The organism is Trinickia sp. LjRoot230, assembly GCF_964253315.1.
Lineage (GTDB): Bacteria > Pseudomonadota > Gammaproteobacteria > Burkholderiales > Burkholderiaceae > Trinickia.
The window spans coordinates 2,969,340-3,025,560 of the sequence record NZ_CAXUQX020000001.1 but is presented as its reverse complement, the minus strand read 5'-3'; the positions used below and the strand labels follow the sequence as shown (position 1 = coordinate 3,025,560).

General features: G+C 62.9%; 54 protein-coding genes and 1 other RNA gene (2 of these 55 only partly in view). 39 read left to right on the top strand and 16 right to left on the bottom strand.

What is annotated here, in order from left to right:
• Nucleotides 1–202 carry the final stretch of an excinuclease ABC subunit UvrC gene (gene uvrC, locus ACSQ20_RS13740; RefSeq protein ID WP_436020809.1) on the top strand. 1,838 nt of this gene lie to the left of the window's left edge, so only the last 202 of its 2,040 coding nucleotides appear in the window; the start codon falls outside the window, past its left edge; the stop codon is at nt 200–202.
• A 126-nt stretch (nt 203–328) separates the two neighbouring features.
• Nucleotides 329–919: a CDP-diacylglycerol--glycerol-3-phosphate 3-phosphatidyltransferase gene (gene pgsA / locus ACSQ20_RS13735; RefSeq protein ID WP_436020807.1), complete on the top strand. Its 591-nt coding sequence runs from the start codon at nt 329–331 to the stop codon at nt 917–919.
• 17 nt (nt 920–936) lie between these two features.
• On the opposite strand, the gene ACSQ20_RS13730 is transcribed toward pgsA, so the two are convergent.
• Nucleotides 937–2,850 (bottom strand): tetratricopeptide repeat protein, encoded by a 1,914-nt coding sequence (locus tag ACSQ20_RS13730; RefSeq protein ID WP_436020805.1) that lies wholly within the window; start codon nt 2,848–2,850, stop codon nt 937–939.
• A gap of 152 nt (nt 2,851–3,002) precedes the next feature.
• Here ACSQ20_RS13730 and ACSQ20_RS13725 point away from each other — a divergent pair, with 152 nt between their 5' ends.
• Nucleotides 3,003–4,745, top strand: coding sequence for an FAD-dependent monooxygenase (locus ACSQ20_RS13725; RefSeq protein WP_436020803.1), 1,743 nt, complete (start codon nt 3,003–3,005; stop codon nt 4,743–4,745).
• A 28-nt stretch (nt 4,746–4,773) separates the two neighbouring features.
• Here ACSQ20_RS13725 and ACSQ20_RS13720 read toward each other — a convergent pair whose 3' ends face one another.
• Genes ACSQ20_RS13720 through ACSQ20_RS13705 form a run of 4 tightly spaced genes read right to left on the bottom strand, consistent with a single transcriptional unit; the run spans nt 4,774 to nt 10,142 of the window.
• Nucleotides 4,774–5,019, bottom strand: coding sequence for a formate dehydrogenase subunit delta (locus ACSQ20_RS13720; RefSeq protein ID WP_436020801.1), 246 nt, complete (start codon nt 5,017–5,019; stop codon nt 4,774–4,776).
• Nucleotides 5,020–5,029: 10 nt separating this feature from the next.
• A complete protein-coding gene (gene fdhF / locus ACSQ20_RS13715; RefSeq protein ID WP_436018708.1) occupies nt 5,030–7,990 on the bottom strand; it encodes a formate dehydrogenase subunit alpha in 2,961 nt (986 codons plus the stop codon).
• A gap of 14 nt (nt 7,991–8,004) precedes the next feature.
• Entirely contained in the window at nt 8,005–9,594 is a 1,590-nt protein-coding gene (locus ACSQ20_RS13710) for a formate dehydrogenase beta subunit (RefSeq protein ID WP_436020799.1), read from the bottom strand.
• On the bottom strand, nt 9,591–10,142 hold the full coding sequence (locus ACSQ20_RS13705) for an NAD(P)H-dependent oxidoreductase subunit E (protein WP_436020797.1): 552 nt from the start codon (nt 10,140–10,142) through the stop codon (nt 9,591–9,593). Before ACSQ20_RS13705 ends, ACSQ20_RS13710 begins: the two co-directional genes overlap by 4 nt.
• A gap of 134 nt (nt 10,143–10,276) precedes the next feature.
• Between ACSQ20_RS13705 and ACSQ20_RS13700 the strand changes: the two genes are divergently transcribed.
• Nucleotides 10,277–11,368, top strand: a complete 1,092-nt coding sequence (locus ACSQ20_RS13700) for a substrate-binding domain-containing protein (protein WP_436020795.1) — start codon at nt 10,277–10,279, stop codon at nt 11,366–11,368.
• Nucleotides 11,369–11,479: 111 nt separating this feature from the next.
• On the top strand, nt 11,480–11,755 hold the full coding sequence (locus ACSQ20_RS13695; RefSeq protein ID WP_436020793.1) for a hypothetical protein: 276 nt from the start codon (nt 11,480–11,482) through the stop codon (nt 11,753–11,755).
• Between the two features lie 31 nt (nt 11,756–11,786).
• On the opposite strand, the gene ACSQ20_RS13690 is transcribed toward ACSQ20_RS13695, so the two are convergent.
• Entirely contained in the window at nt 11,787–12,170 is a 384-nt protein-coding gene (locus ACSQ20_RS13690) for a hypothetical protein (protein ID WP_436020791.1), read from the bottom strand.
• Between the two features lie 302 nt (nt 12,171–12,472).
• Between ACSQ20_RS13690 and ACSQ20_RS13685 the strand changes: the two genes are divergently transcribed.
• From ACSQ20_RS13685 to ACSQ20_RS13660, 6 genes are all read left to right on the top strand, one after another.
• A complete protein-coding gene (locus tag ACSQ20_RS13685) occupies nt 12,473–13,456 on the top strand; it encodes an ABC transporter substrate-binding protein (protein ID WP_436023097.1) in 984 nt (327 codons plus the stop codon).
• Between the two features lie 349 nt (nt 13,457–13,805).
• Nucleotides 13,806–14,780 (top strand): protoglobin domain-containing protein, encoded by a 975-nt coding sequence (locus tag ACSQ20_RS13680; protein WP_436020789.1) that lies wholly within the window; start codon nt 13,806–13,808, stop codon nt 14,778–14,780.
• A gap of 4 nt (nt 14,781–14,784) precedes the next feature.
• Nucleotides 14,785–15,159: an STAS domain-containing protein gene (locus ACSQ20_RS13675; RefSeq protein WP_436020787.1), complete on the top strand. Its 375-nt coding sequence runs from the start codon at nt 14,785–14,787 to the stop codon at nt 15,157–15,159.
• Nucleotides 15,149–15,550, top strand: coding sequence for an anti-sigma regulatory factor (locus tag ACSQ20_RS13670; protein WP_436020785.1), 402 nt, complete (start codon nt 15,149–15,151; stop codon nt 15,548–15,550). Before ACSQ20_RS13675 ends, ACSQ20_RS13670 begins: the two co-directional genes overlap by 11 nt.
• Nucleotides 15,547–16,167 (top strand): SpoIIE family protein phosphatase, encoded by a 621-nt coding sequence (locus ACSQ20_RS13665; RefSeq protein ID WP_436020783.1) that lies wholly within the window; start codon nt 15,547–15,549, stop codon nt 16,165–16,167. Before ACSQ20_RS13670 ends, ACSQ20_RS13665 begins: the two co-directional genes overlap by 4 nt.
• Nucleotides 16,164–17,531, top strand: coding sequence for a PAS domain-containing protein (locus tag ACSQ20_RS13660; protein ID WP_436020781.1), 1,368 nt, complete (start codon nt 16,164–16,166; stop codon nt 17,529–17,531). Before ACSQ20_RS13665 ends, ACSQ20_RS13660 begins: the two co-directional genes overlap by 4 nt.
• Nucleotides 17,532–17,557: 26 nt before the next feature.
• Here ACSQ20_RS13660 and ACSQ20_RS13655 read toward each other — a convergent pair whose 3' ends face one another.
• A complete protein-coding gene (locus tag ACSQ20_RS13655; RefSeq protein WP_436020779.1) occupies nt 17,558–18,028 on the bottom strand; it encodes an ATP-binding protein in 471 nt (156 codons plus the stop codon).
• Nucleotides 18,029–18,335: 307 nt separating this feature from the next.
• On the opposite strand from ACSQ20_RS13655, the gene ACSQ20_RS13650 reads away from it, so the two are divergent.
• Nucleotides 18,336–18,665, top strand: a complete 330-nt coding sequence (locus ACSQ20_RS13650; RefSeq protein ID WP_436020777.1) for a type II toxin-antitoxin system PrlF family antitoxin — start codon at nt 18,336–18,338, stop codon at nt 18,663–18,665.
• Nucleotides 18,662–19,168 (top strand): type II toxin-antitoxin system YhaV family toxin, encoded by a 507-nt coding sequence (locus ACSQ20_RS13645; RefSeq protein ID WP_436020775.1) that lies wholly within the window; start codon nt 18,662–18,664, stop codon nt 19,166–19,168. Before ACSQ20_RS13650 ends, ACSQ20_RS13645 begins: the two co-directional genes overlap by 4 nt.
• Nucleotides 19,169–19,295: 127 nt before the next feature.
• Here the strand turns inward: ACSQ20_RS13645 and ssrA are convergent.
• From ssrA to ompA, 4 genes are all read right to left on the bottom strand, one after another.
• Nucleotides 19,296–19,696: a transfer-messenger RNA gene (gene ssrA / locus ACSQ20_RS13640) on the bottom strand.
• A gap of 74 nt (nt 19,697–19,770) precedes the next feature.
• Nucleotides 19,771–20,487 (bottom strand): HAD-IA family hydrolase, encoded by a 717-nt coding sequence (locus ACSQ20_RS13635; RefSeq protein WP_436020773.1) that lies wholly within the window; start codon nt 20,485–20,487, stop codon nt 19,771–19,773.
• Between the two features lie 43 nt (nt 20,488–20,530).
• On the bottom strand, nt 20,531–21,229 hold the full coding sequence (ubiG, locus tag ACSQ20_RS13630; protein WP_436020771.1) for a bifunctional 2-polyprenyl-6-hydroxyphenol methylase/3-demethylubiquinol 3-O-methyltransferase UbiG: 699 nt from the start codon (nt 21,227–21,229) through the stop codon (nt 20,531–20,533).
• A gap of 180 nt (nt 21,230–21,409) precedes the next feature.
• On the bottom strand, nt 21,410–22,069 hold the full coding sequence (gene ompA / locus ACSQ20_RS13625) for an outer membrane protein OmpA (protein WP_436020769.1): 660 nt from the start codon (nt 22,067–22,069) through the stop codon (nt 21,410–21,412).
• Nucleotides 22,070–22,629: 560 nt separating this feature from the next.
• Between ompA and gyrA the strand changes: the two genes are divergently transcribed.
• The 17 genes from gyrA (at nt 22,630) to cysM (ending at nt 41,835) form a co-directional block, all read left to right on the top strand.
• Nucleotides 22,630–25,293, top strand: a complete 2,664-nt coding sequence (gene gyrA / locus ACSQ20_RS13620) for a DNA gyrase subunit A (RefSeq protein ID WP_436020767.1) — start codon at nt 22,630–22,632, stop codon at nt 25,291–25,293.
• Between the two features lie 73 nt (nt 25,294–25,366).
• A complete protein-coding gene (locus ACSQ20_RS13615) occupies nt 25,367–25,966 on the top strand; it encodes a DUF2059 domain-containing protein (RefSeq protein WP_436020765.1) in 600 nt (199 codons plus the stop codon).
• A gap of 224 nt (nt 25,967–26,190) precedes the next feature.
• Nucleotides 26,191–27,273, top strand: a complete 1,083-nt coding sequence (serC, locus tag ACSQ20_RS13610) for a 3-phosphoserine/phosphohydroxythreonine transaminase (RefSeq protein ID WP_436020763.1) — start codon at nt 26,191–26,193, stop codon at nt 27,271–27,273.
• 64 nt (nt 27,274–27,337) lie between these two features.
• On the top strand, nt 27,338–28,420 hold the full coding sequence (gene pheA / locus ACSQ20_RS13605; RefSeq protein WP_436020761.1) for a prephenate dehydratase: 1,083 nt from the start codon (nt 27,338–27,340) through the stop codon (nt 28,418–28,420).
• Nucleotides 28,421–28,514: 94 nt separating this feature from the next.
• A complete protein-coding gene (gene hisC / locus ACSQ20_RS13600) occupies nt 28,515–29,627 on the top strand; it encodes a histidinol-phosphate transaminase (RefSeq protein ID WP_436020759.1) in 1,113 nt (370 codons plus the stop codon).
• A gap of 80 nt (nt 29,628–29,707) precedes the next feature.
• Complete coding sequence (locus tag ACSQ20_RS13595) at nt 29,708–30,652, top strand: prephenate dehydrogenase (RefSeq protein ID WP_436020757.1); 945 nt, start codon at nt 29,708–29,710, stop codon at nt 30,650–30,652.
• A 12-nt stretch (nt 30,653–30,664) separates the two neighbouring features.
• The gene (gene aroA / locus ACSQ20_RS13590) at nt 30,665–31,993 is read left to right on the top strand and encodes a 3-phosphoshikimate 1-carboxyvinyltransferase (protein ID WP_436020755.1); all 1,329 of its coding nucleotides are present in this window, start codon (nt 30,665–30,667) and stop codon (nt 31,991–31,993) included.
• A 15-nt stretch (nt 31,994–32,008) separates the two neighbouring features.
• Nucleotides 32,009–32,683, top strand: coding sequence for a (d)CMP kinase (cmk, locus tag ACSQ20_RS13585; RefSeq protein WP_436020753.1), 675 nt, complete (start codon nt 32,009–32,011; stop codon nt 32,681–32,683).
• 163 nt (nt 32,684–32,846) lie between these two features.
• Nucleotides 32,847–34,559, top strand: a complete 1,713-nt coding sequence (gene rpsA, locus ACSQ20_RS13580) for a 30S ribosomal protein S1 (protein ID WP_436020751.1) — start codon at nt 32,847–32,849, stop codon at nt 34,557–34,559.
• A 21-nt stretch (nt 34,560–34,580) separates the two neighbouring features.
• Nucleotides 34,581–34,910: an integration host factor subunit beta gene (locus ACSQ20_RS13575; protein WP_436020749.1), complete on the top strand. Its 330-nt coding sequence runs from the start codon at nt 34,581–34,583 to the stop codon at nt 34,908–34,910.
• Between the two features lie 249 nt (nt 34,911–35,159).
• Entirely contained in the window at nt 35,160–35,453 is a 294-nt protein-coding gene (locus ACSQ20_RS13570; RefSeq protein ID WP_436020747.1) for a LapA family protein, read from the top strand.
• A gap of 73 nt (nt 35,454–35,526) precedes the next feature.
• On the top strand, nt 35,527–36,702 hold the full coding sequence (lapB, locus tag ACSQ20_RS13565) for a lipopolysaccharide assembly protein LapB (RefSeq protein ID WP_436020745.1): 1,176 nt from the start codon (nt 35,527–35,529) through the stop codon (nt 36,700–36,702).
• A 154-nt stretch (nt 36,703–36,856) separates the two neighbouring features.
• A complete protein-coding gene (locus ACSQ20_RS13560) occupies nt 36,857–38,263 on the top strand; it encodes a UDP-glucose dehydrogenase family protein (RefSeq protein ID WP_436020743.1) in 1,407 nt (468 codons plus the stop codon).
• Nucleotides 38,226–39,257 carry a D-glycero-beta-D-manno-heptose-7-phosphate kinase gene (gene rfaE1, locus ACSQ20_RS13555; protein WP_436020741.1) on the top strand — a complete coding sequence of 344 codons (1,032 nt, stop codon included), beginning with the start codon at nt 38,226–38,228 and terminating at the stop codon, nt 39,255–39,257. The genes ACSQ20_RS13560 and rfaE1 overlap by 38 nt, the downstream gene beginning before the upstream one ends.
• 53 nt (nt 39,258–39,310) lie before the next feature.
• Entirely contained in the window at nt 39,311–40,303 is a 993-nt protein-coding gene (rfaD, locus tag ACSQ20_RS13550) for an ADP-glyceromanno-heptose 6-epimerase (RefSeq protein WP_436020739.1), read from the top strand.
• Between the two features lie 81 nt (nt 40,304–40,384).
• Nucleotides 40,385–40,732, top strand: a complete 348-nt coding sequence (locus tag ACSQ20_RS13545; RefSeq protein ID WP_436020737.1) for a ComEA family DNA-binding protein — start codon at nt 40,385–40,387, stop codon at nt 40,730–40,732.
• A 200-nt stretch (nt 40,733–40,932) separates the two neighbouring features.
• A complete protein-coding gene (gene cysM, locus ACSQ20_RS13540; RefSeq protein WP_436020735.1) occupies nt 40,933–41,835 on the top strand; it encodes a cysteine synthase CysM in 903 nt (300 codons plus the stop codon).
• 66 nt (nt 41,836–41,901) lie between these two features.
• Here the strand turns inward: cysM and mltB are convergent, their stop codons facing one another.
• Nucleotides 41,902–43,083, bottom strand: a complete 1,182-nt coding sequence (gene mltB, locus ACSQ20_RS13535; protein ID WP_436020733.1) for a lytic murein transglycosylase B — start codon at nt 43,081–43,083, stop codon at nt 41,902–41,904.
• A 175-nt stretch (nt 43,084–43,258) separates the two neighbouring features.
• On the opposite strand from mltB, the gene ACSQ20_RS13530 reads away from it, so the two are divergent.
• Together ACSQ20_RS13530 and ACSQ20_RS13525 are read left to right on the top strand one after the other, a co-directional pair.
• The gene (locus tag ACSQ20_RS13530) at nt 43,259–44,182 is read left to right on the top strand and encodes a histone deacetylase family protein (RefSeq protein WP_436020731.1); all 924 of its coding nucleotides are present in this window, start codon (nt 43,259–43,261) and stop codon (nt 44,180–44,182) included.
• 53 nt (nt 44,183–44,235) lie between these two features.
• Nucleotides 44,236–45,057: an enoyl-CoA hydratase gene (locus ACSQ20_RS13525; protein ID WP_436020729.1), complete on the top strand. Its 822-nt coding sequence runs from the start codon at nt 44,236–44,238 to the stop codon at nt 45,055–45,057.
• 34 nt (nt 45,058–45,091) lie between these two features.
• On the opposite strand, the gene ACSQ20_RS13520 is transcribed toward ACSQ20_RS13525, so the two are convergent.
• Entirely contained in the window at nt 45,092–45,973 is an 882-nt protein-coding gene (locus ACSQ20_RS13520) for a lysophospholipase (RefSeq protein ID WP_436023095.1), read from the bottom strand.
• Between the two features lie 253 nt (nt 45,974–46,226).
• On the opposite strand from ACSQ20_RS13520, the gene ACSQ20_RS13515 reads away from it, so the two are divergent.
• From ACSQ20_RS13515 to ACSQ20_RS13495, 5 genes are all read left to right on the top strand, one after another.
• Nucleotides 46,227–47,258 (top strand): methionine ABC transporter ATP-binding protein, encoded by a 1,032-nt coding sequence (locus ACSQ20_RS13515; protein WP_436020727.1) that lies wholly within the window; start codon nt 46,227–46,229, stop codon nt 47,256–47,258.
• Complete coding sequence (locus ACSQ20_RS13510) at nt 47,251–47,904, top strand: methionine ABC transporter permease (RefSeq protein ID WP_436020725.1); 654 nt, start codon at nt 47,251–47,253, stop codon at nt 47,902–47,904. Before ACSQ20_RS13515 ends, ACSQ20_RS13510 begins: the two co-directional genes overlap by 8 nt.
• Nucleotides 47,905–48,096: 192 nt before the next feature.
• Complete coding sequence (locus ACSQ20_RS13505) at nt 48,097–48,846, top strand: electron transfer flavoprotein subunit beta/FixA family protein (protein ID WP_436020723.1); 750 nt, start codon at nt 48,097–48,099, stop codon at nt 48,844–48,846.
• 13 nt (nt 48,847–48,859) lie between these two features.
• Nucleotides 48,860–49,795, top strand: a complete 936-nt coding sequence (locus ACSQ20_RS13500) for an electron transfer flavoprotein subunit alpha/FixB family protein (protein WP_436020721.1) — start codon at nt 48,860–48,862, stop codon at nt 49,793–49,795.
• 127 nt (nt 49,796–49,922) lie between these two features.
• Entirely contained in the window at nt 49,923–51,713 is a 1,791-nt protein-coding gene (locus ACSQ20_RS13495; RefSeq protein ID WP_436020719.1) for an acyl-CoA dehydrogenase, read from the top strand.
• An 84-nt stretch (nt 51,714–51,797) separates the two neighbouring features.
• Here the strand turns inward: ACSQ20_RS13495 and ACSQ20_RS13490 are convergent, their stop codons facing one another.
• Complete coding sequence (locus tag ACSQ20_RS13490; RefSeq protein ID WP_436020717.1) at nt 51,798–53,084, bottom strand: D-amino acid dehydrogenase; 1,287 nt, start codon at nt 53,082–53,084, stop codon at nt 51,798–51,800.
• A gap of 97 nt (nt 53,085–53,181) precedes the next feature.
• Here ACSQ20_RS13490 and ACSQ20_RS13485 point away from each other — a divergent pair, with 97 nt between their 5' ends.
• On the top strand, nt 53,182–53,670 hold the full coding sequence (locus ACSQ20_RS13485; protein ID WP_436020715.1) for an Lrp/AsnC ligand binding domain-containing protein: 489 nt from the start codon (nt 53,182–53,184) through the stop codon (nt 53,668–53,670).
• A 44-nt stretch (nt 53,671–53,714) separates the two neighbouring features.
• Here the strand turns inward: ACSQ20_RS13485 and ACSQ20_RS13480 are convergent, their stop codons facing one another.
• Nucleotides 53,715–54,083, bottom strand: coding sequence for a nuclear transport factor 2 family protein (locus ACSQ20_RS13480; RefSeq protein WP_436020713.1), 369 nt, complete (start codon nt 54,081–54,083; stop codon nt 53,715–53,717).
• Between the two features lie 191 nt (nt 54,084–54,274).
• Between ACSQ20_RS13480 and ACSQ20_RS13475 the strand changes: the two genes are divergently transcribed.
• The gene (locus ACSQ20_RS13475) at nt 54,275–55,171 is read left to right on the top strand and encodes a helix-turn-helix domain-containing protein (protein WP_436020711.1); all 897 of its coding nucleotides are present in this window, start codon (nt 54,275–54,277) and stop codon (nt 55,169–55,171) included.
• A 17-nt stretch (nt 55,172–55,188) separates the two neighbouring features.
• On the opposite strand, the gene ACSQ20_RS13470 is transcribed toward ACSQ20_RS13475, so the two are convergent.
• Nucleotides 55,189–56,221, bottom strand: partial view of a hypothetical protein gene (locus tag ACSQ20_RS13470; RefSeq protein ID WP_436020709.1) — the 3' portion only. Its footprint extends 656 nt past the window's final position; only the last 1,033 of its 1,689 coding nucleotides appear in the window; its start codon lies beyond the right edge, outside the window; its stop codon occupies nt 55,189–55,191.

The window sequence follows — 56,221 nt, the reverse complement described above, 5'->3', positions numbered from 1 at the left end:
AGGCATGCGAGCGAAGCGCGCGAAGGCGCGGCAGACATCGCGGCTGGAAGAACTCGACGGCATCGGCGCCAAGCGGCGTCAGCGCTTGCTCGCGCGGTTCGGCGGGCTGCGCGGCGTCGTGGCGGCAAGCGTCGACGATCTGGCGAGCGTGGAGGGCATCTCGCATGCGCTGGCCGAGCAGATCTACCGCCAATTGCATTAGGGCCAGCGCACGCGCCCGACGCGCGCAAAACGTGCTGGAGCGCCTTGGCTTGTGGCGAGTTCGTCGACACGGCACAATGGCGTCTCTCTTATTCCGTCAACGTCGTTCAACGCCGGCCATTCGCTCATGCCGTTCAACTTTCCGATTTTTCTGACGTGGCTGCGAATCGTGTTGATCCCGCTTGTCGTCGGCGTGTTCTATGTGCCCGATGCGATGATGAGCGAGCCCCACCGGAACGCGGCCGCCGCGGCCATCTTCGTGCTCGCTGCGCTGACCGATTGGTTCGACGGCTATCTCGCGCGCAAGTGGAATCAGACGTCGGCATTCGGCGCGTTCCTCGACCCCGTGGCCGACAAGCTGATGGTCACGGCGGCATTGCTGATTCTCGTGCAGCTCGCCCGCATCGAGGCAGCGATCGCGCTCGTGATCGTCGGGCGCGAAATCGCCATTTCGGCACTGCGTGAATGGATGGCGCAAATCGGCGCATCGAAGAGCGTAGCGGTGAATCAACTCGGCAAATTCAAGACAGCATGCCAGATGATTGCTATTCCGATGCTCCTTTACAACCTGCCGCTGCATTTTGGCGGCGTTGTCGTGCACACGCATGTCTGGGGGCTGTGGCTCATCTATCTGGCCGCGGTGCTGACGATCTGGTCGATGCTTTACTACATGAAGCTCGCCTGGCCGCAAATTCGTGAACGCGGCGGCGTCGTGTGAACTGACGCTGCGGGGTTTTACGTCGAACCTACGCCGAGCTCGTGCGCGAGCAGACGCGCAGCCTCGCGTGCCACTTCGCCCCATGCGCCCGGCGCGGGCTGGCGAATGAGCCGGGCGCTTCGGTACCACGGGCTGTCGTCGGTCGCGCCTGCTGTGTTGTTCGGCACGAACCAACGCCAGTCGGCGGCGAACGGCAGCATCAGAAAAAGCGGTTTGCCTAGCGCCCCTGCGAGGTGAGCAATCGATGTGTCGATCGATACCACCGCATCGAGTCGATCGATGATCGCAGCCGTATCGGCAAAGTCGCGAATGCGTTCGCCGAAACAGTGAATCGAATGCGCGCGAGGGTGCGAACGAAGCGCACGCTTTTCATCGTCACTGAGATTTTGCTGCAGCACGATCCAATCGATGCCGCCCAGCGCAAAAAGCGGTTCGAGTTCGTTAAGCGGCATGGCTCGTGTTTCGTGCGCGAGGATCCGTCCCGACCATGCAAGCCCAACTTTCAACGGTGCATGTCCGCCGACCGAGCCGCGCCAGCGGCGCCGGTAAGCGGCCGGCACCTCGACGTAGCGGCGCGCAGCCGGAAGGGCATCGCGAGTGGTGCCGAGCGCAAGCGGCAGGCTCAATAGCGGGCACTGGACATCCGCTTCGATGCGCGCCGCGCCACGCTCCACCACCTGAACGCGCCACGTCGCGCCTAGTGGCTCGACGAGCGGCATCAGCTCGCGTTGCACCGCGAATACGACACGTGCCGCACGCGCGCACGCAAGCGGCACGAAACGCATGAACTGCAACGTATCGCCGAAACCTTGTTCCGCGATGACGAGCAACGTGCGCGCGTCAATGGGTTCGCCGCGCCAGCGTGGTGATGCGTCGATTGCTCGTTCTTGTGGGGCCGTGTGCGATGCATCACCGGCCGCGGCGAATTCAAGACGTGCTTCGTACTCCGGCAGACCGCGCGTGAAGTCCCCAAGCGTGAGCCGCGTCAACGCACGGTTCAGTCGTGCCGACGCGAGCTCCGGGCGCAGCCGCAGCGCCTCGTCATAGGCGCGCAGCGCGGCCTCGTGCGCGCGTTGCGCATGATGCGCGTTGCCGAGGCTGAGCCACGCAAGGCTCAGCTTCGGGTCGAGGCCGACGGCGCGCTCGAGCGGGGCGATCGCCTCGGCATGGCGGCCCAGCGCGGCGAGCGCATTGCCCAGGCCGAGAAGCGCCGGGGGAAAGAGCGCATGCAGCGCCAGCGCCGCTTCAAACGCGGCGACGGCTTGCGCATGCTTGCCGATCGCGTCGAGCGTATTGCCGAGGTTGAAGTGCGCGGCGATGAAGCGCGGCTCGAGCGAGAGCGCTTCGCGAAAATGCGCAATGGCCTCATCTGCACGGCCGAGCGCCGCGAGCGTCATACCGAGGTTGTTATGCGCGCCAGCGTGGCCGGGGTGCAGTGCCAGCGCGCGCGCAAAGGCATCGAGCGCTTCGTCGTGACGCTCGCACGCATGCAGCGCGTTGCCGAGATTGTTCCAGGTCGGGGCGTCCCCGGGCTGCAGGTGCAACGACCGGCGAAACGCATCGACGGCATCTTCGTGCCGGCCCGCAGCGGTATAAGCGTTGCCGAGGTTGTAGTGCGCCAACGCAAACTCGGGTGCGAGCGTGAGCGCGTTGCGGAATCGTTCGATGGCGCCGTCGAGCTGCCCGAGGGCTTTCAGCGCGTTGCCCAGATTGAGCTGCAGACCAGGATCTTCCGGTCGCAACTGCACCGCGCGGCCGACGAGTTCGGCCGCTGCGGCGTGATCTCCTTGCTGGTGGCGCAATACGCCCAGAAGGTGCCAGGCGTCAGCGTGGGCGGGATCGGCATCGAGTGCCGCGCGGTAATCGCGCTCGGCGTCGGCCAGTCTCCCGTCACGGTGGGCCGCATAGGCGCGGGTAAAGATGGAATCCATGACGGCGGGGAAGCGGCAAACGGCGCATTTTCCCATACTCGCCGCCTCGGGCGATAAAACGGTTCGGTGCGAGGACGCATCGTTGCGTGGCATCCGGTGTCCGGCTGTAGTCGGCCGGCGTACACTAACGCGATGTTCGCTGGAGGGAAAGCATGTCTGCCGCCGTTTCGAACGAGCAGCCGGTGCTGATTGTCGGCGCGGGGCCGACAGGGCTTGCGGCTGCGATGAGCCTGGCGCGCGCACGGGTTGCCGTGCGCTTGATCGACCGTGCGCCGCGACCCGCGAGGAGTTCGCGCGCAATCGGCATCCAGGCCCGCACGCTGGAATTGTTCGAGCAGCACCGCGTGGTCGAACCTTTCTTGGCGCATGGTCATCGATTGCGAGCGGTGAGCCTCTTTTCCAACGGCCATCGGCTTGCGCGGCTCGATTTCGACCCGCTGCAAACGCGCTATCCCTATTTGCTCTGTCTCGATCAGACGGTGACCGAGCGCATTCTGACCGAGCACCTTGCCACGTTCGGTGTCGAGCCGGAGCGCGGCGTCGAACTCGTGCGTTTGACGCAGGGCGCATCGCGCGTCGAGGTTGATCTGCGTCATGCCGACGGCCGTGAAGAGACCATTCATACCTCGTTCGTCGTCGCCGCCGACGGTGCGCACAGCACCGTGCGTCATTTGCTTGGACTGAGTTTCGCCGGCAAGACTTTCGAGCAGACGTTCATGCTCGCGGACTTGCGTATCGATTCAGACTTGCCCGACGACGAATTTCATCTCTTCGCTTCGGGCGATGGGTTGGCCGCTATTTTGTCGATGGGTGACGGCCGGCATCGATTTATTGCCGACCATCCGAGCCCCGTCGACGGCGAGCAGGCGCCGCAGCGCGATGCAAGCAGCGCAGTCGACAATGCGCAGGCTTCGGACGAGACGCCGCTCGATGCGCTGCCCGATCCACCGCTTGCGTTGTTCCGCCAAGTGGCTGAACAGCGTATTCATCGTCGTTTGACGTTGTCGGGGCTCGAATGGTCTTCATATTTTCGGCTCAACAGCCGCATGGTCGAGCGGCTCAGAGTGCAGCGCGTGTTCCTTGCCGGCGACGCGGCGCATGTGCACAGCCCGGCTGGCGCGCAGGGAATGAATACGGGGATGCAGGAAGCGTTCAACCTGGGCTGGAAGCTCGCACGCGCGCTCGCCGGCCGAGGGCCGGAGCAGCTGCTCGACAGCTATCAGCGGGAGCGCCATCCGATCGAGCGTGACGTGCTGCGGCAAACGAGCTTCATTACGCAATTGGCCGAAGCGGAGCGCGGCCCGCTCAAGTTGCTGCGCGAGCGGGCGATGCCGATGCTGGCTGCCTTCGGGCCGCTGCGCGATGCGGCACGGTTGATGGTGAGCGAGCTCTCGATTCAATACCGGCGCAGCCCGCTTACGCTCGAACGTGTGCTCGACGGCGGCCCACGCGCCGGCGAGCGGGCGCCCGACGCGCTCGTACGCGTGATCGATGGTCCGCTGGGGCGCGCGCCGGGCACCGGATGCATTTTCGATCTGCACGATCCCGCGTTTTTCTCGCTGTTCCTGCTGGTCGGCTTCCCCAGCGACAGCGACGCCGGCCTCGATCCGACAGGTGTGCTGACGGCGTCGTCGGTTGCATCCGATCCGCAGCTCGATCAGCTTGCGTCAACGATCGAGGCAACGTTGCGCGGCGCCGTCCGTATATGGCGCGTGACCGATGCAATGGACGGCAAGCGAGCATCGCTGACTCAGGCGTACGGCAGGACGCGGCCGGCGTTTTATTTGGTGCGGCCCGATGGGTATATCTGTGCGCGCGGTCGCCCGGTCTCCGATGCGAGCGCGCTCGCGCGACATTGCGAGACGTGGTTTGCCGGGACGCGCGAGCATGGCTGACGCGCACCGCAAGTAAGGCTTATCGACATCACGCGGCCTGTGCCGGCGCGAGTTGAGCGCGAGCCTGTATCAATGCGTCTTTGACGATCGGAAGCATCGACGCACAGGCGTCGGTATTATTATCCAGCGCTGCCAAAATCGCACGGCGCATACGCGGCTCCCAAAAGCGATGAATATGGTCAGCGATGCCGGCCATCGCCTCATTGCGATCAGGCATCGACTCGAAGAATTCGCCGATCCGGTTGGCCATCTCGATCAGGTGGTGTTCGTTCATCGCAGCGGGCTCACTTGTTACTTTCCACGTTTGCATTAGCCAGCGTGCGCTCGCGCAACAGCGTCAATTGCGTATCGCTAAAGCGCGTGTACGCGCGCTGCCACTGCGAAGGCTGTTGCACCGGCTGCACCTGCACGGCCGTCACTTTGTACTCGGGGCAGTTCGTCGCCCAATCCGAGCTGTCCGTCGTGATCACGTTCGCGCCCGACTCCGGGAAGTGAAACGTCGTGTACACCACGCCCGGCTGCATGCGCTCGGTCACCAACGCACGCAACACCGTTTGCCCCGCGCGCGATTCGATGCCCACCCAGTCGCCCGTCTTGATGCCACGCTCCTCGGCGTCGTGCGGATGCAGCTCCAGCCGATCCTCTTCGTGCCACTGCACGTTCGCCGTGCGCCGCGTTTGTGCGCCCACGTTGTACTGCGACAGAATCCGCCCGGTCGTCAGCAACAACGGGAAGCGCTTGGTCACCTTCTCGTCGCTCGCCACGAACTTCGTGATCACGAACTTGCCCTTGCCGCGGACGAACTCGTCCACGTGCATCGTCGGCGTGCCCTGCGGCGCGGCCTCGTTGCACGGCCATTGCACGCTGCCCAACTCGTCGATCAGCGCATACGACACACCATGAAACGTCGGCGTGAGCCGCGCAATCTCGTCCATGATCTCCGACGGATGCGCATAATCCATCTCGTAGCCGAGTGCGCGCGAGAGCAACGCCGTGACCTCCCAGTCCGCGTAGCGCGCCAGCGGCGACATCACGCGCCGCACCCGCGAGATGCGCCGCTCCGCGTTCGTGAACGTGCCGTCTTTCTCGAGGAACGACGAACCCGGCAGGAACACATGCGCATACTTGGCCGTCTCGTTCAGGAAGATGTCCTGCACGACGATGCACTCCATCGCCGAAAGCGCCGCCGTCACATGCTGCGTATCGGGGTCCGACTGCACGATGTCCTCGCCCTGGCAGTACAGCCCCATGAAGCTGCCGTCGAGCGCCGCATCGAACATGTTCGGAATGCGCAAGCCCGGCTCCGGCTGCAACGACACGTGCCACGCCGCTTCGAACTGCTCGCGCACCTCGGCGCCGCTCACATGCCGGTACCCGGGCAGCTCGTGCGGAAACGAGCCCATGTCGCACGAGCCCTGCACGTTGTTTTGCCCGCGCAGCGGATTGACCCCCACGCCCTCGCGCCCGATGTTGCCGGTGGCCATCGCCAGATTCGCGATGCCCATCACCATCGTCGAGCCCTGCGCATGCTCGGTCACGCCCAGCCCGTAGTAAATCGCCGCGTTGCCGCCCGTCGCGTACAGGCGCGCCGCGGCGCGCACTTGCTCGGCCGGCACGCCTGTGATCGCTTGTGTCTGCTCGGGCGCGTTCTCCTCGCGCGCGATGAACTCGCGCCACTGCGCGAACGCCACCGGCTCGCAGCGCTCGGCCACAAACGCTTCGTTCACGAGCCCCTCGGTCACCACCACATGCGCGAGCGCATTGATCAGCGCCACGTTCGTGCCCGGGCGCAACTGCAAGTGATAATCGGCCTTCACGTGCGGGCCGTCCACCAAGTCGATGCGCCGCGGATCGGCCACGATCAGCTTGGCCCCCTCGCGCACGCGCCGCTTGAGCCGCGAGGCGAACACTGGGTGCCCGTCGGTCGGGTTCGCGCCAATCACTACGATCACATCACACTGCTCGATCGAGGCGAACGTCTGCGTGCCGGCCGATTCGCCCAGCGTCGTCTTGAGCCCATAGCCGGTGGGCGAATGACACACCCGCGCGCAGGTGTCCACGTTGTTGTTGCCGAACGCCGCACGCACGAGCTTTTGCACGAGGTACGTCTCCTCGTTGGTGCAGCGCGACGAGGTAATACCGCCGATCGAATCGCGACCGTGACGGGCCTGAATGCGCCGGAATTCGGCCGCCGCATAGGCGATCGCTTCTTCCCAGCTCACTTCGCGCCACGCATCGGTGATCTTCGCGCGAATCATCGGCTTGGTGATGCGGTCCTTATGCGTCGCATAGCCCCACGCAAAGCGCCCCTTCACGCACGCATGCCCCTCGTTGGCCTGGCCATTCTTGTGCGGCACCATGCGCACGACCTGGCTGCCCTTCATCTCGGCCTTGAGCGAGCACCCGACGCCGCAATAGGCGCACGTCGTGATCACCGAATGCTCGCGCTGACCCAGCTCCACCACGCTTTTTTCCATCAGCGTGGCCGTCGGGCACGCCGCCACGCACGCGCCGCACGACACACATTCCGAGTCCATGAACGGCACGTTCTCGCTGGCCGCCACGCGAGACTCGAACCCGCGCGCCATGATCGTCAGCGCGAACGTGCCTTGCGTTTCCTCGCACGCGCGCACGCACCGGTTGCACACGATGCACTTGGACGGGTCATACGTGAAGTACGGGTTCGACTCGTCTTTGGCCTCGCTCAGATGGTTCGCGCCGTCAAAGCCGTAGCGCACCTCGCGCAGACCCACCACGCCCGCCATGTCCTGCAGCTCGCAGTTGCCGTTGGCCGGGCACGTCAGGCAATCGAGCGGGTGATCGGAGATATAGAGCTCCATCACGTTGCGCCGCAACGCTTGCAGCCGCTCCGTTTGCGTGGACACGCGCATGCCTGCTTCGACCGGCGTCGTGCACGAGGCCGGGTAGCCGCGCTTGCCGTCGATTTCCACCAGGCACAGCCGGCACGAGCCAAACGGTTCGAGCGAATCGGTGGCGCACAGCTTCGGCACGTTCACGCCCGCCACCGCGGCCGCGCGCATGACCGAGGTGCCCGCGGGCACCGTCACTTCGCGCTCGTCGATCGTCAGCGTCACATCGGTGTCGGCGTGACGCTGCGGCGTGCCGTAGTCGGTCTCGTCGAGCGGGTTGCGCAGGGCCGCGCTTTTGCAGGCGCATTGGCCCGAGCCGCAGCCGCCGGTTGGCGCGGCGAGTGCCTTCGAGGGGTGAGCGAGTGCCTCAGACATGAATCACAACTCCATCAAGCCGCAGCCGCGTGGGGCTGAACGGGGCGAAGACCGAAGTCCTCAGGAAAATGTTCGAGCGCCGAGAGCACCGGGTACGGTGTCATGCCGCCCATCGCGCACAGCGAGCCCGACACCATCGTGTCGCACAGATCGCGCAGCAACTGCACTTGCTTGACCGAGGTGTCACCGCCGCGCATGCGCTGGATGACTTCGACGCCGCGCGTCGAGCCGATCCGGCACGGCGTGCACTTGCCGCACGATTCGAGCGCACAAAAGTGCATCGCGTATTGCGCCAGTTCCGCGAGATTGGACGTGTCGTCGTGCACCACGATGCCGCCGTGACCCACCACCGCGCCCACCGCCGCATACGCTTCGTAGTCCAGCGGAATGTCCCACTGGCTTTCGGGTAAATAGGTGCCCAGCGGCCCACCCACCTGCACCGCGCGCACCGGACGCCCACTCGCGGTGCCCCCGCCGTACGTCTCGATCAGCTCGCGCAGCGTCACGCCGAAGGCCAGCTCCACGAGCCCGCCGTGCAAGATGTTGCCGGCCAGCTGAAACGGCAGCGTGCCGCGTGAGCGGCCCATGCCGAAGTCGCGATAAAACGCCGCGCCGCGCGCGAAGATGATCGGCACCGTGGCGAGCGTGATGACGTTGTTGATCACCGTGGGCTGACCGTGCAGGCCCGAGAGCGCGGGCACGGGCGGCTTGGCGCGCACGATGCCGCGCTTGCCTTCGAGCGACTCGAGCAGCGCCGTTTCCTCACCGCACACGTACGAGCCCGCGCCCTTGGCCACTTCCAGCTCGAACGCGTGGGCACTGCCCAGCACGCTCGCGCCGAGCCAGCCCGCGCTGCGCGCCTTCGCGATGGCCGCGTTCAGCGTGGCAATCGCATACGGGTATTCGCTGCGCACGTAGATGTAGCCTTGCGTGGCGCCTGTAGCCACCCCGGCGATGATCATCCCTTCGATCAGCCCGAACGGGTCGCCTTCCATCGACAGGCGGTCCGAGAACGTGCCCGAGTCGCCTTCGTCGGCGTTACACACGATGTACTTTTGCGCGGCAGGTGCTGCACGCACCGTGCGCCATTTGATGCCGGCTGGAAAGGCCGCACCGCCGCGCCCGCGCAAGCCCGATTCGAGCAGCGCATCGCACGCCGCTTCGCCGCTCATCGCCAGTGCCGCCTTGAGACCGGCCAAGCCTTCGTGCGCGAGGTAATCGTCGATCGATAGCGGGTCGCTCAGGCCCAGTCGCGCGAACGTGAGCCGCTGCTGGCGCTTGAGGTAGGGCAATTCGTCAACCAGACCGACTGCGCGTGCATGGGCAATGCCTGTACCTTCGCTCGTGAGCCACTGCCCATCGAACAGCGACGCGATGTCCGACACCTGCACATTGGCGTAGCCTGTGCGTCCTTGAGGCGTTTGCACTTCGACGAGCGGCTCGAGCCACAGCAGCCCGCGCGAGCCGTTGCGCACGATCTCGATTGCCAAGCCGCGCGCGGCCGCTTCATCGGCAATGGCCTGCGCCACCGCGTCGGCGCCCAGCGCGAGGGCCGACGAATCGCACGGCACGAAGATGCGCGCCGCAAGCGCAGCCGAATTCATAAGGACTCCTGATTATTTGCACTCGCCTTCGCATTCGTATTCGATTCACATGCGACGCCCGCTTGTTCGCAGGCGGCATCGAATAGCGCATCGAAGCGCGCGGCGCTGATCTTCGCGTACAGCGTGCCGTTGATCGTCATGGCCGGCGACAGCGCGCACTGGCCCAGGCAGTACACCGATTCGAGTTCGACGTCGGCGACATGCGTTTGAGCCCCGCCTTGAGCATGCTGGGCATCGAACCGGCAGCCCGTGTGCGATTCGATATGCTGCGCGAGCGCTTCGGTGCCCATGCTGCGACACGCTTCGGCGCGGCACAGCGCTACGCTCACGCGCGCCGGCGCTCTCGTGCGAAAGTGGTGGTAGTAAGTCAGCACGCCATGCACCTCGGCGCGCGACAAGTTCATCGCGCGCGCCAGCGGCGCCAACGTCTCGGCCGGAATAAACCCGACTTCGTCTTGTATCTGATGCAGCACCGCGAGCAGCGATCTGCCCGGCTTCACGTGTTGGCGGACGAGCGCATCCGGCGCCAGGGGGCTTGCGTGTTCCACAGTGGGGGTCTCCTTCCAGCTCGATATATGTACTTGCTCCTCATATGGAGCCCATATATGCTCAGGCTGTGCCGTTTGTTATCGAACAATAGGCTCGTGTACCACGACATGCAATAGGAAATTGGACTGCATAAATGATCGACATTCGCTGCGTCACTGAATTGGTCGTACGAGACAGCGCAGGCCGTGAAGCAAGCCTCACCGACATCGTGCCGTTGCTGGTACTCGTCGACGAGACGGGCAGCATCGCGCAGGCTGCCGAGCAGCATCGGCTGTCGTATCGCCATGCCTGGGGGCTGCTGCGTCAGTTCGAGGCGCGGCTCGGCGGCGACTTGATCGCCAAGGAGCGCGGCAAGGGCTCGGCGTTGTCGGATCTCGGGCACGCGGTCGTGCGCGCGCAACGTCTTTGCGCCGAGCGGCTGGACGGCTCGGTGCAGATGCTGGCGAGTGAAGTGGCCGACGAACTCAATCGTCACCTTGGGCGCGTGGGCGCTGTGCGTATTCACGCGTCGCACGGCTATGCCGTCGCGGCGCTCGTGACCGAATTGCAGCGTCGGCATGCGGACGCGGTCGATATCAAATACCGCGAGAGCGCCGAGGCCGTGGCGTCGCTGGCAAGGGGCGAGTGCGACTTCGCGGGCTTTCATCTGCCGCGCGGCGCATTTCGCGAGCAGTGCGCCGACATCTACCGAAGCTGGCTTGACCCACGCCGGCACATGCTCATCTATCTGACGCGGCGCAAACAGGGTCTCTTTTTGCAAAAGGGCAACCCGAAGGGGGTGCGGGGTCTGGACGATCTGGCGCGCGGCGACGTGCGCTTCGTCAATCGCCAGCCGGGCTCGGGCACGCGTCTTTTGATCGATCTCGAGCTGCGCCGTGTCGGCGTCGATCCCGAGCGGATCACAGGCTACGCATCGACGGAATTGACGCACACGGCAATCGCGGCGTTCGTGGCAAGCGGCATGGCGGATGTCGGCTTCGGCGTTGCGCCCGCGGCGCACCATTTCGGGCTGGACTTCATCCCGATCGTCGATGAAGATTATTACTTCGCCTGCGAGCGTTCACGCCTCGCGGCGGGGCCGCTGGCCACCGCCGTGACCATCCTGCGCAGCGAGGGATTCCTGGCCGGCGTTTCGCGCCTCGAAGGGTACGATCCGGCCGATTGCGGCACGCTTGTCGACATCGCGAGCGGGCTGCGCGGCGGCATCTTGCAGCAACTGCGCTGAAAAAGGTATTGGCGCGTAACACGCGTCGCTGCACAGAACGATGGTTCTGCGTTACGCTTGCAGCCTTTGTTCTGATCCATACACCACGCGCCGACGGGCGCTGCTATTGCTATGAAATTGTTCATCCATAGAGGCGCCGCCTTTATCGTTGCTGGCGCGCTCCTCGGCGCGACGGCGGTTTGCGCTTTCGCGCAAAACTCGCCGGGCGTGCCGGGCGGCATTCTCAACGACGAATTTCGCTTGCAGGAGCATCCGCAGATGCAATTCGCGGCTTCCGACGCCGCCGCGAGGGCCAAGAAATATCAGTCGGGACGCTCGGAGTTGCGTAAGCGCGGCGATCTCGGCGACCCGGACGGCTGCAACCTCAAATGCCCGCAAGATCAATGAGCGCTAGCGCTTAGCGCTTAAGCGGGAAGTATCAAACGACACAGCGCGCGATGTGATAACGCAGTTCGGGTTCGGAAACGGAGCCGTCGTCGGATGATGGCTTGCGCACGTTGACGGCGCTGCCGCTACCTGCGGGGACAAGTGTGATACGCCACGTGTCGGCACGTGCGCCGTTGCCGATCGCGAGTTCGGTTCCGCCGCTGGCGCTGGCGCGGTGCACGCTATGCAAACGGCTCGAGAGGCAGCTCGCGATGGCGGTAGGTGCACGGCGCGACGTGAAGGCCATCGCCGAATCGGACGAGTGCGCGGCGAGAGCCGCCGAAGTGCCCGCGCCGTTCGACGCGGAGGGAGACGAGCCGCACGCGGCCAATCCGAGAAGCGGGAATACGGCGAGAAAGGCAAAAATCTTGGTCATGTGAACGCGGTCCAGAGAAAACATTGCGGCGAGACAAGGGTGAAGGGTGCGCGCAGGCAACGTAGTCTAACCGCAGGGCAGTGCGAATAATTCGTCGAAAAAAAGCCAAAAACGCCCATTACCGTCGTCGCCCCGTCACTCGTGGTGGTCGCTGGCGGGTGCGACCGGACTCGTTACGTAGACGTAACAGCGTGTGCAGCAGCGTTTCTACGCGAAGGCGCCGAAGCGCGGGAGTGCGCTCGGGTACAGTTTTGCTGCAGGCAATCGATGTAAGCCGCGATTTGTTCGTACTCGTGAGCGACATGATGACCCACGTGCGCTTAATGCTCGAATACTTTCATCCGTGGCCCAATTCAGCGGGGTTTTTTTTCGCGCGAGCGATGGGGTGGTTTGCCGATCAGGGCATCGAGCTGGAAATTCGTGTCCCCGATGTTCATCGGGGCGATGCGCGCGAGCATCTGTCGAGGGGTGAAGTCGAGTTCGGCGTTGTCCCAACCAAGCGATTTCTGGCAAGTGTCTGCGAAGCCGAAGCGCTGGTCGCCGTTGGCGCCGTCAATCAGTGCAGCCTGGAGGCGATCCACTCCGTTCGCGGAAACAATATTGCACGGCCAAGGGACCTCTGCGGAAGGCGCGTCTCCATGAATCCGACACCTCGCGGGATAGCCATGCTGCGGCATTTGATCGAAACGGACGGCGCAGATCCGAACGACGTAATTGTCGTCGATAACGGCAAGCGGGAATTAACGTTCGATGAGCTTGCATGCGGTGCGGCCGACGCAAGCTTCGGAAGCTACTGGCCATGGGAGTCGGTCATGCCGTCGAATATCGGCGAACACGAGAAGATCGTTCTGCCGATTCGCGAGTGGGGTGCTCCGGACTTCCACAGCTATTTGCTCTGCACGTCGCGCGAATGGGCTGAACGCAGCGGCGGGGTGCTTCAGCGGTTTCTTGCCGTTGTTCATCGCGGATATCGTGCGGTTATGTGTCAGCCTGCGATAGCCGCGCCTATCTACGAGCGCGTGATTCCCTATTTCCCGCGCACCCAGATCGCGTCATCACTCGACAAGATCGCGCCAACCTGGGCGCTGCATGGACAATGGGGCGTCATTCGTCACGCGAGCGTCGACGCATACGCTCATTGGCTCTATCGACATGACGTTCTGCCCGTAGTGCCCGATTGGAGTCGGGCACTGATGGGAACAAAGCTGCACGCTGCCGCAGTCTCGGAAAGAAACAAAGTCCGGAGACTATCCGAACCCTTAGTGTTGGCGGGTTCAGCCACTTGATTTAACGGTACCGAAGCGGACGAACACGCTTCGCGCAGCGTTGCGCAAGATTCCCCCTCAACCTGCCGCTTGGCTTAGAGCCGACATCCGAAAAAGGCGAATTCGAAGATCCCTTCCTCACCCTCGCCGCATGGGAGAACCGTCATGCGTGACGCCCTCCTTGGTCCCGCCTGATAAGGGCTTTCATCCGCAATACCTGCCCGCCCTGCGTCTTGCCACTTCGCAAATCCTGTTTATACTGCATCAATTAGACGAAAGCGCTGCACCTTAAATCCTTGGCGTACCGTACCCGTAATTGGAGCAAAAGCCCAAAGCGGTTGGGCCAACTGGACATTCACAGGAGGCGTGCATGGGGGAACCACTCCAGCAGCGTGAAGCGCGGGGGTTGATGCACCAAATGGGGCTCAACGATGTGACCATCGAGCGGCGCAAGCAAGTGGTCGGACTGGAGCCCGTCGATGTCGATCGCATTGCAGCCGTCAGGCAGTTGGTACTTGATAGATTGGATCACTATGCAGACGTATTCTTCGAGCATCTAGCGAGCCTCGATGAAGCCCGACCGCTGATCAATAATCGGGCGCTCGCCGATAAAGCGAAGCGGCTCAAACGCGAACACCTGCACGCGATGGTGTCCGGCGAATACGGCGCGAAGTACGTCGAACAGCGTCTCGAACTCGGCCTGCTCTACTCGGCTGCCGGCCTTGACACACGCGTTTTCCTCGGCGCGTTTCATCATCTGCTGGCAAGCATCGGCGCGGACATCGTGAGGCAAAGCGGTCAAACACAAGCGGATGCCTTCGAGAATTTCATGTCGCTGAAAAAGCTCGCTTTTTTCGACATCTGCCTGATTGTCGACGTCATGGTGTTCGAGCGGGAGCGTGTCATCCGCCAGCAGCAAGACGCGATTCGCGAGCTTTCCACACCCGTTTTGCAACTGCGCGATCGTTTGCTTCTGCTTCCGATCATCGGCGTCATCGACACTTACCGTGCGCGGCTCATTACCGAAAGCCTGCTCGAAGCTATTCGAAGCAACCGTGCCAAGGTCGTGGTGATGGATATCACCGGTGTTGCCACCATCGACTCGAAAGTGGCCAATCATATTTTGCAAACCGTGGAGGCCGCGCGCCTGATGGGCGCGCAAGTGATCGTCACCGGTATCCGCGCGCCCGTGGCGCAATCGCTTGTCGCGCTGGGCATCGAGCTTGGCAGACTGGACACGGTCGGCGACCTGCAAGGCGGTATCGAGCTGGCCGAGCGGGCCATCGGCTATCGCATCGTGCTCCAGTCGGAGCCCATCGATGCGCGACTGAACGGAGCGAGCTGACGCCGTGTCCGTCCCCATCCTCAAGCAAGGCGACGTGCTGATCGCGTCGATCCAATCCGCCCTGTCGGACCAGGAGCTCGTTCAACTGCGCGATGACTTCGCAGAGCGGGTAGGGCGCTTTCGTACCAAGGGCGTGATTATCGACGTGATGGCGCTCGATGTCCTGGATTCGTTTGCGACCCGCACGCTGCGCGGTATCGCGGAGGTCGTGAAGCTGCGCGGTGCCACCACGGTCGTCGTCGGTATCCAGCCCGAGGTGGCCTTCGCGATGGTGCAGCTCGGGCTTGCGCTCGACGGCGTGGCCACCGCGCTCGATCTCGAAGAGGGCCTGGCCTATCTTCGCGGCGCGGCGAACCGGGGCCGTCGCCATGTCGACTGAAGTTCGTGTGCCCATCGAGCGGGAGGCGGACATCGTGGTGGCTCGCCAGAAAGGCCGCGAACTCGCCGCGTCGACAGGATTCTCGAATACGGACCAGACGATCATCGCGCTCGCCATCTCGGAAATGGCGCGAAATATCATCAGCTACGCGGGTACCGGCGAAATTGTGCTGACGCCGCTTGACGATGGCGCACGCCGCGGCATACTCATCGTCGCGCGCGATGAAGGGCCAGGCATCGCGGACATCGACCTCGCGATGCGCGATGGCTATTCCACCGGAAAAAGTTTGGGCGTGGGCCTGCCCGGCACCAAGCGGATCATGGACGAGTTCCATCTGAGCTCGGTGCTGGGCCTTGGCACGACGATCACGATGAAGCGGTGGTTGCGATGACGAGCGCCACGCCACTCGCGAGACCGGTCATCGAATGGGGATGGGCGGGCCACGCGCTGGAGACGGAGTCGGGGGACCTGCATGTGGTCGTCGAATTCGATGGGGGTGCGCTCGTCGCGCTGCTCGATGGGCTCGGGCACGGCCCCGAAGCGGCCGCGGCCGCCCAGGCGGCGGTGCCACTGCTCGAAGCCCATGCCGGCGAGCCCGTGGAGACACTCGTGCAGCGATGTCACGAGGCGCTGCGTGCCACGCGTGGGGCTGTCATGAGTGTTGCGTCGTTCAACGCGCTTGATTCCTGCGTGACATGGACGGGCGTCGGCAATGTCGACGGCATCCTCGTTCGCGCGAGCGACATTCACGCGCGGCGCGATGAAGCGATTTCAACGCGTGGCGGGGTGGTTGGCTACCGGCTGCCGCGATTGCGTACCGACAGCTTTGCGGTGTCGCGCGGCGACACGCTCGTCATGGCAACGGACGGCATCAAAAACAGCTTTTCGGCGGGCGTGTCAATCGAATACAGCCCGCAGGAGATTGCCGAATCGATCCTGGTCCGATACGGGAGGCGGACCGACGATGCTCACGTCGTCGTTGCGCGCTATGTCGGAGCGAGCTCATGACAACGCGGCTCGAGGAGCTGACCGACGAATACATATCGGTGCTGATCTCGTATTTCGACACGCACGACGAGGCGGCGCTCACGTTCGCCTACGAACTGGGAAGACGGGCCTTGTCCGAGGGGCTCGGCGTGCTCGATATGGCCGCTTTGCACCGTGCAGCAGTCGGTGCGCTCGTTTTGCCGGCCCCCCCGGTCGACCAACCCCGCTTCGCCGATGCGTTGCTGACCTGCTTCAATGAATTGCTGGCGCCGTTCGAGATCTCGCTGCACGGGTATCGCGCGGCGCTGGCTGCCAGCGAGGAGCGGTTTCAACTTGCCGTGAGCGGCTCGACCGCCGGACTGTGGGACTGGAACCCGCAGACCGACGAGATGTACTTTTCGCCGCATTTCAAAGGAATCATGGGTTATGCGGATCACGAGCTGGCGAATGAACGGCTCGGACACGTGAATGCGATTCACCCGGACGATGTCGCTCGGGTGACGCAAAGCCTCGATGCGCATCTGGAGCGGCGCGACACTTACAACGTGGAATATCGTATCCGCACCAAGTCGGGCGAGTTCCGGTGGATTCAGTCACGCGGGCAGGCATTATGGAGCCCATCTGGCGCGCCGTATCGAATGGTCGGCTGGATCATGGACATCACCGATCGCAAGCGCGATGAAGAGGCGCTGCGAATTTCGCGCGAAGAATTGCGGCGCCTGTCGGCGCATATTCAGCAGATACGCGAAGAAGAGAAAGCCCGTATCGCGCGCGAGTTGCACGACGATCTCGGGCAGCAACTGACCGCGCTCAAGATGGCGGTGACGTTGCTGGAGCACAGGAAGCCGGACCCGAGCGCGCCTGCCTTGTCGCGTGACGAACTCGATGGTATCTACGGGTTGATCGATCAGTTGATCGATTCGGTGCGGCGGATCGCGTCGGATCTGCGCCCGGTGATGCTCGACGATCTCGGCCCGATTCCTGCGATCGAATGGCTGGCCAACGAGTTCTCCGCGCGCTACAACGTGCGGGTGATCCGCCATATCGATGCGGAGACGATCACATTCAATCAGGCAAGCCGTATCGAGGTGTTTCGAATGGTGCAGGAAGCACTGACGAACGTCGCACGCCATTCCGGCGCGACCGAAGTCGTGCTCGACATCATTCGCGACGAGCCCAACTGCATCTTGCGGATCGTCGACAATGGCCGCGGCGCCGCCCGTGAAGGGCGCAGGGGCCGGCACTCGTTTGGCCTGCTAGGCATGCGCGAGCGCGCCATGCTGCTTGGCGGCGAACTCGAGATCCGCACCGCGCCCGGCGCTGGGTTTGCGTTGACGGCAACGTTGCCGCTCTCAGCCGTGGAAGACAAAGCACCACCGGAATGACCCGAAGCAAGCTGCCGTGACGCGCGTCAGCTTCGGGGCGTCACTCCATATCGACGCATGAATTCCTCAGCGCCGACGGGAGATGCCCATTGTCTTAGCGTGACCTTCACGCCAGCGCCGGTGGTTGACTCGATCTCGAACTCGTCTACGAGGCGCTGCGCGCCGGCGAGACCCAGGCCTAGCCCGCCACCGGTTGAATATCCGTCTTGCATCGCCCGTGCGATATCGGCGATACCGGCCCCCCAATCCTGTGCGACGACGACAACGCCACGGCGCCGGCCGCTGAGCGCAGCGGCGAATGACAGTTCGCCGTGGCCCGCGTGGACGACAATGTTTCGCGCGATCTCGCTGACCGCCGTGGCCAGCGCGGCGGTTCTATCTTCGTGCAGCCCTTCGAGCGTGCCCCATTCGCGAGCTTGCCGACGTGCCATTGCCACGTCCGACTCGTCGCGGATGGGCAGCAGCACCGTTGGCTGATGTGCGCCGCGTTCCGTCATGACTGCGGCTCTCTGCCGGCCGTGACAATATCGATGCGCCGGTTCATGTGCGGCCCAATGTCGAATGAAAGCATTTCATACGATAAATGAAGCCGTGCGAAAGCAACAGAGGAATCTAGCAAAGAAATCTAGCGTCAGCCTGAGGATGACGGTTGGGCTGCCGATATGTGGTGGTGGAACACGGAACCGAACCCGCGTCCATTGTCTGCAGAGGCGTCCGTTCCGCAAGCCAGACAATTCAATCGCATTGTCATGGTAAGGCGATCGCATTACTGTGCAGATATTCCTTCTTTGACTGGAAAGCGCCATGCCTGCCCCCCTCGAAGTCGAATCCACACTGACCGACCGCTACCAGACGACAGTGCCGGAAACCGTGCGCCGTGCTCTCCGACTGGGTAAGCGCGACAAGATCCACTACACGATCCGCCCGAGCGGCGAGGTCGTGCTGACGCGGGCCGAGGCCTCCGAAGGTGACGATCCGGTGCTCGGCCAATTCTTGGGTTTCCTGGCTCGTGATATCGCCAGCCACCCAGAGCGCCTGCAGGCCGTGAACGCCGACCTTGTCCACCGGCTCCAGTCGCTGATTGGCGGTATTGACGTCGATCTCGATGCTGCCCTGTCGGCAGACGATGAATGAGCACGCGCAAGTCCGCTCCCCTGGCCATTCTCGGCTGGACGGTTTTTGCTCCCCCCCTGTTCCTGGCTCAGATTGAAGCTTTAGCCCTGCAGGTCGAGGCCCTTAAGCAAAAGGACCCAGTCGGATACGAGAAGAGGAACGCCAGTAAGCGACTGGCCGCGATTACCAAACTCGCGTTCGATGTCATCCCGCAAGATCCGACCCGGCCCGAGTACCGGCAAGGCAACACCCTTGGTGACGAGCACAAGCACTGGTTCCGGGCCAAGTTCTTCCAGCAGTACCGGCTGTTCTTCCGTTACCACGCACCCAGCAAAGTAATCGTGTTCGCGTGGGTCAACGACGAGGAAACCAACCGGGCTTACGAAAGCAGTGATGACGCCTATCGCATGTTTCGCAAGATGCTCGAAAGCGGCCACCCACCGGACGACTGGAATCGGTTGTTGGCCGAAGCACGTGTCGAGGGGCAACGGTTGCAGCGATTCGCTGCGACCATTGCGCCGTAAGACTTGGCTTCTGTGGCGAACAGCGTTGTCATGGCTGGCGTTTGCGAGGCCAGTGCCGGGAACCGCGCCAACACTGGCGTTCCGGGCAGAAAAAAACCCAACCGATAAGGGTTGGGTTTTTGATATGTGGTGGAGCCGGCGGGAATCGAACCCGCGTCCAGAAATACTCCACAGCCAGTTCTACATACTTAGTCCGATCATTTGATTTAACTGCATCAGCGCGGACGGACACGCTCCTTTGCAGCGAGTCACTAGATCGTCGGCCTTCACGTCGTGACACCGCGAAGGATTAGCTGACGTAAATGACCTCGCGCGGTATTGCTACCGGTCTTGCGACCCTGGCCCGTCAGCGAACCAGTGCGAGGAAAGCCGGTTTTTAGGCGGCTTGTACCAGGAGAGCGTCGTTAGACGCCGCGCCAAAGCGCTTATCGAGGTTTGCATTTACAGATTTCCCATTGATTTACGAGGGACGGGTCCTCGGTATGCCCTGAACTGCTTCGTTACCCCTGTCGAAACCAGGTCGGCCCCTGACAAGCTGTGAATTATCTCACAGAACAGAAGATGGTGCGGCCGGCGCGTTTTTCAAGGGCACCGGATGGCATTCATCGACGCAGCTCGGCCAGTAGCTGCCGGAGCTGCATCGGCGAATCGACGATGTGCTGCGCGTGCCACAACGCCGGGGGCAGGTCAGTGCCGCAATAACCGTAGGCGGCGGCGACTGTCATCATGCCTGCCGCAAAGCCGGCCTGTACGTCACGCAGGTCGTCGCCGATATAGACGATCTGCTTCGGGCGGATCGCCAGTTCGTTCGCCGCGTGCAAAAGCGGGGCCGGGTGCGGCTTCGCGTGCGGCGTGGTGTCGCCCGCCACCACGCAGCTTGCGCGCGCGGCAAGGCCTAGCTGCTCCACGAGCGGCATGGTGAGCCGCGCCACTTTATTCGTGACGATGCCCCAGCGTACCTCGCGTGCGTCGAGTTCGTCGAGCAGTTCGCCTATGCCGGGAAAGAGCGTGCTTTCGATGCACAGGTCCGCTTCGTAGTTGGCCAGGAACTCCTCTCGCATCGCCGCATATTCGTGATGTTCCGGGCCAATTTCGAATGCGCCGCCGATGAGGCCGCGCGCACCTGCCGAAGCGAGGGGCCTGAGTTGCTCGAGCGGCAGCATGTCGAGGCGCCGATCCGCTCGCATTTTATTGACTGCGGCAACCAGATCAGGCGCGGTATCGGCGAGCGTGCCGTCCAGATCGAAAAGCACTGCGTGACACAGGCATATCGACGCGGTGGCGTTTTCGTGCTCGGGCAGGGAGGTCGGCTGGCTCATAACGAAGAAGAGTAAACGCTGTATTAAAGGCTAAGCGCGAGCGTCAGCTTTCGCGGCGGCAGGCGAAAAGGTAGTTGACGCTGGTGTCGTCCGACAACGCAAAGCGTTTGCCGAGCGGGCGATAGGTGATGCCTTTGATATCCACGCTGCGAAGCGACGCTGCGCGCACGAACGACGCCAACTCGGACGGGCGAATGAAACGCGCATACTCGTGCGTGCCCTTCGGCAGCATCCGCGCGATGTACTCCGCGCCAACGACCGCGAACAGGTACGACTTCACATTGCGGTTCAACGTGGAGAAAAATACCCAACCGCCCGGTTTCACGAGCGTCGCGCAGGCTGTGACGATCGCGGCGGGATCGGGCACGTGCTCGAGCATCTCCATACAGGTGACGACGTCGTAACTGGCGGGTTCACGCGCTGCCAGTGCCTCGGCCGAGACTTCCTCGTACTCGACGGCGATGCCGCTTTCAAGGCTGTGCAGGTCGGCCACGCCCAGCGCTTGCGAGGACAGATCGATCCCCTTCACCTGCGCGCCGAGCCCCGCCATCGACTCCGACAAGATGCCGCCGCCGCAACCGATGTCGAGCACCCGCTTGACCGAAAGGTGAGCGTGCGCATCGATCCATCCGAGTCGCACCGGGTTCAGCTCGTGCAACGGCTTGAACTCGGCATTGGGGTCCCACCAGCGATGGGCGAGATCGCTGAACTTCTGAAGCTCGTGGGGATCGGCATTCGTCATAGCGAATCGGGATAACAAAATAATAAATTAATAAATAAATGTCCTACGAGTAAGCCCGAGTATATCGGGCCTCGTGCATAGGTAAAAGCCGGCCGAATGGCCACACCTTCGAAGTGCGGCGCGAAAGAGCAGAAAAAAACCCCGCCTGAGCGGGGTTTCTTGAACTGCGGTAAGCGGTGCTTACTGGCTGGTTTTCTGTGTACCGACCACTTCCACTTCCACGCGACGGTTCGGCGCGAGGCAGGCGATGAGCGACTTGCTGCGGCCCTTGCCCACGCAATCGGTCTTGACCGGGTTGCGCTTGCCCTTGCCTTCCGTGTAGATCTTGTTGGCAGGGACACCCTTGCTGACCAAGTACGCCTTGACAGCTTGCGCACGGCGCAGCGACAGACGATCGTTGTACTTGTCCGAACCGATCTTGTCGGTGTGGCCCGTGGCGACGATCACTTCCGTGTCCATCCCTTGAATCTTCGTCGACAGATCGTCGAGCTGTTGCTTGCCGGCCGGCTTCAGAACTGCTTTGTCGAAGTCGAACAGCGCATCGGCCGAATAGGTGACCTTCTGGCTCGTGATGGCCGGAGCTGCCGGGGCTTCGGGTGCCGGCGGCGTCGGGGCTTGCGCGACGAGGGCGCCGTCGCACTTCGCGTTCGCCGTTGCCGGCGTCCAGAATGCATCGCGCCAGCAAAGCTCGTTCGTGCCGTTCATCCACACGTATTCGCCGGTGCCGTTGACCCAGTTGTCATTCGTGGCTTGTCGCGACGCCGGCACCGACTGTGCCGAAGCGGATGCAGCCATTACTGCGGTAGCTGCAATGAACGCGAGCTTTGAAAGTTTATTCATATTTCTCCTCTCGAATTTGAGATTACCGCAGGTTTACTGCGAGCCTGGATGACGAAGACAAGTCAAACATTGCGCGAAGTATAGCATTGGTGCAGTACAAAAAATTCGTGCCCATGTCGACCCTGCGAGCTGCGTCTAACCAAGTGCGTTGGCATTTTGCCATATCGTTCCCTTCTTACGAAAAAAAAATCCCGCCGCTTGTAACCGTCCGTTTCGATTGTGGTGCGCCCGCAACACTAAGCGGGACGGGCTTCTCCGCCCGGCCGCGCTCCGCACGATACATGCCAGCCTGTAAAGAAGAATCGACTCAAGTGCTGCCAAAAACGGCGCATTGGGCCGTTTGACAATGTCCCGATGGGGGAGTACGTCCCCATCTCGGGCGGCCGGCGCCAGCGTGCTAGAATCGCCGGATGCCCGGCTTTCGGTGGCGGGGCGATGTGAGGCGAACAGCGGATAGCGGTCAGTTACCAAGCGTTAAGCGCAAGCGTCAAGCGGTGCAAGGTGGTGGTGAGCGGTAGCAAGCCGTCCCGCTTCGGTTTCGCCTGAAAAAGATACGGATAATGGATCAATTCGCCAAAGAGACTCTGCCCATCTCCCTTGAGGAGGAAATGCGCCGTTCGTATATCGAGTACGCGATGAGCGTAATCGTCGGACGTGCGCTTCCCGATGTCCGTGACGGCCTCAAACCCGTGCATCGGCGCGTCCTTTATGCCATGCACGAGCTCAATAACGACTGGAATCGAGCTTACAAGAAGTCGGCGCGTATTGTCGGCGATGTCATCGGTAAATACCATCCGCATGGCGATCAGGCGGTCTACGACACGATCGTCCGCATGGCGCAGCATTTCTCGCTGCGCTACATGCTCGTCGACGGGCAGGGCAACTTCGGTTCGGTGGATGGCGACAACGCTGCGGCGATGCGCTACACCGAAATCCGCATGGCCAAGATCGGCCATGAACTGCTGGCCGACATCGACAAGGAAACGGTCGATTTCGGGCCGAACTATGACGGCAGCGAGAACGAGCCGCTGATTCTGCCCGCGCGCATTCCGAACCTGCTGATCAACGGCTCGTCGGGCATCGCGGTCGGGATGGCCACGAACATCCCGCCGCACAACCTGGGCGAGGTAGTCGACGCCTGCCAGCATCTGCTGAAGAACCCGGCCGCAACAGTCGACGAACTGCTCGAAATCATTCCGGCGCCGGACTTCCCGACCGGCGGCATCATCTACGGCGTGGCCGGCGTGCGCGATGGCTACCGCACGGGGCGCGGGCGCGTCGTGATGCGCGCGCAAACGCATTTCGAGGAAATCGACCGCGGCCAGCGCATGGCGATCATCGTCGATGAACTTCCGTATCAGGTGAACAAGCGCTCCTTGCTCGAGCGGATCGCCGAGCTCGTCAACGAAAAGAAGCTCGACGGCATCTCGGATATCCGCGACGAGTCCGACAAAAGCGGCATGCGCGTCGTGATCGAGCTCAAGCGTGGTGAAGTACCCGAGGTCGTCCTCAACAATCTGTATAAAGCCACGCAGCTGCAAGATACGTTCGGCGTCAATATGGTGGCGCTCGTCGACGGCCAGCCGAAGCTGCTCAATCTGCAGCAGATGCTCGAGGCGTTCTTGTCGCATCGACGGGAAGTCCTGACGCGGCGCACCGTATACGAATTGCGCAAGGCGCGCGAGCGCGGCCATGTGCTCGAAGGCCTGGCCGTCGCGCTCGCGAACATCGACGAGTTCATCGCCATCATCAAGGCCGCTCCGACGCCGCCGATCGCCAAGCAGGAATTGATGGCGCGCGCGTGGGATTCGTCGCTCGTGCGCGACATGCTCGCGCGCGCGCAGACCGATAACGCAGCCGCGGGCGGGCGCGAGGCCTACCGGCCGGATGGCTTGAACCCGGCCTTCGGTATGCAAGGCGACGGCCTGTACAAGTTGTCCGATACGCAGGCCCAGGAAATCCTGCAGATGCGCCTGCAACGGCTGACAGGCCTCGAGCAGGACAAGATCATCGGGGAGTATCGCGAGGTCATGGCGCAGATCGCCGATTTGCTCGATATCCTCGCGCGCCCGGAGCGGATTACGGCGATCATCGGCGACGAACTGGTCGCGGTGAAGGCCGAATTTGGCGACGCACGCCGCTCGCGTATCGAGCTCAATGCGACGGAGTTGAACACCGAAGACCTGATTACGCCGCAAGACATGGTCGTCACGATGTCGCACACGGGCTACGTGAAGTCGCAGCCGCTGTCCGAATATCGGGCGCAAAAGCGCGGCGGGCGTGGCAAGCAAGCTACGCAGATGAAGGAAGACGACTGGATTGACACGCTTTTCATCGCCAACACGCACGACCACATGTTGTGCTTCTCGAATCGCGGGCGTGTTTATTGGGTCAAGGTCTACGAAGTGCCGCAAGGTTCACGCAATTCGCGCGGGCGACCGATCGTCAATATGTTCCCGCTGCAAGAAGGCGAAAAAATCAACGTGGTTTTGCCGGTCAAGGAATTTTCGGCGGACAAGTACGTCTTTATGGCAACGGCGCTCGGTACGGTCAAAAAGACGCCGCTCGAGGCTTTCAGCAGACCATTGCGCAAGGGTATCATTGCCGTCGGTCTCGATGATGGCGACTACCTGATCGGCGCGTCGATCACCGACGGTCAGCATGACGTCATGCTCTTTTCCGACGCGGGCAAGGCGGTGCGCTTCGACGAGAACGACGTGCGTCCGATGGGCCGCGAGGCGCGCGGCGTGCGCGGCATGCAACTCGACGAAGGGCAGCATGTCATTGCAATGCTCGTGGCGGGCAGCGAAGAGCAATCGGTATTGACGGCGACCGAAAACGGGTATGGCAAGCGCACGCCGATCACCGAGTACACGCGGCATGGCCGCGGCACGAAGGGCATGATCGCGATTCAGACGTCCGAGCGAAACGGCCGCGTGGTTGCTGCGACGCTGGTGGACGCCGAAGATCAGATCATGTTGATCACGAACACGGGTGTGCTGATCCGCACACGGGTGGCCGAGATTCGCGAGATGGGCCGGGCAACGCAGGGTGTTACACTCATCAGCCTTGACGATGGCACCAAGCTCTCTGGACTGCAGCAGATTGCCGAAGCGGATGCCGATGTCGATCTCGATATTGACGGCGCGGTTGATGGCCCGATCGATGGCCCGATCGACGAGCCGCTTGCCGATGATGCGAACGGCGAGGATGGCGAAGCCTGATCACGGCCGGCCGGCGTGGGCACTTCGCCGCGCTGCGCTCGCCAAACCGACTAATTTTTTAGAGGGAGTGACGATGCAACAACGATTCAAACAATGGATGCTGCTGGCCGCCTTCGTGCCGACCTTCGCGATGGCGCAGGCACTCCAGAGTCAGACACCGGCTGCTGCAGCCACGACGGCAGCACCTGATCCGGCCAAGCAGGCCGCGATCAAGGAGCTCTTGGCCGCAATCGATGCGCAAAAGCTCGTCGGCGCTATCGCCAACAGCGCGCAAATGCAGGCCAAGCAACTCGTGCCGGCCATCCTGTCGGACGCCCTGTCGGAAAACAAGTCGCTGACGGACAAGCAAAAGCAAGCATCCGTGCCGGCCTTGCAAAAGAATGCGGTGCCGAAGCTGGCTGATTCCGCGGGTCAGGTCTTTGCGACCGATTCGTTCCGTCAGGACGCGATGCAAGCGCAGTACGACGCGTACGGCAAGTACTACTCGACGCAGGAAATCAAGGATCTGACGACGTTCTACAAGAGCCCGACGGGCCGCAAGTTCATCGAAGTCCAAGACCAGGTTGGCCGCGATGTCGTGAACGGCTTGATGCAAAAGTACATGCCGCAATCGATCAAAGCCACGCGCGATCAGGCTGACAAGGAAGTGGCGTCGGTCAAGCCGGGCAAGTAAGCAAGGCGATTTAGCCGCCGGCTTGCGCCGTCGGTCTTCCCTTCGCCGAGCGCCCGCGGCGCCGAGTTGATCCGGCGCGCATTGGCGGCTTTTCGGCGACGGTGCGATAATGGTCGTTTGCGCAGGACGCGTGAACGGCCATTATTTATTTTTGAGCCATATGGCTTGAACAGAATATTTTTTGCCGCCGCGTCGCAGTCTTTTTCTCCCCGGGGGTTTTCATCATGCGCGTCTTCAACTTCGCTGCCGGTCCCGCGGCTTTGCCCGAGGAAGTGTTGCGTCAGGCGGCCGAGGAAATGCTCGATTGGCATGGCAGCGGCATGGGCGTGATGGAAATGAGCCATCGCGGGCGCGAATTCATGTCGATCCACGAAGAGGCGCTGCTCGATTTGCGCGAACTGCTCGAAGTGCCGGCGAGCCACCGTATCCTCTTTTTGCAAGGCGGCGGTCTGGCCGAAAACGCGATTGTGCCGATGAACCTGCTTGGCTCGCGCAAGACGGCCGATTACGTGATCACCGGCTCGTGGTCGCAAAAGTCGTTCAAGGAAGCGGCCAAGTACTGCGTACCGCATCTGGCCGCCAGCGGCGAGACACCGCTTGGCTACACGCGCGCGCCGCGGCGCAGCGAGTGGCAACTTTCCGACGACCCGGCTTATGTGCATCTGTGCACGAACGAGACGATCCACGGCGTCGAGACGTTCGATATTCCCGAGCTCGGCGATATCCCGCTCGTTGCCGATGTTTCGTCACACGTGCTGTCGCGCCCGCTCGACGTCGCCAAATTTGGCGTCATGTACGGCGGCGCGCAAAAGAACATCGGGATGTCGGGCGTGACGCTTGTCGTGGTGCGCGAGGATTTGCTCGACCGCTCATTGCCGATTTGCCCGTCGGCATTCGAATGGAAAACCGTCGCCGAGAATAATTCGATGTACAACACGCCGCCCACGTATGCCATCTATGTCGCGGGGCTCGTGTTCAAATGGCTCAAGCGCCAAGGCGGTGTCAGGGCGATCGAGGCGCGCAACGTCGCGAAATCGAAACTGCTTTACGAGACCATCGATGCGAGCAGCTTTTATCTCAACAAAGTGGAGCCCGGCTCGCGCTCGAGAATGAACGTACCGTTTTTCCTCGCCGACGAGTCGCGCAATGAAGATTTCCTGGCCGGCGCGAAAGCGCGGGGGCTGACGCAGCTAAAGGGCCACAAGTCCGTCGGCGGCATGCGGGCGTCCATCTACAACGCGGTGCCGCTCGAAGGCGTCCAAGCGCTCGTCGAGTATATGAAGGAATTCGAACAGTACCGCGCATGATGCGCGAGATCGGGCGCGCTGCCGGTGTCGGCGCGTCGACTTTCGATACGGCAGTTTTTTACGCATGGACGACGAACTCAATTCAAGATTGAAGCCGCTTCGCGACCGCATCGACGCGATCGACGCGCAACTGATCTCGCTGCTCAATCAGCGCGCGGCAGTGGCGCTCGAAGTAGGCGAGGTGAAGAAGCACTACAACGCGCCGGTGTTTCGCCCCGAGCGCGAACAGCAGGTCATCACGCGGCTGCAGGAGATGAGTGCAGGCCCGCTCGTCGACGAACATATCAGCGCGATCTGGCGCGAGATCATGGCCGCGAGCCGCTCGCTCGAGCGGCCGACCACAGCCGCTTTTCTCGGGCCTGTCGGCACCTATAGCGAAGAAGCGGTGCACGAGTACTTCGGTCACTCCATCGAAGGGCTGCCGTGCTTGTCGATCGACGAAGTGTTTCGGGCCGTCGAGGCGGGGGCGGCCGAGTTCGGTGTCGTTCCTGTGGAGAACTCGAGCGAGGGCGCCGTTTCGCGCACGCTCGATTTGCTGCTGCAAACACGGCTTTTGATCGGTGGAGAGATCGCGCTGCCGATTCATCACAATCTGCTGACGCAAAGCGGCTCGGTGACGGGCATCACGCGCGTCTACGCGCACGCCCAAGCGCTAGCGCAATGTCAGCGCTGGCTTGCCACGCACTTGCCCAATGTCGAGCGGCAGGCCGTGTCGAGTAATGCCGAGGCCGCGCGCATCGCGGCTGCCGACGCGACCGTTGCCGCAATCGCCGGCGATCGCGCGGCAGCGCATTACGGGCTGCGGCTCGCCTACGCGCTGATTCAAGACGATCCGCACAACCGCACGCGCTTCGTGATGATCGGCCGCGCGCCGGCAAGCCCGAGCGGGCATGATCAGACGTCGTTGATCGTCTCGGTGAAAAACGAGCCGGGCGCGATGGTCAAGCTACTCGAGCCGCTCGCGCGGCATGGCGTATCGCTGACGCGCTTCGAATCGCGGCCGGCCCGCGTCGGGACGTGGGAGTACTACTTTTACATCGATCTCGAAGGGCATCGGGAAGCCGAACCGGTCGCGGCGGCGCTCGCGGAACTCGGCAAGAAGGCCGCGTTCTTGAAGATTCTCGGGTCCTACCCGCGCGCACGTTGATGCTGCGTCACTCGGCCCCTTTTGTTGTTCTGCTTTCCGTGCGCAGAGCCGCCCGCCTTCGCGCATTTACGCACCGCCCGCTCAGGAGATACTGATGACCATGCAATACGGCCCTTTCTACGTACGCGAAATTGCCCCCTATATCGCGGGCAAGCCTATTTCCGAAGTGGCGCGCGAGTTCGGGCTCGACGAAGCGAGCATTGTGAAGCTTGCGTCTAACGAGAACCCGTTGGGTATGCCCGAGTCGGCCAAGACGGCAATGGCGAAAGTCGTGGCCGACCTGGGCCGGTACCCGGATTCCAACGCGTTCGAACTCAAGGCTGCGATCAGCGCCCGCTATGGCGTGCCGGCCGAGTGGATCACGTTCGGCAACGGCAGCAACGATATTCTCGAGCTTGCCGCGCACGCGTTCGTCGAAAAAGGTCAGTCGATTGTCTATTCGCAATACTCGTTCGCCGTTTACGCGCTCGCGACGCAGGGGCTCGGCGCTCGCGCGATCGTCGTGCCGGCCGTGAAATACGGTCACGATCTCGAAGCGATGCTGCAGGCGATCGAACCCGATACGCGGCTGGTTTTTATCGCCAATCCGAACAACCCGACCGGCACGTTTGTCGACGGCGCCGCGCTCGAGGCGTTTCTCGAGCGTGCACCGAAAAATGTGGTGGTCGTGCTCGACGAGGCGTACACCGAATATCTGCCGGCAGCGCGGCGCTACGACTCGATCGGTTGGGTGCGTCGCTATCCGAACCTGCTTGTCTCGCGCACGTTTTCGAAGGCGTACGGCTTGGCCGGGTTGCGCATCGGCCTTGCCATCGCGCAGCCGGCGCTGATCGATCTCGTCAACCGGTTGCGTCAGCCGTTCAACGTCAATACGATCGCACAGGCCGCGGCGATCGCGGCGCTGGGCGATACGGCGTTTCTCGAAAAGAGCGCGGCGCTCAACGCGGCCGGTTATCGGCAGCTCACGCAAGCGTTCGACAAGCTCGGCCTCGAGTACGTGCCCTCGTATGGCAACTTCGTGCTCGTGCGCGTCGGCGATGACGATGCCGCAGGTGCGCGCGTGAATCTCGCGTTGCTCAAGGCCGGCATCATCGTGCGGCCGGTGGGCAATTATGGGTTGCCGCAGTGGCTGCGCGTGACGATCGGCTTGCCGGAGGAAAACGAGGCGTTCGTCGCCGCGCTCGAGAAGACGCTCGCGACGGTTTGATTCGTTCGCAGTTGGCACACGCTTTTAGCGCGCTCGTCGCCTGCCGTGCTTTTTACGCTTCACTTTTTTTCAAGACCGTCGTGGACACGTTCTCTTTTGACCGGCTGGTGATCTTCGGCGTGGGCCTCATCGGCGGCTCGCTCGCGCGTGCGTTACGCGAGCGCGGCGGCGCGCGGCGCGGCGGTGTGATCGTCGGCGTCAGCCGTTCGATTGCTTCGGCCGAACGTGCGCTTGCGCTGGGCGTCGTCGACGAGGTGGCCGCGCTCGATGACGATCGGCAACTCGCGCACGCGTTAGCCGGCGCCGATCTCGTGCTGATCGCCGCACCGGTTGCGCAAACCGCGGCGTTGCTTGCGCGAATCGAGCCGTTTCTCGGCGAAGCGACGCTTGTCACGGACGCGGGCAGCACGAAGGGCGACGTCGTCGCTGCTGCCCGGGCCGCGCTGGGCGCACGTGTGTCGCAGTTCGTGCCGGGCCACCCGATTGCGGGCCGCGAGTCGAGCGGCGTCGAAGCCGCGCTGCCCGATCTCTACGTCGGGCGCAACGTCGTCCTGTGCCCGCTGCCGGAGAATCGGCCGGAGCACGTCGCGCGGATCGAGGCGTTGTGGCGCGCAGCCGGCGCCGACGTGCGCACGATGGACGCCGAACAACACGACCGCGTGCTCGCGTCGGTCAGTCATTTGCCGCATCTGCTTTCGTTTGCGCTGGTCGAGCAGATCGTCAGCGAGGCCGATGCTGCGCTCAAGTTTTCGTTCGCGGCGGGCGGCTTTCGCGACTTCACGCGCATCGCGGCGTCGAGCCCTGAAATGTGGCGCGATGTCTGCTTGGCGAACCGCGGCGCGCTCGTCGACGAACTGGACGCCTATACGGGCGTGCTCGCGCGCTTGCGCGCGGCGATCGTGGCGGGCGACGGCGCGACGATCGAAGCGGTGTTTGCCCGCTCGCGCGAGGCGCGTACCGAATGGCAGGAGCGGGGGGCAAATGGCGTCGCGCCGCGCGTGCCTGGCGACCTCGCCCCGGAATAAACAGGAACCGATATGGACTATCTCGACCTCGGACCCTATGGTCACGCGCAGGGCACGATCCGTCTGCCCGGCTCGAAGAGCATCTCCAACCGCGTGCTGCTGCTTGCGGCGCTGGCCGAAGGCGATACCGCGATTTCGAATCTGCTCGATTCGGACGATACGCGCGTGATGCTCGATGCGCTCGCCGCGCTCGGCGTGAAAGTGGCGCGCGATGGCGAGCGCTGCATTGTTTCGGGCACGCGCGGCGCATTTACGGCCAAGACCGCCGATCTTTTCCTCGGCAACGCCGGCACAGCGGTGCGCCCGCTCACGGCGGCCCTGGCCGTCAACGGCGGCAACTACCGCGTGCATGGCGTGCCGCGCATGCATGAGCGGCCGATCGGCGACCTCGTCGACGGGCTGCGCCAAATCGGCGCGCGCATCGATTACGAAGCGAACGAAGGCTATCCGCCGCTCAGAATCCGGCCCGGCACGCTGGCCGTGGACGCGCCGATTCGCGTGCGCGGCGACGTTTCCAGCCAGTTTCTGACCGCGCTGCTGATGGCGCTGCCGCTCGTGCGCACGCAAAGCGGGACGACCGTGATCGAAGTCGACGGCGAACTGATCTCGAAGCCCTATATCGAGATAACGATTCGGTTGATGGCGCGCTTCGGCGTGATGGTCGAACGCGAAGACGAAGGCTGGCAGCGCTTCACGGTGCCGGCCGGCGCGCGCTACCAATCGCCGGGCTCGATCAGGGTCGAAGGCGATGCGTCCTCGGCCTCCTACTTTCTCGCCGCGGGCGCGTTGGGCGGCGGGCCGGTGCGTGTCGAGGGCGTCGGCCGCGCGAGCATTCAGGGCGACGTCGCGTTTGCGGAGGCGCTGGGCCGTATGGGCGCGAACGTGGCGATGGGCGAGGACTGGATCGAAGTGCGCGGCATTGGCCACGACCACGGCCGGCTGGAAGCGATCGAAATGGATTGCAATCTGATTCCCGATGCGGCGATGACGATCGCGGTGGCTGCGCTCGCCGCCGATGGCACGACGCGCCTGACGAATATCGGCAGTTGGCGCGTGAAGGAAACCGACCGCATCGCCGCCATGGCGACCGAATTACGCAAACTCGGCGCGACGGTGGAAGAGGGGCCGGACTGGCTGGCGCTGACGCCTCCCGGGGTGCGCGGGGCGGCTGCCCAATTGGTGCCGAATGCCGCCATCGACACCTACGACGATCACCGCATGGCGATGTGCTTCTCGCTCGCGAGCTTGCTCGGCGTGCCGGTGCGCATCAACGATCCAAAATGCGTCGCCAAGACCTTTCCTGATTACTTCGATCGTTTCAAGACGCTCGTTGCTCGCTAATTGATAGATCGATAGATGAAACCGACACGTCCCTTTCACCAGACCCCAGTCATTGCGATCGACGGGCCTACCGCTTCGGGCAAGGGGACGGTCGCCGCACTCGTCGCGGCGCAGCTCGGCTTTCACCTGCTCGACAGCGGCGCGCTTTACCGGCTCGCGGCGCTTGCGAGCGTGCGCTACAACGTGTCGCCCGAGATGCCCGAAGCGCTGGCGGCACTCGTCGACGGCTTGCACATCACGTTTCGCGAGGGCTGCGCGCAACTCGACGGCGTCGATGTCTCGAACGACATTCGAGCCGAGGAAATCGGTAACCGAGCATCGGCGATCGCCGTGCATCAGCCCGTGCGTGCCGCGCTGGTGGCGCGTCAGCGCGCCTTTCGCAAGGAGCCGGGTCTCGTCGCCGATGGCCGCGACATGGGCACCGTCATCTTTCCCGACGCGGTGCTCAAGGTCTTTCTGACGGCAAGTGTGGAGGCGCGCGCCGCGCGCCGGCATAAGCAATTGATCCAAAAAGGGTTTTCTGCTAATATAGATGACTTGCTCCGGGATTTGCGTGAGCGCGATGCGCGCGATGCCAACCGCGCGGCCGCGCCGCTCAAGCCCGCAGCAGATGCGAAGCTGCTCGATACTTCGGCGCTCTCGGTCGACCAAGCGGTCGGCCAAGTCGTGCAGTGGTACCGGGCGCTGTAGCAGGTGTTTCGCGTGCATGCCGGCTCACCTAGGTAACGAGGGCCGCGGCGGCGCGAGACGTTGTTCCAACCCTTAACCCCGTGTGAGCTTCGCCGTGCCGCAGCGTGACGGTCTTTGAGAAAAGGCTGCACAGGCAGTGCGAATTCATGCCAACACCATTTTTATGTCCGACCTGCAAACCTCCAACCCGAATACCGAATCTTTCGCGGCTCTGTTCGAAGAGTCGCTGACCAAGCAAGACATGCGCGCGGGCGAAGTGATCTCCGCCGAAGTCGTGCGCGTCGACCACAACTTCGTGGTCGTGAACGCGGGTCTCAAGTCCGAAGCCTATATTCCGCTCGAAGAATTTCTGAACGACGCGGGCGAGGTAGAAGTGCAGGCGGGCGACTTCGTTTCGGTCGCGATCGACGCGCTCGAAAACGGCTATGGCGATACCATCCTGTCGCGCGACAAGGCGAAGCGTCTCGCTTCGTGGCTGTCGCTGGAAAAAGCGCTCGACAACAACGAACTCGTGACCGGCACGATCACCGGCAAGGTCAAGGGCGGCATGACGGTCATGGTCAACGGCATCCGCGCGTTCCTGCCCGGCTCGCTCGTCGACACGCGCCCGGTCAAGGACACGACCCCGTACGAAGGCAAAACCCTCGAATTCCGCGTCATCAAGCTTGATCGCAAGCGCAACAACGTGGTGCTGTCGCGCCGCGCGGTGATCGAAGCGACGCAAGGCGAAGAGCGCGCGAAGCTGCTCGAGACGCTCAAAGAGGGCGCGATCGTCAACGGCGTGGTCAAGAACATCACCGACTACGGTGCATTCGTGGATCTGGGCGGCATCGACGGCCTGCTGCATATCACCGACATCGCATGGCGCCGCGTGCGTCATCCGAGCGAAGTATTGTCGGTCGGCCAGGAAGTTACCGCGAAGATCCTCAAGTTCGACCAAGAGAAGAACCGCGTTTCGCTCGGCATCAAGCAATTGGGTGACGACCCGTGGGAAGGCATTTCGCGCCGTTACCCGTCGGGCACGCGTCTTTTCGGCAAGGTCACGAACATCACTGACTACGGCGCATTCGTCGAAGTCGAGTCGGGTATCGAAGGCCTCGTCCACGTCTCGGAAATGGACTGGACCAACAAGAACGTTGCGCCGTCGAAGGTGGTTCAGCTCGGCGACGAAGTCGAAGTCATGGTGCTCGAGATCGACGAAGACCGCCGTCGTATCAGCCTCGGCATGAAGCAGTGCAAGCCGAATCCGTGGGACGACTTCAGCCGTAACTTCAAGAAGGGCGACAAGATCAGCGGTGGGATCAAGTCGATTACCGATTTCGGCGTCTTCATCGGCTTGCCGGGCGGCATCGACGGTCTGGTCCACTTGTCGGACTTGTCGTGGACCGAGACGGGCGAAGAAGCGGTTCGCAAGTACAAGAAGGGCGACGAAGTGGAAGCGGTCGTGCTCGGCATCGACGTCGAGAAAGAACGCATTTCGCTTGGCATCAAGCAACTCGAAGGCGATCCGTTCAACAACTTCGTTGCGATGAACGACAAGGGCGCGATTGTCGACGGCACGGTCAAGACGGTGGACGCCAAGGGTGCGGTGATCGCGCTGTCGACCGAAGTCGAAGGCTACCTGCGTGCTTCGGAAATCGCACAAGATCGCGTCGAAGATGCGCGCAACGTGCTCAAGGAAGGCGACAAGGTCAACGCGATGATCATCAACATCGATCGCAAGTCGCGTGGCATCAACTTGTCGATCAAGGCGAAGGACTCGGCTGAGCAGCAAGAAGCCATGCGTGGCCTGGCTGCCGATACGAACTCCGCGGCGTCGGGAACGACGAACCTCGGTGCTCTGCTCAAAGCCAAGCTCGACGGCCAGAATCAATAAGCCTGAGAGGTTTGCCGCAGCATGACCAAATCGGAATTGGTCGCCCAACTGGCAGCGCGATTTCCGCAACTTGTTCTCAAAGATGCGGATTTCGCGGTGAAGACGATGCTCGATGCGATGTCGGAGGCGCTAGCCAAAGGCCATCGCATCGAAATTCGAGGTTTCGGCAGCTTTGGCCTGAACCGGCGTCCCTCCCGTGTGGGGCGTAATCCCAAGTCTGGCGAGAAGGTGCTGGTGCCCGAAAAGCACGTGCCGCATTTCAAGCCTGGCAAGGAATTGCGCGAGCGGGTCGATCGCCGTGCGGGTGAACCGCTGAAAGTCGACGAAAGCGATGAGGGCGACGTCCTCTAGCGCTGAACACCGTGCCGGTTCTCGCGCGATACGCGTGGGCGGGTGGGTGCGGGCGGCTCCGGTCGCCGGCAGCCGTCCGGCAAAGCAATCGAAAAGCGCCTTCGGGCGCTTTTTTTATGGTGAGTGAGCCGTGCTTCGAGATGCCAACGCGTGATCGACAGCTCGCGCTGCCGCCTGTACCGGGCGAGTGGAGCTTTCCTTTACAATACGGGCACTTTGCAGCCCCACTCGACTCGAGAGAGAGCCTTTATGAAATTGATCGTCTGGTTGGTTCGTGCGCTCGTCTTCGTGCTGCTGCTCGTGCTTGCCTTGGCCAACACACAAGGTGCCACGCTGAACTTCCTGGCAGGCTATGCCTGGCAGGCGCCGCTGATTCTGATCGGGCTCGCGTTTTTCGGCGTGGGCTTGGTGGCGGGGCTCGTGTCGGCGGTTCCAGCGATGGTTCGGATGAAGTTCGAAAACGGCCGCCTCAAGCGCGAGTTGCGTGCCGCGCGCGACACGCTGCCCGCCGCAAGCGAGCCGCCGCTGCCGCCTGTCGTTTGACGTTTGACGTTTAGCGCTCGACTTTCAACGCAAGCACCCAATACGCATTTTTTCTCGCATCGCCGACCTTCGCATGGATCTCGATTTCTGGTGGTTGCTGATTGTCCCCGTGGCGTTCGCGCTCGGCTGGATTGCGGCACGCTACGACTTGAAGACGCTGCTTTCCGAGAGCGCGAACTTGCCGCGGTCGTATTTTCGCGGCCTCAATTTTCTGTTGAACGAGCAGCCTGATCAGGCCATCGATGCCTTTATCGAAGTCGTCAAGCTGGACCCGGAGACGGTCGAACTGCATTTCGCGCTTGGCAATCTGTTTCGCCGGCGCGGCGAGACCGACCGCGCCATCCGTATTCATCAAAACCTGCTGAGCCGCGCCGATTTGCCCGAGCGCGAGCGGGACCATGCGCTGTTCGAACTCGGGCAGGATTTTCTAAAGGCGGGGTTGCTCGATCGCGCGGAAGAGACGCTCGCGCGTCTGGATAGCGGCGAGCATGCGATCGGCGCGCAGCGCGCGCTGCTCACGATCTATGAGATCGAGAAAGATTGGCCGAAGGCCATTCAGGTGGCCGAAAAGCTCGAGACGATGGGCGTGCCGCCGCTGGCCAAAGAGATCGCGCAGTTTCATTGCGAACTCGCGCAAGACGCGCTCGGCCGCAAGAATCCGGCTGAGGCGGCCGACGAACTGGCATTGGCGCTCAAAGCCAACGAGCAAAACGTGCGCGCGACGATTCTCGCGGGTGACGTGGCTGCGGCAGCCGGCCAGCACGAGGCCGCCATCTCGGCTTGGCGTCGCGTGGAGGCGCAAAATCCGTCCTACTTGCCGCTGGTCGCCGAAAAGCTGATGAAGGCATATCAGGCACTGGAGCGAGCCGAGGAGGGCGCGACGTTGCTGACGAGCTATGTGGAGCGCTATGGCTCCAGCGATCTGCTCGATATCGTTTATCCGTACGTGGCCGAGCTGCGTGGCGCCGAGACGGCGCATGCGCTCGCACGCACACAGATGCAGGCTGCGCCGAACCTTGCCGGGATGACGCGTCTGATCGAAGCGCAAATGGCGACGGCCGAGGAGCCGCGGCGCGGCGAGCTCGAGTTGATTCGGACGCTCGTCAAGCAGCGCACCAAGAATCTGCCGCGCTACACGTGCCAGAGCTGTGGTTTCCGGGCGCGCCTCTTTTATTGGCAATGCCCTGGCTGCAGCGGCTGGGAAACCTATGCACCGCGTCGCGTCGAACCGATCGTGACGCCGCAGTAACGCGGGCTTTGGCGATGTCCAAACGATCGATCGAAATTTCCGAACACGCGGCTAGCGGGCAGGCAGCTACTTGTCGTCATCCGTCGCGTGCTGGCTGGAAGCCGGCGCCTGGGTGGCATTACGCACTCACTCGGCACTTACTAACGGAACGCGCATGAAAATCACCATCATCGGCACGGGCTACGTTGGCCTTGTCACGGGCGCGTGCCTCGCCGAAATAGGCAACGACGTTTTTTGTCTCGACGTCGATGCCCGCAAGATCGACATTCTGAACAGCGGCGGCGTGCCGATTCACGAACCGGGGTTGCGCGAGATCATCGCGCGTACACGCGCTCACGGACGCATCAGATTTTCGACCGACGTCAAAGCAAGTGTCGAGCATGGCGACATCCAGTTCATCGCGGTAGGCACACCGCCCGACGAAGACGGCTCCGCCGACTTGCAATACGTGCTGGAGGCGGCGCGCAATATCGGCCGCTATATGAACGGTTTCAAGGTGATCGTCGACAAATCGACGGTGCCGGTGGGAACGGCTCAACGCGTGCGGGCCGTGGTGAACGAAGCGCTCGAGGCGCGGCATTTGGCCGGTAGTGCGGCGCATCGGTTTTCGGTGGTATCGAATCCCGAGTTTTTGAAAGAGGGCGCGGCGGTCGACGATTTCATGCGGCCTGACCGTATCGTGCTCGGCAGCGACGACGACGACGCGGGCCGTCTCGCGCGCGAGAAGATGAAGCGTCTTTACGCGCCGTTTAACCGCAACCACGAGCGCACGCTTTACATGGATGTGCGCTCGGCCGAGTTCACGAAATACGCGGCCAACGCGATGCTGGCGACGCGTATTTCGTTCATGAACGAAATGTCCAATCTGGCCGATCGCGTCGGCGCCGATATCGAGGCCGTGCGCCGCGGCATCGGCTCCGATCCGCGTATTGGCTATCATTTTCTCTACGCGGGCGTGGGCTACGGCGGCTCTTGCTTTCCAAAAGACGTCCAGGCGCTCGTGCGCACGGCTGACGAAAACGGCCAGCGTGTGCGCATTTTGGAAGCCGTGGAGAAGGTCAACGACGAGCAGAAGGAAGTGCTCGTGCGCAAAATCGAGAGCGTGTTCGGCGGGGATTTGACGGGCCGCACGTTCGCCATTTGGGGGCTGTCCTTCAAGCCGAACACGGACGACATGCGCGAGGCGCCGAGTCGCCGCGTGATCGCCGCGTTGCTCGCGCGTGGTGCGGCCGTTCGCGCGTATGATCCGGTGGCGTTGGATGAGGCACGCCGTGTGTTCTCGCTCGACCTTGCTGATCAACCCGGCGCGCGCGCTCGGCTTTCCTTCGTTGCCTCGCAAGACGACACGCTGGCAGGCGCCGATGCGCTTGTCGTGCTCACCGAATGGAAGGAATTCAAGAGTCCCGACTTCGCGCAGATGAAGTCAGAGCTGAAGGCGCCTGTCATTTTCGACGGGCGCAACCTTTACGAACCTGAAGCGATGGCCGAACTCGGCATCGCGTATCACGCAATCGGGCGCCCCTATGTCCAATACCACACCGCAACCGATGCGAACGCCTGAGCTTGGCGAGCCCGCTCGTGCGGCGAGCGCGCCGGCCTCGCTGATGCCGGTGCCGGCCGCCGTGCCGCGCGAACAGCTTGCCAACGCCCGCGTATTGGTGGTCGGCGATGTGATGCTCGACCGCTACTGGTTCGGCGACGTCAACCGCATTTCGCCCGAGGCACCCGTGCCCGTCGTGCACGTGCAGCGGCAGGAGGACCGGCTTGGGGGCGCTGCGAATGTGGCACGCAACGCCGCGGCGCTTGGCGCGCAAGCGGGGCTGTTGTGCGTGGTAGGGCGCGACGAACCGGGTGAGCGAATCGTCGAGCTGCTCAACGATAGCGGCGTGCTGCCGCATCTGGAGCGGGACCCGGAGTTGTCCACGACGATCAAGCTGCGTGTGCTCTCGCGCCAGCAGCAACTGCTGCGAATGGATTTCGAGAATATGCCGGCGCATGAGGCGTTGCTGGCGGGGCTGGCGCGTTTCGACGCGTTGTTGGCTTCGCACGACGTCGTGTTGCTTTCCGACTACGCGAAGGGTGGCCTCACGCATGTGACGCAGATGATTGCGAAAGCGCGCGCGGCCGGCAAACCGGTGCTCGTCGATCCGAAGGGCGACGACTGGGAGCGCTATCGCGGCGCAACGCTGATCACGCCGAACCGGGCGGAGCTGCGCGAAGTGGTCGGACAATGGAAGTCCGAAAGCGATTTGCTCGCGCGTGTGTCGGCGCTGCGTGCGACGCTCGACATCGAAGCGCTGTTGCTCACGCGTTCCGAAGAGGGCATGACGCTGTTCGCGCAAGACGGGGTTCGGACAGCGCCGGCCGTTGCGCGCGAGGTCTACGATGTATCGGGCGCGGGCGACACCGTCATTGCGACGCTTGCGGTCATGCTCGGTGCACGCGTGTCGCTCGTCGACGCGGTGGCGTTGGCCAACCGTGCGGCTGGCATCGTGGTCGGCAAGCTCGGGACGGCAACCGTCGACTACGACGAGCTGTTCGCGCCCGCGCATTGAGCCGCTTTGCTTTGCGTTACTGATCGAATCATTCTTTTCATCGCGACACGACTATGACTCTCATCGTTACCGGCGCGGCTGGTTTTATCGGCAGCAACCTCGTCAAGGCGCTCAACGAGCGCGGCGAGACGCGCATCATCGCCGTCGACAATCTGACGCACGCCGACAAGTTCAAGAACCTCGTCGATTGCGAGATCGACGACTATCTCGATAAGCGCGAGTTCGTCGAACGCTTTGCGCGCGGCGAGTTCGGCAAGGTGCGTGCGGTATTCCACGAGGGCGCCTGCTCGGACACGATGGAAACCGACGGCCGCTACATGATGGACAACAACTTCCGCTATAGCCGTGCGGTACTCGAGGCGTGCCTCGCGCAGGGGGCGCAGTTTCTCTATGCGTCGTCGGCGGCGATTTACGGTGGCTCGACGCGCTTCGTCGAAGATCGAGAGGTCGAGGCGCCGCTCAATGTGTACGGCTATTCGAAGTTCCTGTTCGATCAGTTGATTCGTCGCGTGATGCCGACGGCAACGAGCCAGATCGCCGGCTTTCGCTACTTCAACGTCTACGGTCCGCGCGAATCGCACAAGGGACGCATGGCATCCGTGGCGTTTCACAACTTCAATCAGTTTCGCGCCGTGGGCAAGGTCAAGCTCTTTGGCGAGTATCTCGGTTATCACGCAGGCGAGCAGACCCGCGATTTCGTCTCTGTTGATGACGTGGCCAAGGTCAACTTGTTTTTCTTCGATCACCCGGAGAAATCGGGCATCTTCAATCTCGGCACGGGCCGCGCGCAACCATTCAACGATATCGCTTCGAGCGTCGTCAACACGCTGCGTGCACTGGACAATCAGCCGCCATTGTCGCTGGCCGAGCAGGTTCAGCGTGGGTTGATCGAGTACGTTCCATTTCCCGATGCGCTGCGCGGCAAGTATCAATGCTTCACGCAGGCCGATTTGACGCGCTTGCGCGCCGCGGGCTACGACGCGCCGTTCCTGACGGTGCAAGAAGGTGTCGACCGCTACGTGCGTTGGCTGTTCGGCCAACTGTAAGCAACCGGCCCGTCTCTCTACACTGGGATCTCGCGTTTCGGCTCCGTTTTCGAAGCCGGCCGCTTGTTCAACGGAGGTCCCATGTTCAAACGATTTCTCGCCGCTGCGTTGTTGGCCGCCGTCTGCGGCCACACAGCCGCGGCTGTCGATGTCAATTCTGCTGATGAAGCGGCGTTGCGCAGCCTCAACGGCATCGGGCCCGCGAAAGCGCGCGCGATCCTCGACGAACGCGCCATGTACGGCCCCTTCAAGGATGTCGCGGACCTCGGTGCGCGCGTCAAGGGACTCGGCGGGCACTTGGTCGAGCGCCTGCAAGCCGACGGCTTGGCTGTCGGCACAGCGGGTTCCTCTTTTGCGATGTCCGACGAAGCGACACGCCCGGCTCCAGGTTCGCCGGCGCGTGCCGCCGCAATGGCTGTCAAGCGGTGATGCGGCTCAAGGCGCCGGCATACCCGCCTCGGCGCCTCGGCAAGTGCTCCTTCCCGTCAATTCGTTGACGGCTTCCCGCGGCTTCGCCGCGGGCTTTTTGCAGGTTTCCCGTACGCGCCGACGCGCCCGAGCGCGGTGCTTTACAATCGCTACGATTGACGCCTGTTTATTTAGCTACAGCGCCTTGGCGCGCCACTCCTATGCCCTACAAAACGATCGAAGACACGGTCGGGAATACGCCCCTCGTGCAGCTCGTGCGCTTGCCTGACGACGAGATCCGCAGACGCAACAACGTCATTCTCGCGAAGCTCGAAGGCAACAATCCGGCGGGCTCGGTCAAGGACCGCCCGGCCTTGTCGATGATCAAGCGCGCCGAAGCGCGCGGCCGCATCAAGCCCGGCGACACGCTGATCGAATCGACCAGCGGCAACACCGGCATCGCGTTGGCGATGGCGGCCGCCGTACGCGGCTACAAGATGGTGCTCGTGATGCCGGAGGACTTGTCGGCTGAGCGGCGCCAAAGCATGGCGGCCTATGGTGCGGAGATCGTGCTTACGCCGGTCAAGGGCGGGATGGAGTACGCGCGCGATCTGGCCGAACAGATGCAGCGCGAAGGCAAGGGCGTCATCCTCGATCAATTCGCCAATCCTGATAACCCGCTCGCGCATTACGAGGGCACGGGCCCCGAACTGTGGCGCGACACGGAAGGGCGCATTACGCACTTTGTTTCGTCGATGGGCACCACGGGCACGATCATGGGCGTTTCGCGCTATCTGAAAGAGCAAAACAGCGCCATCGAGATCGTCGGTGCACAGCCGGAGGAAGGCTCGCGAATTCCCGGCATTCGCAAATGGCCCGAGGCCTATTTGCCGAAAATCTTCGATCGCAGCCGAATCGACCGCATCGAGAACGTCTCGCAATCGGCCGCCGAGGCCATGGCGCGGCGTCTTGCGGCGACCGAGGGCATTTTCGGCGGAATTTCTTCCGGCGGGGCTTGCGAAGTGGCGCTGCGCCTTGCCCGGCAACTCGAGAATGCAACGATCGTCTTCATCGTCTGCGATCGCGGCGACCGTTACCTGTCCACAGGTGTGTTTCCGGCCTGAGCATGGCTTCCGGCCTGAGCATGGCTCGAGGCGAACGTGCTGATCTGCTGACCTTACGGCCTCGCCTCAGTTCGCGCTTGCGGTGTCCGCCTGCATGCGCGCTTTGACGCGCTCGCCAAGTTCATAGACTGCGAGTGCGTAAAAGAAGCTGCGGTTGTAGCGCGTGAGCACGTAAAAGTTTTGCAAGCCGAGCATGTATTGGGTCGGCTGGCCCGGTGTGGGCAGATCGATGACGAGCACCGGGGTGCTGGCTTCGGCGTTCGCGTCGAAGCCCGGTTCGTCGACGGCCATGCCGGCACGCAGCATTTGCGACAGCGGCCAATGTGGCTCGGGCCGCCCATCGGCGGCTGCCTGAGCGATGCCGATGCTGCCGGCGTCGTGCGCGATCTTCCATACGACGGGGCGGCCAGTGTTCCAACCGTTCTCGCTCAAATAGTGGGCCACGCTGCCGATTGCATCCGCGACGCTCGTTCGCAGATCGATATGGTTGTTGCCCTCGTAATCGACGGCGTATTGGACGATGCTGCTCGGCAGGAACTGCGGGATGCCAATGGCGCCTGTGTACGAGCCCCGTACGCTGCTGGGGTCGAGCTGAGCGTTGCGCGTCCAGACGAGATAGTCCTCGAGATTTTTGCGAAACGTCATTTCGCGCGTCGCGCGATTCGGCGTGTTCGGGTAATCGAACGCGAGCGTCGTCAGGGCATCAAGCACTCGGAAGTTGCCCATAAACCGCCCGTAGATCGTTTCAACGCCGATGATGCCGACGACGATCTCCGGGGGGACGCCGTATTGCTCGTAAGCGCGTTGCAGCGTTGCACGGTTTTCGCGCCAGAACTTCACCCCCGCGTTGATGCGCACGGGGTCGAGAAAGCGCGATTCATAGACGTGCCAGTTTTTTGTCGCAAGCGTGGGTGCCGGCGTGACGAGCTTGACGACGGTTGCTGAGTAGACAGCGCTGGCGAACAGCGCGTGCAGCGCGTTGGGGTCGAAGTCGTAGCGCGCGACCATGTCGTCGATAAACGAATCGACATCGATGTTATGTGCGTAGCGCTGCGGGATGATTTCCTCTTCGAATGTCTGGCCCGACGAAGCGGGCTGCGTTTGCGGCTGACCCTGGGCGAGCTTCGTCGCATGTTTGGCCGAGCTCGTCTGCGCCCAGACCCCGGTGCTGGCGGCGGCGGTGAAAGCGGCTATGGCGAGGCGTGCTGCAAGACGTTTGGCGGCGTGTGAAGCGAGGGTAACGGTCATGTTCGATCGGAGGGCGGGCGGCGGCACGGTGCGTGAATGGTTCGGCGCAGTATAGCGAACGGTGGCGGCCCGCGAAACGGGCTCGCTCGTGGCTTGGCAGCGCGCCCGGATGCGTCGCGCCGCGTATGGTAACTTAGGCGTGAGACGGACACGCGAACCGGATGAGTGAACAAACATGGCGACCGCTTTTTATTCACATCCCGATTGCCAACTGCACGAAATGGCGCCAGGCCATCCTGAATGTCCGGCGCGCCTGCAGGCAATCGAAGACCAACTGATCGCGAGCCGCATTGCGCCGCTCCTCCAACGCGAAACAGCGCCGCTTGCAGATATCGAGGACCTCGCGCGCGTACATACGCAATCACATATCGATTACCTGTATAGCCAGGCGCCGAGCGAGGGCTATGTGCGGATCGATCCCGATACGGCGATGAACCCCCACACATGGCAAGCGGCGCTGCGCGCCGCAGGTGCGGCTGTGGCGGCCACCGACGCCGTGCTCGAGGGCCGCTATGACAACGCGTTTTGCAGTGTGCGTCCGCCCGGGCACCACGCCGAGCCTGCACGTGCGATGGGTTTCTGCTTTTTTAATAATGTGGCCATCGCCACCCGTCATGCGCTCGAGGTGCATGGCCTGACGCGTGTCGCCATCATCGACTTCGATGTTCATCACGGCAACGGGACGGAAGCCGCTTTCGCGGGCGACGAGCGCGTGCTGATGTGCAGCTTCTTTCAACATCCGTTCTATCCGTTCAGCGGGGCCGATCATCCGGCGCCCAATATGGTCAATCTGCCGATGCCGGCGCGTACGAAGGGCGATGTCGTCAGGGAAGCGATCGATCTTGTCTGGCTGCCGCGTCTTGACGCATTCAAACCCGAGATGATCTTCGTGTCGGCGGGCTTCGACGCCCATCGCGAAGACGATCTCGGCAACATGGGGCTCGTCGAGGACGACTACGTGTGGATCACCGATCAAATCAAGCGCGTCGCGCAACGGCATGCGCGCGGGCGTATCGTCAGTAGTCTCGAAGGCGGCTATAACCTGTCGGCGCTCGGGCGCAGTGTCGTCGCGCATGTGCGCGCGCTGGCGGGGCTCTGATCCATAGCGCACACGCGTTGATCGATCGTAGGCGGAAATAGGAGGCACGAGTCATGAATCCAGACACTGGCGCATCGTCGGCTGCGACGAACGGCGGCGGCATCTTGCTCGTCGAGCACGATGCCTATGACATCCCGGGCGTTGTGCGCCTGACGCTGAATCGGCCCGACGCATTCAACGCGCTGTCGGAACAACTGATCGCGGAACTGCATGCGGCGCTTCGCACCGTGGCGGAGTCGGATGCGCGCGTCGTCGTGCTCGCCGCAGCGGGGCGTGCTTTTTGCGCAGGGCACGATCTGAAGGAAATGCGCCAGACGCCCACGCTCGACTACTATCAGGCGCTGTTTGCGCGCTGTTCCGCACTGATGCTGACCATCGCGCGCATGCCCCAACCAGTTATTGCGCGCGTGCAAGGCATGGCAACGGCGGCAGGGTGCCAACTCGTGGCGATGTGCGATCTGGCGGTGGCGGCCGATATCGCCCACTTCGCGGTCTCGGGTATCAACATCGGCCTTTTTTGTGCGACGCCGGCGGTTCCGCTCTCTCGCAACATCGGGCGCAAGGCCGCGTTCGAGATGCTGATGACCGGGGACTTCATCGATGCGGCCCAGGCGCGCGAGCAAGGCCTGATCAACCGCATGGCGCCGGTCGATGCACTCGACGCGGAAGTGGCCGCGCTCGCGGCGAGCATTTGCGCGAAACCGGCGGCCGCCGTGCGTGCAGGCAAAGCGCTCTTTTACCGCCAACTCGAGACGGACATCGAGGCCGCTTATCAACTGGCCGGGCAGACGATGGCCTGCAACGCAATGGACGACGCGACGCTCGAGGGCATGCAGGCATTCCTGGACAAGCGCAAGCCGAACTGGAACGGCTAGCCCGTGCGCATGTAGCCATGCATGCGCGCTCTCGTCATGAACGTTTGACGATCCATTCGATCAACATGCCGATGACGCCCTCTCGCCCGAAGTCGTTCAGCGTCTCGTGATAGCTGCCCTCGTAGATCGTGAGCGTCCGATCGGGCACGCCGACGTGCTCGGCGAAAGCGCGGCTTCCGTCGGGCTCGGTGAGCTTGTCCTCGCTGCCGTGAAAGACGAGCACCGGTAGCGTCAGCGAAGCTCGTCCCGCTTCGATCCGTGCCATCGCTGCAAGCAGCGCTGCGCCTGTGCGGGCGGGCACGTATCCGTGGTGCACGAGCGGGTCAAGCCGATTGGCCGCGACGACGGCCGGGTCACGGGCCAGCAATGCCGCGTCGATTTTCATGGCTGGATAACGCGGCCACACGCGGCTGACGATGCGGCTCGCGGCGATCATCCAACGCGGCACGTGATGGCCGGGCATCAGCGCCGGGCTCGAAAGGATGAGGCCAGCGACGGACTGGCCCGGATGCGCCAACCGCTCACGTTGCTCGATCGCGAATAGTGCAGCGAGCGCGCCGCCCATACTGTGGCCCATCAGAAAAAGCGGTCGGTCGGCGTGCTCGCTTGCATTGAGCAGCGCTTGCACGTCGAGCAGGTAATCATCGATGCGCTCGACCCAGGCGCGTGGCCCTGGCGAAAGGCCATGGCCGCGCAAATCGAGCGCAACGAGTTCGATGCCGGCGGCATTCAGGGCCTCGCCAAGCGGTGCATAGCGGCCGGCGTGCTCGGCGAGCCCATGCACGAGCGCCACGGTTGCAAGCGGGGCGCTGCGCTGGGCGACGCTCGCCCAGCGATAGCAAGCAAGCTCGAGTCCGTCGGCCGTGCGCACGGCCTCGCGCACCGGTGATGCGCGATACGCGGCCTGCCCATCCATTGTTTCGCTCGTTTCGTTGGTGATCATAAAATCGAAGGAAGGCCGGGTCGGGTGCGTCATGGTAGCGCCGCGCCGACCAACCGGTGCGTACCCCGCCGAGGTGCGCCGCTCTAATGCCCTTCCGTTATTACCTCGCGACGATTAATTATTAAAGCTTATTTGTGCGACGCGATAAAATGGCCAGCTTATTTTCAAGCGAGCGTCCTCTGTGCTGCGGCCACATGGTGCCCGGCCGCTCGCATCGTTTCTTTTCATGATCGAACTACGCAACGTTTCACAGCGCTTTGCCGGCCCGCATGGCTGGGTGGATGCGCTTCACGACATCGACTTGACGATTGCCGCGGGCGAGATTTTCGGCATCATCGGGCGCAGCGGCGCGGGCAAAAGTACGCTCGTGCGCACGATCAACCTGTTGGCGCGGCCCACTGCGGGTGAGGTCGTCGTGGCCGGGCGCACGCTGACCGGTTTGTCGCCGGGACCGCTGCGCGAAGCACGCCGCGAGATCGGCATGATCTTTCAGCACTTCAATTTGCTCAGCTCGCGCACGGTCTTCGGCAATATCGCGCTGCCGCTCGAATTGGCCGGCATCAAGCGCCAGGCGATCGAGGCAGCCGTGATGCCGCTCATCGAGCTTGTCGGGCTGAGTGCGCAACGCGATCGTTACCCCGCGCAGATCAGCGGCGGACAAAAACAACGGGTCGGCATTGCCCGCGCACTTGCCAGTCGGCCCAAAGTGCTGCTTTCCGATGAAGCGACCTCAGCGCTGGACCCGGAGACGACGCGCTCGATTCTCGATCTGCTCAAGCAGATCAATCGCGAACTCGGGCTCACGATTGTGCTGATTACGCATCAGATGGAAGTCATCAAGCAAGTGTGCGATCGCGTGGCGGTGCTCGATGCGGGGCGTATCGTCGAAGCAGGGGGCGTCATCGATGTCTTCCTTCGGCCGCGGCATGACGTCACGCGTGCGCTGCTGGGCGACGTCATCGCGCACGAGTTGCCCGGCGCCGTCAAGGCGCGCGTGGCGAAGCATCTGGAGACCGGCGCCGGGCAATTGTTGCGGCTGGCATTCGCCGGGGGCAGTGTCGATCGGCCCGTGCTGTCGGAGGCCATTCGACGCTATGCGCTCGATGTGAACATCTTGCACGGTCAGATCGACGAGATTCAAGGCCGCGCTTTCGGCTCGCTGGCCGTATTGGCCGACGGCGAACCGCAGCAACTCGACGCCGCGCTCGCGTTCTTGCGCGAACAAGGCGTGATCGTGGAGGCGCTCTCGCATGTTTGACGAAATGATCCCGATGTTTGTTGCGTCGTTCTGGGAGACGCTCGTGATGGTCGTCATCTCGGGCGTACTCGGCGCGCTGGCCGGCTTGCCGCTCGGCATCTTGCTGTTTCTGACGGACCGCGGCGGTGTACTCGAAAACGTTGCAGCCAATCGCGCGATGGGCTTGACGGTGAACGCGGTGCGCTCGACGCCGTTCATCATTTTGCTCGTGGCCGTCATTCCGTTCACGCGCCTGATCGTGGGCACTTCGATCGGCACGGGGGCCGCCGTCGTGCCGTTGACGATCGCGGCAGCGCCTTTCATCGCGCGCCTGGTCGAGACGGCGTTGCGCGAAGTCGACCGCGGCTTGATCGAAACCGCCGAGGCGCTCGGTGCAACGACGCGTCAGATCGTATTCAAGATATTGCTGCCCGAGGCGCTGCCCGGCATCGTGGCGGGGCTCACGATCACCTTCGTCTCGCTCGTTGGCTACTCGGCGATGGCCGGCGCCATCGGCGGCGGCGGGCTCGGCGACCTCGGCATTCGGTATGGCTATCAGCGGTTTTTGCCCGAGGTGATGCTCGTGGTCGTCGCCATCCTTATCGTCTTCGTGCAGATCGTGCAGTCGTTCGGCGATTGGCTGGTGCGGCGGCTCAGCCATCGCTGAGCGCCAACGGTTAGAGGCGTTGATCGAGACGCCGGGCTTGGCACTCGGCGCTCATCTCATTAAAATAAAACGATCGTTCGTTATCTAAAGCGTGCGGTCGACCCGGCCCTATGCGGGCGCCTTCCGGGAACCCTTTCCAGGGCCCTTATAATGTCCGCTGGGTTGACGTATTCGTAACTTTGGAGCGTGTGCATGAAAATTCTGGTGCCAGTCAAGCGTGTGGTTGACTACAACGTGAAGGTCCGGGTCAAGTCGGACGGCACGGGCGTCGACATTGCGAATGTGAAGATGTCGATGAATCCGTTCGACGAAATCGCCGTGGAAGAAGCGGTGCGTTTGCGCGAAGCGGGCGTGGCCACCGAGGTCGTGGCGGTGTCGGCGGGCGTGGCGCAGGCCCAGGAAACGCTGCGCACGGCGTTGGCAATCGGTGCGGACCGGGCGATTTTGATCGAATCCAACGAGGAATTGCAGCCGTTGGCGGTGGCCAAGCTGCTCAAGGCGCTCGTCGACAAAGAGCAGCCGCAGCTCGTGATCCTCGGCAAGCAGGCCATCGACGACGATTCGAATCAGACGGGCCAGATGCTGGCCGCGCTGGCGAACCTGCCGCAAGCGACGTTCGCATCGAAAGTCGTGGTGGCCGACGGCCATGCGACGGTCTCGCGCGAAGTCGACGGCGGCGCGGAAACACTCACGCTGACGCTGCCGGCCGTGGTGACGACGGATCTGCGGCTCAACGAGCCGCGCTACGTGACGTTGCCGAACATCATGAAGGCGAAGAAAAAGCCGCTCGAAACGCTGACGCCCGACGCGCTCGGCGTGGACGTGACGCCGCGATTGAAGACCTTGAGGGTCGAAGAGCCGCCCAAGCGCAGTGCCGGCGTGAAGGTGCCGGATGTGAAATCGCTGGTAGAGAAGCTGAAGTCCGAAGCCAAGGTGCTGTGAGGGGAGCGAGACAATGACGATTCTGGTAATTGCCGAACACGACAACGCGACCATCAAGGGCGCGACTTTGAACACGGTGGCCGCTGCGCAGAAGATCGGCGGCGACATCCATCTGCTGGTGGCCGGTCACGACGCGCAGGGCGCCGCCGCTGCCGCCGCCAAGATCGCAGGCGTGACGAAAGTGCTGTTGGCTGATGCGCCGCAACTGGCCGCGGGCCTCGCGGAGAACGTCGAGGCCACCGCGCTGAACATCGCCAAGGACTACTCGCATATCGTGTTGCCGGCCACAGCTTATGGCAAGAATGTGGCGCCGCGCATTGCGGCCAAGCTCGATGTTGCGCAGGTCAGCGAAATTACCGCGGTGGTGTCGGCCGATACATTCGAGCGGCCGATCTACGCGGGCAATGCTATTGCAACGGTGCAATCGAACGATCCGATCAAGGTGATCACGGTACGGGCGACCGGCTTCGACGCCGTCGCCGCCGAGGGCGGTAATGCGCCGATCGAGCAGATCGAGGCAGCGGCCGATCGCGGCATTTCGCAGTTCGTGAGCCGCGAGGTGACCAAGCTCGACCGTCCTGAGCTGACGAGCGCGCAGGTGATCGTGTCGGGCGGGCGCGGACTGGGCAGCGGCGAGAACTATCAGAGCGTGCTCGTGCCGCTCGCGGACAAGCTCGGTGCGGCACTCGGCGCGTCGCGCGCGGCGGTCGATGCGGGCTACGTGCCGAACGACTACCAGGTCGGGCAAACGGGCAAGATCGTCGCGCCGCAACTGTATGTGGCGGTTGGCATTTCGGGTGCGATTCAGCACTTGGCCGGCATGAAAGATTCGAAAGTTATCGTGGCGATCAACAAGGACCCGGAAGCACCGATCTTCAGCGTGGCCGATTATGGCCTCGTCGGTGATCTGTTCACGCTCGTGCCCGAACTGGTTGCGGCACTGGACTAAGCTGAAGTCTGAAAAGAACCGCGGAAACGACGAACCGACGAATCAACGAAGCGCCGCTCGAAAAGGCGCCTGACCGTACACGGAGGGGCGCGACGCGCCCCTTTTTCACATCTCGGAGGAGAATACGATGAGCTATACCGCGCCGATCAAGGACATGCTGTTCGTGATGCAGGAACTGGCCGGTCTCGATCAGATCGCTACCTTGCCGGGCTGCGAAGACGCGACAGCCGACACAGCTCGTGCCGTGCTCGATGAGTCCGCGAAGCTTTGCGAGGATGTGCTCGCGCCGCTGAATGTCGAGGGCGATCGTCATCCGAGCGAGTTCAAGGACGGTACCGTCACGGCCACGCCAGGGTTCAAGGAGGCGTTCCGCCAGTTTTCGGAAGGCGGTTGGCAGGGTGTGCAGCACCCCGTCGAGTACGACGGTCAGGGTTTGCCCAAGCTAATCGCAACGCCTTGCGTCGAGATGCTGAACGCGTCGAATCTTTCGTTCGCGCTGTGCCCGCTTTTGACGGACGGCGCCATCGAAGCGCTGTTGACTGCCGGCACCGACGCGCAAAAGCAGCGCTTCGTCCCCAAGCTGCTATCGGGCGAATGGACTGGTACGATGAATTTGACCGAGCCGCAGGCCGGCTCCGATCTGGCGCTCGTGCGCACGCGCGCCGAGCCGCAGCAAGACGGCACCTATCGCATTTTCGGCACCAAGATTTTTATCACCTGGGGCGAGCACGATATGGCCACGAATATCGTCCATCTCGTTCTTGCCCGGCTGCCCGATGCACCGGAAGGCGTGAAAGGCATCTCGCTTTTCATCGTGCCGAAGTATCTAGTAGGGGAGGACGGTTCGCTTGGTGCGCGCAACGACGTGCAGTGCGTATCGATCGAACACAAGCTCGGCATCAAAGCCAGTCCGACGACCGTGCTGCAATTCGGCGATCACGGCGGCGCGATCGGCGATTTGGTCGGGCAAGCGAATCGCGGCCTCGAATATATGTTCATCATGATGAACGCTGCGCGCTTCGCGGTCGGCATGCAAGGGGTGGCGATCGCGGACCGTGCCTATCAGAAAGCGCTCGCCTACGCGAAGGAACGCGTGCAGAGCCGGCCCGTGGACGGCTCCGCCAAACAAGCAGTCTCGATCATTCATCATCCCGACGTGCGTCGCATGCTGGCCACGATGCGCGCGCTGACCGAAGGGGCACGGGCGCTGGCCTATGTAGCAGCCGCCGAGAGCGATATCGCACATCGTCACGCCGATGCCGACGCGCGTCGCGAACATCAAGCCATCTACGAATTTCTCGTGCCGATCGTGAAAGGATGGAGCACCGAGCGTTCGATCGACGTCGCGAGCCTCGGTGTGCAGGTGCACGGCGGTATGGGCTTCATCGAGGAAACGGGCGCCGCGCAGTACTATCGCGACGCGCGCATTCTGACGATCTACGAAGGCACGACCGCCATTCAAGCCAACGACCTTGTTGGCCGCAAGACGTTGCGCGATGGTGGCGCTGTGGCCAGGCAATTGATCGCTCGGATCGACGAGACAATCAAAGCGCTTGCGACACGCGACGGCGCGGCATTCGCGTCGATGCGCGAACAACTCGGGGCAGGGCGGCGCGCGTTTGCGGCTGCTGTCGATTTCATGCTCGCCAATGCGAAGCGCGACCCGAACGCCGTGTTCGCGGGCAGCGTGCCGTATCTCGAATTGGCCGGCGTGGTGCTCAGCGGTTGGCAGATGGCGCGCGCGATGCTCGTGGCGGCGCGTGACGAAGCAACCGACCCGTCATTTTTCGGCGCGAAGATCGCGACGGCGCGTTTTTTCGCGGAGCATATCTTGCCGCGAGCCGGTGCGCTCGAAGTGGCCATTGTCAGCAACAAAGGCGACGAAGGCGTGCTTGCGCTGTCGGAAGATCAATTCTGAAAAAATACGGATGCAAGATGCAAACGGCGCCCGGGTGGGGCGCCGTCTGTGCCACGCACGGCTCTTGGGGTAGCGTGAGCCGCGTTACGCGTAAGCGGGGCGCGGCGAGTTGGAGATCTCGCCGAGATAGCGGTGTACGGAAAGGTCGTCTGCCTGGATCGCGGGCCGGCGACCGGAGATCAGATCGGCAAGCAATTGACCCGAGCCGCACGACATGGTCCAGCCCAACGTGCCATGGCCCGTGTTGAGGAAGAGGTTGGCAACGGGCGTCCGGCCGACGACCGGCGTGCCGTCCGGCGTCATCGGGCGCAGGCCCGTCCAAAACGTTGATTTGGCGGTATCGCCCCCACCGGGGAACAGATCGTTGACGCACATTTCGAGCGTTTCGCGGCGTGCGTCGCGCAGCGTCCGGTCGAAGCCGACGATCTCGGCCATGCCGCCCACGCGAATGCGGTCGTCAAACCGTGTGATCGCGATCTTGTAGGTTTCGTCGAGCACGGTAGACACCGGTGCCGCTGCGGCATCGACGATCGGTGCCGTGATCGAATAACCCTTCAATGGATACACCGGAATCTTGACGATGTCCGCCACGAACTTCGTGGACTCCGCACCGAGCGCCACGACGAAGGCATCGGCGCGCAGCGTTTGCCCGCCACTGCGCACGCCGACAATCCGGCTACCGGTCGTCTCGAGTGCGTCGACCGGCGTGCCGTAGCGGAACGTCACGCCGAGCGTTTCGGCCAGTGCTGCAAGGCGCGTCGTGAACAGTTGGCAGTCGCCCGTTTCGTCCCCGGGCAGCCGCAGGCCGCCCGTCAGCTTGTGCGATACGGCGGCGAGCGCCGGCTCTGCGCGTGCAAGTTCGGCTGAACTGAGCAACTCGTAAGCGACGTTCGCTTCCTTGAGTACCGCGATGTCCTTTTGCGCGCCGTCCAGTTGCTGTTGGGTGCGAAACACTTGCAGCGTGCCGCCCGTGCGGCCTTCGTATTGGATTCCCGTCTCGGCGCGCAGCGCTTGCAGGCAATCCCGGCTGTACTCGGCCAGCCGCACCATGCGGCCCTTGTTGACGGCATAACGCTCGGCAGTGCAGTTTTGCAGCATCTGCCACATCCAGCTCAGCTGGAACCGCGTGCCATCAAGACGGATGGCAAGGGGTGCGTGCCTTTGGAACATCCATTTGACGGCCTTGAGCGGCACGCCCGGCGCAGCCCACGGCGCCGCATAGCCGGGCGAAATCTGCCCGGCATTGCCAAAGCTGGTTTCGAGCGCGGGCCCTGCGGCGCGGTCGACCACGGTGACTTCATGGCCCGCGCGCGCAAGATAATAGGCGCTCGTGACGCCCACTACGCCGCTACCCAGCACGATAACTCGCATACCCGCTCCCGAAACCGATTCACCTAGTGTTGAACGCTATACTATTGCTACAAAAGCAGTTTTTGTTTCTGTAGTTTTTTGATTTTTGGTGAAAACAATGAGAACGCAGCGTCAGCCGATCCGCAAGCTCGACAAGCTCGACCTCCATATCCTGAAAGTCCTGCAGGAAGACGGCCGCATCGCGATGAAGGACCTCGCCGAACGCGTCGGCCTGACGGTGACGCCTTGTATCGAGCGCGTGAAGCGCATGGAGCGCGACGGCGTCATCACCGGTTATTACGCGCGCGTCGATCCCACACAGCTTGGCGCGGCGCTGCTCGTGTTCGTCGAGATCACGCTCGATCACAAAAGCGGCAACATGTTCGATCAGTTTCGCCGCGAGGTGCAGAAGATTCCGGAAGTGCTCGAATGCCATCTGGTCTCCGGCGAATTCGACTATCTGATCAAAGCGCGCATCGGTGAAATGGCCGACTACCGGAAACTGCTCGGCGATATCCTGCTGCAACTGCCCGGCGCCGTGCAGTCGAAAAGCTACGTCGTGATGGAGGAAATCAAGGAGACGCTGGCGATTCCGGTTGGCGAGTAGGCCGACGGTCTTTAGTCCTTAGCCTTCGGCCTACTCGTCGCCGCTTACGCGGGCTGCGGCGCTTCGTCGAGGAATCCTGTGACGGATGTGAAGCGCCCGGATTCGTCGACCACGGCGAAGTCGGAGCCTTTCACGATCACGGTGCCGTCCGGTGCGCTCAGATGCCACGAAAATCGCAGGTAGGAGCCGAAGCTGTCGATCGCCGTGCTGCGCCGAAAGACATGATTCGGAAAGCGCTCGTGCACGGCGGCGATCATCGCGTCGATGCCATCGTGGCCGTTGCCCGCGAGCAGCGGGTCCTGATAGGCGGCGTCTTCTACGTACGTCGCGGCGATCAAGCGGCGGCGTGCTGCCGCGTCCGTTTCGTTCCAGGCGGCGAAGTAGCGTTCGACGAGATCGGTGTAAGTGCTCATGGCTGCTGGCTCCTGACAAGGAAGGTGGAAGAAGTCGATATGCGGCTCGACTGGTGAGCCGGCGATCGGCGGGCGGCTGCGGCTGCGGTACAGCGCGTTTTGCCTGGAACGAAGCATCGTCGAAGGCCGGATGCGCGTCGATTACGTGAGAGGTAATGGAAACGCGTCGTCGATTCGCTATGATCGCCGGCATGGACACGACGCTTACTACCTCAGCCCCCCGAAGCCCGGCCGCGCCGGCCGCGCCGGCCGCGCCAACCACCAGCCGCACGGTCGGCGAGATGCTGCGCGAATGGCGCCAGCGCCGCCGGTTGAGCCAGTTGCTGCTCGCCAACGAGGCGCAAATCTCCACGCGGCATCTGAGCTTCGTCGAATCAGGCCGCGCGCTGCCGAGCCGCGAGATGGTCATGCATCTGGCCGAGCGGCTCGACGTGCCGCTGCGCTCGCGTAACGCGCTGCTCGTCGCGGCCGGCTACGCTCCGCTTTATCGGGAACGGCCGCTGGCTGATCCGCAACTCGCCGCCGCGCGCGAAGCGGTCGAACTCGTGCTGCGCGCGCACGAGCCTTATCCGGCGTTGGCGATTGATCGGCACTGGACGATGATTGCCGCCAACGGCGCGGTGGCGCCGCTTCTCGCGCGCGTGGCGCCGAGCCTGCTTGCAGCGCCCGTCAACGTGTTGCGGTTGTCGCTGCATCCGCAAGGGTTGGCGCCGCAGATCGTGAATTGGGCAGCGTGGCGCGCGCATATTTTGCAACGCGTCGAACGGCAGGCACAGACGAGCGGCGATGGCGTATTGGCTGCGCTCGCCGAGGAACTCGCCGCTTATCCGGCGCCGTCGGCGGAGCCATCCGCAAAGCGGCATGGCGCGAATGAGGCAAGCGACGCGCTCGTGCACACCACCGATATCGTCGTGCCGTTGATACTGCGTACAGAGTGGGGCGTGCTCTCGTTTTTTAGCACGACGACGGTGTTCGGCACGCCCGTGGATATCACGCTTTCGGAGCTCGCGATCGAGGCGTTCTTTCCTGCCGATGCCGAAACGGCCGACGCGCTGCGCGCGCATGCCAGCGAACGCGCGGCGCAATAAATCGTTAGGACTGCGTATTAACTGTTGCGCTCACGCAAAGCGCGCACTGCCTTTTCGTCTTCGCTTTTGCTGTGCTTAAGGTTCCGCTCGACCTGATTGAAAATGTTCGCGAGCGTCATCTCCGGCCCCACCGCGGTCCGCCCGAAATTCATGCGAACGCCGACGAGGTCCTTATTTTGCGGATTGACAAGTCCGCCCAGGCCGTACTTGTCGGCGTACGCTTTGGTCCGTTTGTTAGCGCGCCCCATGGCGGATTCGACCAGCAATTCGTTATGCGGCGCGATGATCAGGTAGCCCACTTTGTCGCCCTCGATGCGCATCGGAACCACGGCCCCGCCTGTCGCCAGCAATTCCTCGACGGCCATCGACGTCATGTTGCGGTAGTGCACGTTCGCACGATCGGCGATGTTGTCCATCGCTGCGTTCAACGGGCCGAGGTTGACGAGTTCCCCGACGACAAAAAACACGGGTTGGCCCGTATTCAGTGCATACGCTTGCCCATGGCGTACCAAGTCGGATTTGGCTCGATCCACGCGGCCCTCGAAGTGGCCCGTGACATAGTCGCGCGCGGCGCGCCAGGCAAGCTCCTCGATGGCCTCGCGCGATAAATTATGTCTTGCGGCCCGTAGCGTGAAGTTGATTTTGGCCACAGCATCCGGATCGGGGAACGCCGTGATGTCGTGTGCCTTGAAAAACGCGCTGGCGCGTTGCAACGGGAAACGCACTTCCTCGTCGAGCGCGTCTTCCGCGTCGAGGCCCATCGCGTCGAGGGCAGCGAGTTCTTGCTCCGATACGCCGAGATCAGCGTCGCGGGCGGCCGGATCGTGTTGCGTTTTTTTCTTCTTGCTGGCGTTCATGCGCAGATCGGCAAGCGTGAAAACCTGCCATAGCGTGAGCTGTTTGAGCACTGGTGCGGAGCCCAGATGCATGCCGACGCCCTTTCGGCCGTCGCCTTTGCGATGCGGGATTTCGGCGAGGTCTTGCTGCTTGGCATACGCGTGGATGCGTTGTCGGGCGCGTTGCAGTGCCGCTTGTAATTGCTGAGCGTCG

Coding starts and splice junctions, on each gene's coding strand:
- pgsA (WP_436020807.1), top strand. CDS start 329: ATGCCGTTCAACTTTCCGATTTTTCTGACGTGGCTGCGAATCGTGTTG.
- ACSQ20_RS13730 (WP_436020805.1), bottom strand. CDS start 2,850: ATGGATTCCATCTTTACCCGCGCCTATGCGGCCCACCGTGACGGGAGA.
- ACSQ20_RS13725 (WP_436020803.1), top strand. CDS start 3,003: ATGTCTGCCGCCGTTTCGAACGAGCAGCCGGTGCTGATTGTCGGCGCG.
- ACSQ20_RS13720 (WP_436020801.1), bottom strand. CDS start 5,019: ATGAACGAACACCACCTGATCGAGATGGCCAACCGGATCGGCGAATTC.
- fdhF (WP_436018708.1), bottom strand. CDS start 7,990: ATGTCTGAGGCACTCGCTCACCCCTCGAAGGCACTCGCCGCGCCAACC.
- ACSQ20_RS13710 (WP_436020799.1), bottom strand. CDS start 9,594: ATGAATTCGGCTGCGCTTGCGGCGCGCATCTTCGTGCCGTGCGATTCG.
- ACSQ20_RS13700 (WP_436020795.1), top strand. CDS start 10,277: ATGATCGACATTCGCTGCGTCACTGAATTGGTCGTACGAGACAGCGCA.
- ACSQ20_RS13695 (WP_436020793.1), top strand. CDS start 11,480: ATGAAATTGTTCATCCATAGAGGCGCCGCCTTTATCGTTGCTGGCGCG.
- ACSQ20_RS13690 (WP_436020791.1), bottom strand. CDS start 12,170: ATGACCAAGATTTTTGCCTTTCTCGCCGTATTCCCGCTTCTCGGATTG.
- ACSQ20_RS13685 (WP_436023097.1), top strand. CDS start 12,473: ATGATGACCCACGTGCGCTTAATGCTCGAATACTTTCATCCGTGGCCC.
- ACSQ20_RS13680 (WP_436020789.1), top strand. CDS start 13,806: ATGGGGGAACCACTCCAGCAGCGTGAAGCGCGGGGGTTGATGCACCAA.
- ACSQ20_RS13670 (WP_436020785.1), top strand. CDS start 15,149: ATGTCGACTGAAGTTCGTGTGCCCATCGAGCGGGAGGCGGACATCGTG.
- ACSQ20_RS13665 (WP_436020783.1), top strand. CDS start 15,547: ATGACGAGCGCCACGCCACTCGCGAGACCGGTCATCGAATGGGGATGG.
- ACSQ20_RS13660 (WP_436020781.1), top strand. CDS start 16,164: ATGACAACGCGGCTCGAGGAGCTGACCGACGAATACATATCGGTGCTG.
- ACSQ20_RS13655 (WP_436020779.1), bottom strand. CDS start 18,028: ATGACGGAACGCGGCGCACATCAGCCAACGGTGCTGCTGCCCATCCGC.
- ACSQ20_RS13650 (WP_436020777.1), top strand. CDS start 18,336: ATGCCTGCCCCCCTCGAAGTCGAATCCACACTGACCGACCGCTACCAG.
- ACSQ20_RS13645 (WP_436020775.1), top strand. CDS start 18,662: ATGAGCACGCGCAAGTCCGCTCCCCTGGCCATTCTCGGCTGGACGGTT.
- ACSQ20_RS13635 (WP_436020773.1), bottom strand. CDS start 20,487: ATGAGCCAGCCGACCTCCCTGCCCGAGCACGAAAACGCCACCGCGTCG.
- ubiG (WP_436020771.1), bottom strand. CDS start 21,229: ATGACGAATGCCGATCCCCACGAGCTTCAGAAGTTCAGCGATCTCGCC.
- ompA (WP_436020769.1), bottom strand. CDS start 22,069: ATGAATAAACTTTCAAAGCTCGCGTTCATTGCAGCTACCGCAGTAATG.
- gyrA (WP_436020767.1), top strand. CDS start 22,630: ATGGATCAATTCGCCAAAGAGACTCTGCCCATCTCCCTTGAGGAGGAA.
- ACSQ20_RS13615 (WP_436020765.1), top strand. CDS start 25,367: ATGCAACAACGATTCAAACAATGGATGCTGCTGGCCGCCTTCGTGCCG.
- serC (WP_436020763.1), top strand. CDS start 26,191: ATGCGCGTCTTCAACTTCGCTGCCGGTCCCGCGGCTTTGCCCGAGGAA.
- pheA (WP_436020761.1), top strand. CDS start 27,338: ATGGACGACGAACTCAATTCAAGATTGAAGCCGCTTCGCGACCGCATC.
- hisC (WP_436020759.1), top strand. CDS start 28,515: ATGACCATGCAATACGGCCCTTTCTACGTACGCGAAATTGCCCCCTAT.
- aroA (WP_436020755.1), top strand. CDS start 30,665: ATGGACTATCTCGACCTCGGACCCTATGGTCACGCGCAGGGCACGATC.
- cmk (WP_436020753.1), top strand. CDS start 32,009: ATGAAACCGACACGTCCCTTTCACCAGACCCCAGTCATTGCGATCGAC.
- rpsA (WP_436020751.1), top strand. CDS start 32,847: ATGTCCGACCTGCAAACCTCCAACCCGAATACCGAATCTTTCGCGGCT.
- ACSQ20_RS13575 (WP_436020749.1), top strand. CDS start 34,581: ATGACCAAATCGGAATTGGTCGCCCAACTGGCAGCGCGATTTCCGCAA.
- ACSQ20_RS13570 (WP_436020747.1), top strand. CDS start 35,160: ATGAAATTGATCGTCTGGTTGGTTCGTGCGCTCGTCTTCGTGCTGCTG.
- lapB (WP_436020745.1), top strand. CDS start 35,527: ATGGATCTCGATTTCTGGTGGTTGCTGATTGTCCCCGTGGCGTTCGCG.
- ACSQ20_RS13560 (WP_436020743.1), top strand. CDS start 36,857: ATGAAAATCACCATCATCGGCACGGGCTACGTTGGCCTTGTCACGGGC.
- rfaE1 (WP_436020741.1), top strand. CDS start 38,226: ATGTCCAATACCACACCGCAACCGATGCGAACGCCTGAGCTTGGCGAG.
- rfaD (WP_436020739.1), top strand. CDS start 39,311: ATGACTCTCATCGTTACCGGCGCGGCTGGTTTTATCGGCAGCAACCTC.
- ACSQ20_RS13545 (WP_436020737.1), top strand. CDS start 40,385: ATGTTCAAACGATTTCTCGCCGCTGCGTTGTTGGCCGCCGTCTGCGGC.
- cysM (WP_436020735.1), top strand. CDS start 40,933: ATGCCCTACAAAACGATCGAAGACACGGTCGGGAATACGCCCCTCGTG.
- mltB (WP_436020733.1), bottom strand. CDS start 43,083: ATGACCGTTACCCTCGCTTCACACGCCGCCAAACGTCTTGCAGCACGC.
- ACSQ20_RS13530 (WP_436020731.1), top strand. CDS start 43,259: ATGGCGACCGCTTTTTATTCACATCCCGATTGCCAACTGCACGAAATG.
- ACSQ20_RS13525 (WP_436020729.1), top strand. CDS start 44,236: ATGAATCCAGACACTGGCGCATCGTCGGCTGCGACGAACGGCGGCGGC.
- ACSQ20_RS13520 (WP_436023095.1), bottom strand. CDS start 45,973: ATGGATGGGCAGGCCGCGTATCGCGCATCACCGGTGCGCGAGGCCGTG.
- ACSQ20_RS13515 (WP_436020727.1), top strand. CDS start 46,227: ATGATCGAACTACGCAACGTTTCACAGCGCTTTGCCGGCCCGCATGGC.
- ACSQ20_RS13510 (WP_436020725.1), top strand. CDS start 47,251: ATGTTTGACGAAATGATCCCGATGTTTGTTGCGTCGTTCTGGGAGACG.
- ACSQ20_RS13505 (WP_436020723.1), top strand. CDS start 48,097: ATGAAAATTCTGGTGCCAGTCAAGCGTGTGGTTGACTACAACGTGAAG.
- ACSQ20_RS13500 (WP_436020721.1), top strand. CDS start 48,860: ATGACGATTCTGGTAATTGCCGAACACGACAACGCGACCATCAAGGGC.
- ACSQ20_RS13495 (WP_436020719.1), top strand. CDS start 49,923: ATGAGCTATACCGCGCCGATCAAGGACATGCTGTTCGTGATGCAGGAA.
- ACSQ20_RS13490 (WP_436020717.1), bottom strand. CDS start 53,084: ATGCGAGTTATCGTGCTGGGTAGCGGCGTAGTGGGCGTCACGAGCGCC.
- ACSQ20_RS13485 (WP_436020715.1), top strand. CDS start 53,182: ATGAGAACGCAGCGTCAGCCGATCCGCAAGCTCGACAAGCTCGACCTC.
- ACSQ20_RS13480 (WP_436020713.1), bottom strand. CDS start 54,083: ATGAGCACTTACACCGATCTCGTCGAACGCTACTTCGCCGCCTGGAAC.
- ACSQ20_RS13475 (WP_436020711.1), top strand. CDS start 54,275: ATGGACACGACGCTTACTACCTCAGCCCCCCGAAGCCCGGCCGCGCCG.